Annotated in this window: 21 protein-coding genes (1 of these 21 cut by a window edge); 8 read left to right on the top strand and 13 right to left on the bottom strand. The window is 60.9% G+C overall.

The window, feature by feature from the left end:
• Positions 1-288 precede the first annotated feature (288 nt).
• A complete protein-coding gene (locus HY011_11700; GenBank protein MBI3423593.1) occupies positions 289-4,206 on the top strand; it encodes a carboxypeptidase regulatory-like domain-containing protein in 3,918 nt (1,305 codons plus the stop codon).
• A 563-nt stretch (positions 4,207-4,769) separates the two neighbouring features.
• Entirely contained in the window at positions 4,770-7,544 is a 2,775-nt protein-coding gene (locus tag HY011_11695; protein MBI3423592.1) for an SUMF1/EgtB/PvdO family nonheme iron enzyme, read from the top strand.
• A 641-nt stretch (positions 7,545-8,185) separates the two neighbouring features.
• Here HY011_11695 and avd read toward each other — a convergent pair.
• Positions 8,186-8,515, bottom strand: a complete 330-nt coding sequence (avd, locus tag HY011_11690) for a diversity-generating retroelement protein Avd (protein MBI3423591.1) — start codon at positions 8,513-8,515, stop codon at positions 8,186-8,188.
• Between the two features lie 16 nt (positions 8,516-8,531).
• Here avd and HY011_11685 point away from each other — a divergent pair, with 16 nt between their 5' ends.
• Positions 8,532-9,611, top strand: a complete 1,080-nt coding sequence (locus HY011_11685) for an RNA-dependent DNA polymerase (protein MBI3423590.1) — start codon at positions 8,532-8,534, stop codon at positions 9,609-9,611.
• A 78-nt stretch (positions 9,612-9,689) separates the two neighbouring features.
• Here the strand turns inward: HY011_11685 and HY011_11680 are convergent, their stop codons facing one another.
• From HY011_11680 to HY011_11665, 4 genes are all read right to left on the bottom strand, one after another.
• Positions 9,690-12,932, bottom strand: a complete 3,243-nt coding sequence (locus tag HY011_11680) for an SUMF1/EgtB/PvdO family nonheme iron enzyme (protein ID MBI3423589.1) — start codon at positions 12,930-12,932, stop codon at positions 9,690-9,692.
• Between the two features lie 191 nt (positions 12,933-13,123).
• Positions 13,124-13,597: a hypothetical protein gene (locus tag HY011_11675; GenBank protein ID MBI3423588.1), complete on the bottom strand. Its 474-nt coding sequence runs from the start codon at positions 13,595-13,597 to the stop codon at positions 13,124-13,126.
• A 37-nt stretch (positions 13,598-13,634) separates the two neighbouring features.
• Positions 13,635-15,839 (bottom strand): S9 family peptidase, encoded by a 2,205-nt coding sequence (locus HY011_11670; GenBank protein MBI3423587.1) that lies wholly within the window; start codon positions 15,837-15,839, stop codon positions 13,635-13,637.
• Between the two features lie 124 nt (positions 15,840-15,963).
• Entirely contained in the window at positions 15,964-18,342 is a 2,379-nt protein-coding gene (locus HY011_11665) for a tetratricopeptide repeat protein (GenBank protein ID MBI3423586.1), read from the bottom strand.
• Positions 18,343-18,535: 193 nt separating this feature from the next.
• Between HY011_11665 and HY011_11660 the strand changes: the two genes are divergently transcribed.
• Entirely contained in the window at positions 18,536-18,814 is a 279-nt protein-coding gene (locus HY011_11660; protein ID MBI3423585.1) for a hypothetical protein, read from the top strand.
• Positions 18,814-23,595 carry an IPT/TIG domain-containing protein gene (locus tag HY011_11655; protein ID MBI3423584.1) on the top strand — a complete coding sequence of 1,594 codons (4,782 nt, stop codon included), beginning with the start codon at positions 18,814-18,816 and terminating at the stop codon, positions 23,593-23,595. The genes HY011_11660 and HY011_11655 overlap by 1 nt, the downstream gene beginning before the upstream one ends.
• Positions 23,596-23,597: 2 nt before the next feature.
• Here HY011_11655 and HY011_11650 read toward each other — a convergent pair whose 3' ends face one another.
• On the bottom strand, positions 23,598-25,973 hold the full coding sequence (locus HY011_11650; GenBank protein MBI3423583.1) for a tetratricopeptide repeat protein: 2,376 nt from the start codon (positions 25,971-25,973) through the stop codon (positions 23,598-23,600).
• A 117-nt stretch (positions 25,974-26,090) separates the two neighbouring features.
• On the opposite strand from HY011_11650, the gene HY011_11645 reads away from it, so the two are divergent.
• The 3 genes from HY011_11645 to HY011_11635 all read left to right on the top strand — a co-directional run bounded on the left by HY011_11645 (position 26,091) and on the right by HY011_11635 (position 35,072).
• The gene (locus HY011_11645; GenBank protein ID MBI3423582.1) at positions 26,091-26,339 is read left to right on the top strand and encodes a hypothetical protein; all 249 of its coding nucleotides are present in this window, start codon (positions 26,091-26,093) and stop codon (positions 26,337-26,339) included.
• A 201-nt stretch (positions 26,340-26,540) separates the two neighbouring features.
• Positions 26,541-34,520 carry a VCBS repeat-containing protein gene (locus HY011_11640; protein ID MBI3423581.1) on the top strand — a complete coding sequence of 2,660 codons (7,980 nt, stop codon included), beginning with the start codon at positions 26,541-26,543 and terminating at the stop codon, positions 34,518-34,520.
• Positions 34,521-34,760: 240 nt separating this feature from the next.
• Positions 34,761-35,072, top strand: coding sequence for a hypothetical protein (locus HY011_11635; GenBank protein ID MBI3423580.1), 312 nt, complete (start codon positions 34,761-34,763; stop codon positions 35,070-35,072).
• Positions 35,073-35,129: 57 nt separating this feature from the next.
• Here the strand turns inward: HY011_11635 and HY011_11630 are convergent, their stop codons facing one another.
• From HY011_11630 to HY011_11600, 7 genes are all read right to left on the bottom strand, one after another.
• Entirely contained in the window at positions 35,130-36,404 is a 1,275-nt protein-coding gene (locus HY011_11630) for a tyrosine--tRNA ligase (GenBank protein ID MBI3423579.1), read from the bottom strand.
• Between the two features lie 16 nt (positions 36,405-36,420).
• Positions 36,421-37,335: a prephenate dehydrogenase/arogenate dehydrogenase family protein gene (locus HY011_11625; protein MBI3423578.1), complete on the bottom strand. Its 915-nt coding sequence runs from the start codon at positions 37,333-37,335 to the stop codon at positions 36,421-36,423.
• 17 nt (positions 37,336-37,352) lie between these two features.
• Positions 37,353-38,078 (bottom strand): Uma2 family endonuclease, encoded by a 726-nt coding sequence (locus HY011_11620; GenBank protein ID MBI3423577.1) that lies wholly within the window; start codon positions 38,076-38,078, stop codon positions 37,353-37,355.
• Positions 38,079-38,145: 67 nt separating this feature from the next.
• Positions 38,146-38,313 carry a hypothetical protein gene (locus tag HY011_11615; GenBank protein ID MBI3423576.1) on the bottom strand — a complete coding sequence of 56 codons (168 nt, stop codon included), beginning with the start codon at positions 38,311-38,313 and terminating at the stop codon, positions 38,146-38,148.
• A gap of 554 nt (positions 38,314-38,867) precedes the next feature.
• On the bottom strand, positions 38,868-39,878 hold the full coding sequence (aroF, locus tag HY011_11610; protein ID MBI3423575.1) for a 3-deoxy-7-phosphoheptulonate synthase: 1,011 nt from the start codon (positions 39,876-39,878) through the stop codon (positions 38,868-38,870).
• 4 nt (positions 39,879-39,882) lie between these two features.
• Entirely contained in the window at positions 39,883-40,245 is a 363-nt protein-coding gene (locus HY011_11605) for a chorismate mutase (protein MBI3423574.1), read from the bottom strand.
• Positions 40,238-40,683: the 3' portion of a Uma2 family endonuclease gene (locus tag HY011_11600; GenBank protein MBI3423573.1), read on the bottom strand. Its footprint extends 187 nt past the window's final position; the window shows 446 of its 633 coding nt (coding positions 188-633); its start codon lies beyond the right edge, outside the window; its stop codon occupies positions 40,238-40,240. Before HY011_11600 ends, HY011_11605 begins: the two co-directional genes overlap by 8 nt.

The raw sequence follows: 40,683 nt of genomic DNA, 5'->3' as shown, positions 1-40,683 counted from the left end.
CCGGCCCCTTCAGGGCCGTAGAACCTGCTGACGGCCTACCGTGGGCGTTGCCCACGGCTATTGAATGCTGCCCTTGCAGGGCAAAGACACAGAGCGTCAGACTTGTGTAGAAACGAATGCTGCCGAGGTTGCGCGGCTTCATTTAGTACAGCAATAGGCAACAGGTTGCGCCACACTTGAAGTGGATAAAGCGGCGCAACCTCGGCAGGTTGCGCTACTTTCTCCGCCAAGGCGGATGGTATGATGCGCCCGCCCCCATACCATAGGCTTTATCAACAAGGAGGCCCCATGAGACATCCCCACGCGCTCACCGATTCTGTTCGCTACGCCATCGTTCTGGTGCTTGTCGCACCTTTCCTGCTGCTAAACACAACCAACCATCCTTCCGTCGCCGCCAAATTTCACGCGCAGCAAAACGCGGTGGTCACGATCTCCGCCGCCAGTTTTGAAGCCACGGCGCTGGCGCCCGGTGCGATTGTCTCGGCCTTTGGCGCGGCCTTGTCCACCGGCACCGAGGCTTCGAGCAGCGTTCCGCTTCCAACCACGCTGGCGGGCACGAGTGTGCGCGTCAAAGACAGCGCGGGCGTTGAACGCGCGGCGGGCCTGTTTTTCGTCTCGCTCAATCAAATCAACTTCGTGATTCCTGAAGCGACGGCAGCGGGCGTGGCCACGCTCACGGTGCAATCCGGCGCGGGCACTTCGACGGGGACGCTGGACGTCAAAGCCGTCGCACCTGCCATCTTCACGGCCAATGCGAACGGCACGGGCGCACCGGCGGCGGTGGCGCTGCGCGTCAAGGCCAATGGCGAACAGAGTTTTGAAACGGTCGCGCAATTCGACGCGGCGTCGGGCTTGCTGCGTCCGCGTCCGCTCGATCTTTCGCCGGCGGGTGAGCGGGTCTTCTTGCTGTTGTTTTTCACGGGCACGTTGCGCGCGGCTGATCCGAACAACGACGGCAATCGTCAGGAATCGGTGCGCCTGCTGTTGGGCGGCGTGGCGGTCACACCGGATTTCGCCGGCGCGCAGGGTGGGCTGGCCGGGCTGGATCAAATGAATGTCGAATTGCCGCGCAGCTTGATCGGCCTGGGGCGTGTCAGCCTGTCCATTGGGTCAAACGGTGGATCGGGCGGCGGTCAGTCTTCAAATCTGGTCGAGATTGAAATCGCGTCGCCAGCGGGCAACGCGCCGCCGGTCATCAGCGGCTTCAGCGCGGCGACGGCCTTGGCGGGCCAGACGCTGACGATTCAGGGCAACGGCTTTGCGGGCACGGCGGCCAATAACACCGTGCGCATCGGCGGCGTCGAGGCCCAAGTCACCAACGCAGCGCCCACCCAACTGACCGTGACCTTGCCGACGGGCGTCGAAACCAGCGTCGTCACGGTGCGCACGCCGCAGGGCGAAGGCCGCAGCGCCGATCCCTTGCGCATTCGCACCTCGCTGAGCGGCTTGGTGGAAAATACCGAGCGCGCGCCGTTAAAAGACGTGACCGTGCGCGTGCGCCAGGCGCTGGTGAATACGGGCCTGTCCGGCTCGTTTGTGTTTCCCGAACCGCAAGGCTCGGCGTTGGGCGCGATTGTCGAAGTGGACGGCAGCAAATTGCCGGTCAGTCCGCCCTTCGGCAAGGTCAGTTTCCTACTGCCCTTCACCGCCAACCGCGACAATCAAATCGCGCGGCCCATCACCTTGCAACAAACCTATGGCGCTTCGGCGCAAGTCGGCGGCCAGAACGTGCAGGCGGACGAGTCGGAAGAAATCATGCTGAGCGTGCCGAGCTATGCGCCAGCCGCGTTTGCGCCTGACGACACACAGCAAACGCCGCCGCAAATTCAAACTGGCGACGTGACACTGGGCTTGCCTGTGGGTATGCGCTTTCAGTTCCCTGACGGCGCGACGAGCGGCGTGCTGACGCTGACGCAGGTGCAATTGAGCCGCACGCCCGTCAGTTTGCCCACCGGCGTTTTCAGTTCGACCATCATTCAAATCACGCCCTTTGGCACCAGGTTCACACCCGGCGCACGCCTCACCTTCCCCAACGCCGACGGCTTTCCGGCAGGCGCGACGCTACGGCTGTATCGCCTGGATCAAACTGCCGACAGCGCGACGCTGGGCCGCTTCATTGATGCGGGAGCGGCCACTGTTTCCAGCGATGGCAAACAGATTCTCGCGCCCAACGGCACGGTGCCCGAAGCCACGTATTATTTCGCCGCGCTCGCCCGGCCCACGACCACCGTCATCGGGCGCGTGCTCGATAGCGACCGCACACCGGCGCGGCGCGTGCTGGTGCGCGTGCGTGGGCAGGAAGATTTCACCGATGGCAACGGCGGCTTTGTGATTCGCAACGTGCCCGTCAACTCCGCCAGCGATGTGCTGATCGTCGAAGCCAGTTATGTGCGGCCCAACTTTCGCGTAGACCGCACCGAAAGCAATCGCACCACTGCCAATCCGGGCGGCTTCACCGATGTTGGCACGCTGACCTTGCCTGCCGCGACCAGCAATCAATCGCCTTATATTTTGATCCCACCCGATTTGACGGTGGTGGCCGGCACGAGCAGCGACATCGCCTTTGTCGCCGAAGACCCTGACAGCGGCCAAACCGTGCAGGTCACGTTGAACGGGCCGCCGTGGGCTACGCTGCCAGCCAATGGCCGCACCATTCGATTGTCACCGGGCGCGAATGATGTCGGCACGTTCGGCTTCACGCTCACCGCGATTGACAACCTGGGCGCAGGCTTTGCGCGCGCGTTTTTGGTGAACGTCATTCGCAGCGCCAATCGCGCGCCCGTGCTGACCGTGCCCGGCGCGCAAACCGTGCAGCCCAGTCAGCCGTTGAATTTCACCGTGTCGGCCACCGATGCGGACACCGGGCAAACGCTGGTCTATGCGGCCAGCAATCTGCCTGCGGGCGCATCGTTCAACGCGGCGACACGTCAATTCAGTTGGACGCCCAGCGCCGCACAAACCGGCACGTACACCGTCAGCTTCACCGTCACCGACAGCGGCACACCGCCGCTGAGCGATACCAAAACGGTGGCGATCACCGTTGGCTCAACGGCCACGACGGGCACAGTGACCGGCATCGTGCGCAATGCCGCGACGGGCCAGCCATTGGCAGGCGCGGCCATCAGCATTGCGAATACGACACTGACCGCGACCTCGGCGGCGAATGGCGCATACACGCTCAACAATGTGCCACCAGGCCCGCGCACGTTGACGGCGGCGGCGACTGGCTTTGCCGCCACGCAATTCGCCATCACCGTGGTGGCCGGGCAGACGTTGACGCAAAACATTTCGCTCTCGCCGACTTTGGCTACCGGCCAGTTGCGCATCACCGTCAACTGGACAAAAGACACGGCGGGTTTTCCCGATGATCTGGACGCGCACCTGTACGGCCCCGACGGTTCCAACAATTGTTTCCACGTGTATTGGAATGATTACGGCAGCCTGACCGCCGCGCCCTACGCCGCGTTGGAGGTGGACAACATCGAACTCTCAGGGCATCCACCCACCGAGACGGTGCAGATTGCCCGACAGACGGCGGGCACCTATCGCTTTTTCATTGACGATTACGAAAGCGAATACGCCGACGGCATCGCACGTTCGCGGGCGACGGTGCAGATTTTTGGCAGCAGCGGTTTGCTGCGCACGTATATTGCGCCGAGCGGCGCGGGTGAGTTTTGGCATGTGTTTGACTTGAACGGCCAGAACGGCGCGCTCACCGACATCAATTTGCTTGCGGCTGACCCGCCCGCCTCGCCTTGTGGCAGCAGCGGCGCGCTGAGCGTCCTTGAACATCAGACGACCGCCGGGCCGATTGCGCAGGGCTGTGTGACGCCGACGCCCAAATCGGTCTTCCTCACAACCGATCAGCGCGCCTACCAATGGACGCGCGTGGCCAACGCGACCGTCGGCGATGTCGTGCGCGTAGACTTTCTGCAACCCAACGGTTCCCTCTACTTCACGACCAACATTACGCTCAACTTCAACGGCTTTGGCTGTTTCTGGGCCTGGATTGACATTGCGGGCGCGAACGCTGCCGGACTGCCCGGCAATTGGCAGGCGCGGGCGTATTACAAAGACACGCTGATTGCGGCGGACAACTTCACCATCAACCGGGCGGCCATAGCGGCGGCAGCGCTGGCCTTGCCAGCGTTGCCCAGCGGCGGCGCGGCGCAAAGCCGCTGTGGCGCGCTGGCGAAACGACGCTGATTCCCGCTGCCTGGTTCCTGCTGCCTGATTTCATAACAACCAGCGGCAGACCGGTTTGCCATTGAGTTTACAAGGTGACCGGTCAGGCGAGCCTGGCTGGTGGGACGGTACCGCGCGCGTTAGCAAGCGGAGCCTGAATGGCTCGGGCCACGGCCTAAGCTTGACGCGCCGCTTGCTGACGCGCGCGGTACCGTCCCGACCCAAGCTGCTCCCGTAAACGCAATTGCAAACCGATCTATAGACTTCAAGAAAAAGAATTGCCGCAGCAAGCTCCAACGGAGCGTCAGCCAACAGCCTGGGGGGCAGCCCCAGAACGCAGATTGAGTCGTTGTGCGAAGCCCTGAAAGGGCGTCAGCCCCCCCAGGGCTGCACCCTGGGCTGTGGGCTGGTCGTCCCTTTGGGACTTTTCGGAAATTCTTTTTCTTAAAAACTATAGTTGCTTGCCTTGAGTGACGGGCCGGGGGTACATTCCGCGCACGCCGCCGCGCCACTGCCCAGCGGGCGGCGCTCTCGTCGCGTCGCAGCGCGCCTACGCCAGCACTTAGAACCGTTATTGATTGCCGATGATTTCCCCTTTGACCCAAGCCACGCCCGCGCGCGAACGCCGCCCGACGGTGTTCATCAGCTATCACCACACGAGCGCCGACCTGGCTGCGCGGCTGATTGACGACCTGGGGCAGGCCGGGCACGCCAGTTGGATTGACACCGAAGCGATCAAGGGCGGCGACGAATGGATCAAGGCCATCGTCACCGGCCTCAACAATTCTTACGCTCTGGTCGTCATCGTGACGACCGCCGCGTTGCAAAGCCATTGGGTGCGCAAAGAGATTCTTTTCGCGCTCCAGAAAAAGAAACTCATCATCCCGCTGCTGGCCGAAGACCTCGCCGCCGCGGACGATTACTTTCTGCTGCTCGATTGCCAGGGCGTAGCCTGTTTCAACTGCGCGTATGAAAACGCCGTGGCGCGGTTATTGAGCGCCTTGCCGCGCCCCCTAACCACCACAACCACGCCCACCGCGCGCACGCTCGAAACCGATTACCTTGACCGGCTCAACCTGCGGCAGATCATCCACAACGACAAATACACGCCGTTGGGCGGCGTTACGCAACAACAGCGGCGCGCCGCCGAAATGCCGGCGGTGTTTGAATTGTTCTCGTTTCGCGCCCAAGACGAACCCAAACGCTTTGAAGACGCCGTCGCCGAAATCAACCGCCTCAAACGCGCCGTATTGCTGGGCGAACCGGGCGCGGGCAAAACGACGACGCTGTTCAAACTGGCGGCGGATTTGGATCAGCGCGCCCGTCAGGACGCCGCCGCGCCGCTGCCGTTGTTGATTCAACTCAAAAAATGGATTGACCCCGCGCAAACGCTGCGTGATTTCATCGCCGCCGAATTGGGCGATCTTGGCGGGCGGCTCGACGAATTGCTGCAAACGCGCCGTGCCGCGCTCTTGCTCGACGGCCTCAACGAATTGCCCGCCGCCCAGCACGCCGCCAAATACGCCGAGGTCAAACGCTTTCTCGCCACGCATCAGCACCCCGCCTTGCTGGCGGTCGTATCGTGCCGCGTGCTCGATTACGACCAGGTTGAGCTGGGCTTTGACCGCCTCAACATCACGCCGCTCGACCCGCCGCGCATCCGCCAATTCGTCACGGGTTATTTGCCCAACGCGGGCGAAACGCTGTTTTGGCGGCTGGCGGGCGGCGCCGAAGTCCGGGCGACGTGGGATGCCTGGCAAAAGGCGGGCGCAAGCTTCGAGTTGTTTTGGACGGCGGCTGACATTCCCAAAGAAAACCCGAATGTGTATGGCGGCACGACGGGCGAACAAGATCGCGTCTGGCGTGAGAAGGTGCGCGGCCAGCACACGCTGCTGGAACTGGCGCGCAATCCTTACATGCTGTTGATGCTGACCAGCGTTTACGCCGAAGAGGGCGATTTGCCCGACAATCGCGGCGAACTCTTTGCGCTGTTTGTGCGCACCTTGCTGCAACGCGAGAAAGTGAGCGCTGAGGAACAAACCCTGCTCACCGGCGGGCTGGCGCGCGTCGCCTATGAAATGCAAATCCGCCGCGCGCAAAACGCCAGCGGCAACGCGCAAACCGTGTTGCCGCTAGCCGAAGCCAAAACCATTCTGGCTGACCGTTTGTTATATTTGGCGGGCAGCGCCAGTTTGCTCAATCTGGGCGAGCAGGTCGCCTTCAGCCACCAGTTATTGCAGGAGTATTTCGCCGCGCACTTTATGGACGCCGAACGCCGCGCCGGTCGTTTGCGCGCCGCCGACCTCTGGCCCCCCGCGCGTTGGTGGGAGCGCACCAACTGGGAAGAGGCCGCCATCCTGCTGGCCGGTTTGTATAGCGACGATTGCACGCCCATCGTCGAATGGCTGGCCGACGCCCAACCCGAAATCGCCGCGCAGTGCATCGTGCGCAGCGGCGCGGCCCTGGCTGAGGCGACACGCGCACGGTTGCGCGAACGCTGGCTGCCGCGTCTGACCGCTGTGCAACGCGAACCGCATGCGCACGCACGCGCCGCCATTGGCCGTGCCTTGGGGCAAACCGGTTTGGACAAGCGGCGCGGCGTGGGCGTGCGTGATGGTTTGCCCGACCTTGAATGGAAGGAAATCCCAGCGGGCGAGTTTCAGTACGGCTTGGCGAATGATGCATCGGCAGCCAAGCCGCAAAAGTTGACGCTGCCGCGCTATTTCATCAGCCGCTATCCGGTGACGTATGCGCAATATCAGTGCTTCGTGGATGACGGTGGCTACGGCGATGCGCGCTGGTGGCAGGGCTTGGCGGCGAATGACAGTCATCGCCAGCCCGCTGAGCAGTCTTTCAAATTCGGCAATCATCCGCGCGACACGGTGAATTGGTTCGAAGCCAGCGCCTTTTGCCGCTGGCTGACGTGGCGGCTGGCAGAGTTGGACAAGGCGTGGCGCGAAGAGGTGCGCCTGCCGACAGAATTTGAATGGGAAAAAGCGGCGCGCGGTGTGGATGGCCGGGTCTATCCTTATGGCAACGATTACGACGCGGCGAAAGGCAATGTGGCAAACAGCATTGGGCAAACGACTGCGGTGGGCGTCTATCCGCAAGGGGCGTCACCGTATGGCGTCGAAGAGATGAGCGGGAACGTGTGGGAGTGGTGTTTGAGTGCTTACGACAAACCGCAGCTTGAAGCGCGGAAGGAGAACCTGACGACAAATGACAGGCGTGTCCTGCGGGGCGGCTCGTGGATCGGCAGTGTTGACGTCGCGCGCTCTGTGTGCCGCGACTTCGGTCTTCCCGGCGACCGCGACGGCCTTACCGGTTTTCGGGTCGTGGTAGTGCGTCCCCCTTCTTAGACTGAAGCACTGAACACTGTTGCCCTGCGACGAAGGAGCAGGGCATGAAATTTTTTTGGTTTTGTAACTACTCAGTCGGTGCGGCGCGCGTCTCGCGGGCAAGCGTCAAATCAGACCAAACTGGCTGGCCGAGACGCCCTTCAATTTCAATCCGCCCCATTTGACTATGCCCGCGAGACGCGCGCCGCACCGGGGGCTGAGCAGTTACTTGGTTTTTTGACATGGGCCAAGCGCAGGCTAAGATGCGTGGCGCAAGGCAACTTGTGGGGCCGGTTGTAACGCACCTGCGGGGCGGCTCGTGGATCAACAATGATGACAACGCGCGCTCTGTGTACCGCAACATCAATCAACCCGGCGACCGCAACAACAATACCGGTTTTCGGGTCGTGGTAGTGCGTCCCACTCCTTTCGTCCCTCTTCAAAGGTCAGCGGCGGCGGCGCTGTTGACGAGCCAGCCGCTTTCTTTACGAAGGCGGCGGCTTCCGGCAATGTGCGTCGAGTACGCTCGGCGCACCGAGGCGAAGAGTCTGAAAGAAGGCGCAATCGCGTCCCGTCCGCACGGGCGAAAAACACCGTCGGGCGCATATTGACCTGGGTACGCACCGCTGCTGCCAGCGGTGCGTACCCAGGTTGTCACCAGCTTACGCCTCCGCCTTGAGCCAACCGCCCAACAAGCGGCCCAATTCCGCGACCATGAGACTGACGTGCTGATATTGCCCGTGATTGAGCCAGCCGAATTGATGCGCCAGGCGCAAATACAACCTGAGTTTGTTCAGGTGCGCATCGGCGGCGCGCAATTGTTTTTGCCGTGCCGCGCCGCTCTGGCTTTGCGCGTCGAACAGGTGCTCCTGAAAATCGAGCGCGGCGTCCAGCAAACGCTGCGTCAGGGTGTGGCGGTACGCTTTGGGAAAGCGTTCGACTTTGGGCAAGAGCCACGCCAATAAATCATAACAGCGCGTCAGAATCGTCATTTCACTGAGCTTTTCCTTGGACATCATCCGTGGTTCTCTCTATTCCCAAATCAGCGCCTGGCCGAATCTGCTGGCGGCCTATCAACAAGCGGCGCGCGGCAAACGCGGTAAAGGGGCCGCTGCCGCATTTGAACATCAACTCGCCGACCGGTTGTTGCACCTGCAAGCGGAACTGGCCGCGTTCACTTACCAGCCGGGCGCTTACGTCAATTTTACGATTTACGAACCCAAACAACGGCGGGTGAGCGCCGCGCCCTTCCGCGACCGCGTCGTGCATCACGCGCTCTGCAACCTGATCGAGCCGCTCTTTGAAGCGCACTTCCACGCCGACTCTTATGCCAACCGCGTGGGCCAGGGGACGCATCGCGCGGTTGATCGGTTGCAGTATTTTGCCCGGCGCTTTCGTTACGCGCTGCGGTTGGATGTGGTCAAACACTTCCCCTCACTCGATCACGCCATCCTGCTGGATTTGTTGCGCGCGACGCTGACCGATGACGCGACGCTGTGGCTGTGCGAACGCCTTATTCAGAGCGGCGCGGGCGTGCTCGCTGACGAATACGAGATGGTGTTTTTCCCTGGCGATGATTTGTTCGCGGTCAATCGTCCGCGCGGCTTGCCCATCGGCAATTTGACCAGCCAGTTTTGGAGCAATGTCTATCTCGACCCGTTAGACCGGTTTGTCACGCAAACGCTCGGCTGCCCGGCCTATTTGCGTTACGTGGATGATTTTTGTTTGTTCAGCGACAGCAAGCGCCAGTTGTATGCATGGAAACGCGCCGTCATTGAGTGCCTCGCCCAATTGCGCCTGACCGTTCATGCCGCGCCTGCCCAGGTCATTCCCTGCGCGCACGGCATCCCGTGGTTGGGCTTTGTGGTCTATCCGACCCAGCGCCGCGTCAAGGCGCGCAACGTCGTCAAATTCGCGCGCCGTTTGCGCGACCGTTGGAGCGAGTATTGCGCCGGCCAGATCAGCTTTGCCGAATTCGATGCTTCGGTGCAAGGCTGGATCAATCACGTGCGCTATGCCGACACCTGGGGCTTGCGCGAACACGTGCTGGGACAGGGGTTGGTGTTTGAACGCCCCGCCCCAGATTGAAAACCGCATATGCTGTTTTCAAAAAAAATTTCATGCCCTGCTCCTTCGTCGCAGGGCAACAGTGGTCAGTGCTTCAGTCTAAGAAGGGGGACGCACTACCACGACCCGAAAACCGGAATCGTTGAAGCGGACGCCGGGAAGATTGACGTTGCGGTACACAGAGCGCGCGACGCCACCATCGTCGATCCACGAGCCGCCCCGCAGGACACGCTTAACGTTCGTCGCGTGAATGTCGTCGCGCCCTGCCACATCGCCCTGCCGGTAGCCAAAACGTTGTTGATCATAAAGCGAAAGCGTCCAGGTATAAGCATTGCCCGTCAGGTCATAAGCCTTTTCAGGCGTCGCGTTGTCAAAGATGCCGACGGGCGTCGTGCGCCGCAGGTGGCTCTCAAACGTATTGCCGCGCTCCTTGTCGAATTTGTTGCCGTAAGGAAACAGCCTGCCCGCCTGGCCGCGCGCCGCCGCCTCGAACTCAAATTCGGTCGGCAAGCGAAAGTCGCGCCCATCGGCGACATTCGCTGTCAGCCACTTGCCATAGGCGCGCGCCTCGAACCACGAGACGCCGACCACAGGCTGCGCGAGCTGGTTGAACCGCGCGTCATTCCAGTATCGCGGTTCCCGATAGAAAGTACCCGGAGGAAATTCATCATCAAGCCATTGCTCGAACTCTTTGTCCGACCAGTTGCGCGTCTCCAACCAATCATCCACTTCGTCAGGCGTGGCACGGTTTGTCTGAACCATTCCGCGCAATTCGTCTTCTGAATAACTCTGAAGCTGTTTGCGAAAGTCGCGCCAACTGCCCTTTTCTCCTTGTGCCGTACTCTCGCCACTGCGCCAGGCGCGGGCTTCCGCCGTGTCCCACCATTGTTCGTCTTCGTAACCTCGTGCCGCGATGAAATGCGCATACTCGGCATTGGTCACGGGGAACTGCCCGATCTCAAAGGCCGCCAAGCGCACTTTGATTTGCGGCGTTTCGTCTTCGTAATCGCTCTGGTTCAAACCGATGGGATATTCACCAGCGGCGATGGTGACAAGCGGCGGCAACAGGTAAGCGCCGTGCGCGCCCTGGCGCAGGGTGAAGCGCGCATCGCCCAATTGCCCCAGCGCCTCGCCCGCCGCAATGCGCGCGCGCAAATCGGCGCGTTTGAAATCCTGTGCGCGTTGAATGAGCGCGTCCTGCAATTCACGCTTGAAGGCCGCGCCGACGGTCACATCGGGCGCGGCGGCGCAACGTCCGGCCAGCGGCAAATTGTGCGGCAGCAATTCCCGTATGAACCCGGCCACATCACTCAGCATCGGCGCGGCGGTCAGCAAGGTTTCTTCCCAACCGGTTTGCGCCAGCGGCGGCAGCGGATCGTTGGAGGCCAATCCGGCCAGCGTCTCTGTCAGCGACGGCGTGACGCGGGCCGCTTCCCACTCGACGTGCGCGAGCGCCGCGTCGGGTGCCTGGGCCAGTTGGCGCGCGGCAAAATACTCGCGCAACAATTGGTGAAAAAATCCGATCTCGGCGCGCGCCAGGTCTTTGTCGAGCAGGCCGAGCGCAAGCCCGGCTTTCAGCACATCGCGACTGCGCGGCTGGGCCAGCACGCGGCGGGCCTCGGCTTCGGCCAGCCGTTCCTGACCCTGCCGTTGCATTGCCAGCGCCAGCGCGCTCAGGCCGGGCAGCAACGCGCCGTCGTCCGGCAAGTCGAAATCGTCGCGCCAGGTTTGATGATTGAGCTTGAGGTGATCGTCTTCCGTCAGCAATTCGTCCGAGGATGAACCTGGGTACGCACCTGGGTACGCACCGCTTCCAGCGTGCAGGCTTGGCATTGGACGAACTGATGCCGAGGGAACCTCCTCCGGCATTGACGTGTCTGTTGCCACCTCCGCACGCTGGAAGCGGTGCGTACCCAGGGGTTGGAACAAAGGCGCATTGCTTTCGCGCGCCAACGCCTGCCGCACAAAACCTGTGAACAGAGCCGCGCGGCCCGCCGGCAGTTTGCCCGTCGCCGTGAGTTGATCGCTCAACAATTTGAGCAAATATGGCGTGCGATAGAGCGCGAATTGGGCGGAGCGCCGCAACGGTTCCCAATGCTGCGCGGCGTGCGCCGGACAATAGGCGAACAGGAATGCGCGCACCTGTTCGTCATCCATCGGCTGCACCTGCACCTGGGGCACACGCAATTCGGGCGCGCTCAAGCGTGCGCTGTAATCGAGGCTGCGGCAGGTGAACACCAGCCGGTTGCCTTGCGCGGCGGCTTCCTGCACAAAGGCGCGCCAACGCGCCACGGCGTCGAAGTATTCCGCCGCGTCGCGGTGCGGCATTTCGTTGAGCGCATCCAGCAACAACAACGCGCGCCCGTTTGCCAGCCAGCTTTCGAGCGGTGGCAGATGCGGATAGAACTGCGCCCAGCATGCGTTGAGCCACTGGCGCGGCGGCGGATAATCAGCGGGATAGCTGTTCAACGGCAGCAGAAAACTGATTTCGTCCCGTTCGTCGCGCAACCGATCGAGGCTGTGATCGAGTTGCAGCCGCCGCAAGACGGTGGATTTGCCGCCGCCCGGCGCGCCCAGCAACACCAGCGCGCGGTCTGTGTCAGCCGCCGCCAACACCTCGCGCAAATCGTTGAAACGCATCTGCCGCGCAGGCACAAAGCGTTCCTGCGCCTCTTCGCCCTGATCGAGCGTGAGCGTCAAACTGACGAAACGCCGGTCGAGTTGATAACGCGGCAACGACCAGGCCGCCACGCGCGACAGCCTGTATGCGCGCACATCGGCGGGCGGATGCGCGGCGATGGCCTCGGCTTCGGCTTCAGTGAGCACGACGGGCTGGGGCGCAGCGTCAGCGACGGCGGCGAGGGCGGCTTGCGCCTCGACAAGCGCCACCGGTTTTTCGGCATCCGGCACAATGGCGATGGTTTCGGCGGGCGGCAATGGCGGCGCGGATTCGACCGGTTCAGCCAGGCACGCCAGCAACTGCGGCAGAACGGCATCCAAACCGCCGCGCACGTCCATGTGTTGGGTGAAAGGCAGGCGATAAAACAACTGGCAATCGGCCAGCAGCAACGGAAAAATCGGTTTGCCCTGTTGCTCGAAAAAGAACCATTCGGCAAAGGTCTCTTTGTGATATGGCATCGAGTGCGGCGAGAGCAGCAAGACCATCCGCTCACATTCGCACAGCGCCTGATGAATCTTGAGCGGCCAGTGGTCGCTGGGGCGAATGTCGCTGCGGTCACGAAAGACTCGCAAGCCCGCTGCGCGCAACGCGGCTTCCAACGCGCTGGCGGCAGCGAGATCGCCTTTGGCATAAGAGAGAAAGACGTAAGTTGGCTGTGTCATCGAGGGGGCGTCTACCTTTGCAGCTTGCAGTTGAAAGTATGGGCGTCAGAGTTTGGGACAGTACCGCGCGCGTCAGCAAGCGGCGCGTCAACGTTGGCGCAACGCGGTGCGTCCTGAGTCTCCGCTTGCTGACGCGCGCGGTACTGTCCCGAAGCACGATCTTTCCCAGACCTCAATCTGAACGTGTCGCGCTAAGCCTGCTCCAGCGTCGTCAGGTCTTCGACGCCCGCCATATCGGCCAGCATCCGCGTGTATTTGCGCAACTCCGCCTGCAAAGCCGTCAACTCGGCGCGGAAGGTCTGGCAATCCGCCGGATTGTCGAACGCGCCCGCCAACGACCGTTTGTGCCATTTGGCGGTGAAGGGGCGAATGACCTGATTCAACACGACGATGGCGATTTTGGTGAATTCAAGGCAGTGGCGGCCATTCGCCTTGATGATCTCGCGCGTCAGCGGGAATAGCGCATAGACGCTGTTGAGCGCCGCCTTTTCGTCACCATCCGCGTCGGGCAGCGGTTGCGTCGTGATGCGCGTAAGCAATTCGATATACATCGCCCAGGCGGCGGCCTTGTCTTCGTCTTGCGGCTTCCATTCCATTTCGAGAAAGGCCGCATTGATCTTGAGCGCGGTCATATCCCAATTGTCGAGCCACTTACTCCATTTCATCTTCTCCTCCTTACCGGCATGAAGCCGTGCTGGCAGCCTATTCTACTTCGTAAAGCTTGAGCGGTTTATCCTGCAAATAAATGTCGAACCAATTCACGATGTGCTGCAAACGTTCGACGCGATGCCAGGGCGCGCCCGACCGCGACAGCTCGTGCGATTCGCCGGGGAAGCGCACCATCACCGTGGGCACTTTCTTGTACTTCAACGCGCGGAACATCATCTCGCCGCCATCCGCCGGGGGCGTGCGGTAATCGGCTTCGCCCTCGATGAACATCATCGGCGTGGTGACGTTTTTGATGTAAGTGAGCGGCGAACGTTTGGTGAAATCTTCGGGGTCTTCCCAGGGCGCGGCTTTGAACCAGGTCGGTTGGAAGAGCGTGAAATCCGCCGTGTACCAGAAACCCGCCCAATCAGCGATGGAACGTTGCGAGACTGCCGCCTTGAAGCGGTTGGTGTGGCCCACCGCCCAATTCGTCAGTACACCGCCGCCGCTGCCGCCCGTCACGCCCAGCTTGCTTTCGTCCACATAACCGCGCTTCAAGACTTCATCCACGCCCGCCATCAAATCTTTGTGATCGTCGCCGGGGTAGTTGTACTGGATGATGTTGCCGAAATCCTGCCCATAGCTCGTCGAGCCGCGCGGGTTGGTGTAGAGCACGACGTAGCCCTTCGCCGCCATCCACTGAAACTCGTGCGTGAAGGTGAAGCCATAGGCCGAGTGCGGGCCGCCGTGGATTTCGAGAATGAATGGATACTTTTTCGTCGCGTCGAAATTGGGCGGCTTCTGAATCCACCCTTGAATGCGTTTGCCGTCAAAACTGGTGTACCAGAACTCTTCGGGATGCGTGAGGTTGAGTTGTGAGAACAGGTCTTTGTTGATGTCGGTCAGTTGCGTCAGCTTGCCGCTGGCCGCATCCAGCAGAAACAAATCGCCGATGTTGACCGAAGTCGAAATCAGCAACGCCAGCTTTGAGGCATCGGGCGTGGCCGAATAGGCCTGCACGGAATGATCGCCGGTCGTGAGCGGCGTGACAGCGCCGGTGGCCGCGTCAATACGTTTCAGGTTGGCGTGCCCCTGTTCAGCGACATTGACGATTAACGTGCGGTCGTCTTTGCTCCACAGCGCGCTGCCGGGGCTGCCGCCGCGCGGCGCACTCTGATCGCCGCCGATGCCGCCGCCGATGTCGAAGTCGTATTTCTCGGTCAGGTTTTTGGCCGTCGCGCCGACCGTGTTATCAGCGACAAACAAGTCAGGTTGTTTATAAGACAGCACGGGCACTGTCGAGAGCGAACCGCCAAAAGAAATACGCTTGCCGTCGTTACTGAAATCGTAACCGCGCATGCCGCCGTCAAAGCTCAGCACCTTCTTTTCGTCGCCGCCGTTGAGATCAATCGAATAAAGATCGGTGTGCGGCTGTTCGTAATAGGCTTCGGCCACGCGGCGCGCGATGAAATAGAGCCGCGTGCCATCGGGCGACCATTTGACGCTACCTTCATCCCAATTGCCTTTGGTCAGTTGTTTAGCTTTGGCGACTTCACTAAGTGTCGCCGGTACACTAACCGTCCAAATATGCGCGTGCGTTTTCGGATTGAGATAGCCGGGGCCGTTCGAGCGATAGGTCGCCTTGTTGATGACGCGCACATCGCTGACACGTTCGGGCGCTTTGTCTTTCTCTTTCAGCTCGCCGCCGGCCTCGGTCATCGGCTTTTCGGGCTTGCCTTCGTCGGTGGATTGAAAGGCAATCGTCTTGCCGTCGGGCGACCATTCAAACGCGCCCGCACCGCGTGGCATTTCAGTCAATGGCTGCGCTTCGCCACCATCAAACGACATCAGATAAATTTGCGGCGGTTGCGGCTTGCCTTCCTTTTCAGCAGAGCGTGTGAACGCCAGCGTCTTGCCATCCGGTGACCAACGTGGCGTGGTGTCGCGCGGTCCGGCGGTCAATTGCCGCGGCTTCTCGGCGTTTGGGCCACCGCCTGCTTGGGCATTGGTCGGCACCACCCACAATGCTGAATCGTAAGTATTGGTTTTCTGATTCACCCAGACCTTGACGAACGCGACGCGCGCGCCATCGGGCGAGATTTGCGGATCGGCAAGCCAGTTGAACTTGAACAAGTCCAGCTCGGTGATGTTGCGCTTGGTCTGGCTATAGGCGGGCGCAGTTAAACTCGAACTCAGGCTCAGACTCAACGCGAGCAGCACAACCACACCGACGCGGTAACGGCGTAAATAGGCGTTCATAACAAGGCTCCTTGTCTTTGGAAGAGAGAAAGCTGACGGGTAGCGTGCCAGTCCGTCAGCATTTATTGATCACGGTGGATGCTTTCTACCGCAGATGAGCGGGCAAGGCAAAGGCGCGTCAGCCTTATTGGGAATTGGCCAACCAAGTCTTGGCCTTGAGCACTTCGGGAATGTCCGCATCAGCAGCTTGCCAAACCTGCAAAAAGCGTTCGTATGCAGCGCGCGCCTGTGCCCGCTCGCCTTTGCGCTCATAAGCCTGACCGAGGTGGTATTGCGCCAGCGGATAATGCGGATTGATTTTCAGGATGCGTTCATATTCGGCAATGGCTTCATCCGTGCGCCCTAATTCGAGATAAGCATTCGCCAAGCAATCTTCATACGAATCATAGTTCCATTCGAGGGGCCACTGCCGTACTGCCGCGCGGAAATGGTTGATGGCTTCGTCAGTGCGCCCTTGTTTCAACGCTACGTAGCCGCGCTGGTAATTCCAGTGCCGTAAAAAGCCGCGTTCGTTGTTGAGGTTGTAATTCGCTGGCGTAAAGATTGCCGCGTTGAGTTTTTGCGCAGCGGTTTGCTCGCCGTGCGCGAGCGCCAGCACGAGCGAGTTCCATAACGAATCCGGCCCGTACTTCACTTCCTCTTTGATCGCAGCGGCGGCGCGGGGCAGGTCGCTCTGCTTTAGATAGACTGCCGCCGTGTATTGGAAGCTGCGGGCGCGCTGATTGTCATCCCGCGCAATCTGAAAGTGGCGCTGAAATTGCTCGATGGCGGCGCGATAACGGCCCTGTCTTACATAAAGCGTACCCAGATGAATGATGGCGATGCGGGATTCGGGATTGAGCGCCAGCGCGCGGCTGTAAGCGGCGGCGGCTGGTTCATATTGGCCTAACAGTTGGTGGAACCCGCCCAGACTATCCCAGGCATTCGGGTCATTCGGCGTCAGTTGAATGTAACGTTGAAAGGCTGCCAACGCTTCGTCATTGCGCCCGAGTCGCGCGCAAACGCCGCCGAGTGCATTGTAGAGGTCTTTCTCATCGGGATCAGTGACCAGCCCTTGCCGGATCACTTGCAACGCTTCTTCGTTTCGATCCAGCCTTTGCAAGACCCAACCCAGCCGTTGATAGGCTTCGGTTTCCAACGGATAGCGGGCCAGCAATTCTCGGTAAGTGGCGATGGCGCGTTCCGGGTCGTAGCTGGCGTTGGCTGACCAAGCGGCAATGTAGAGTTTGTCCCGCTCACTCAAGCGGCCCGGCAACTGCTCGTTTAGTTGCAAGGCTTTCTCTAGGTATGGGCGCGCCTTTTCGCCCTGGCCCATCCGCACGGCGTAAATGTGGCCGATGCGCGCGTAAGCCAGCGCAAACTGCGGATCGAGCGCGAGCGCTTTTTCCAGCAACGCAATCGCCTCGTTGAACTGATACATTTGCGCCTGTTCCAGCGCCAGCGAGTAATAGCGGTAAGCGTCCAGATTGCTCGTCATCACCGTCGCCAGCCCGCCGCCGGACGCTTCTTCTTGTGCAGGCGTCGCGCCCAGATGCTGCGCCAGTTTGAGCGCGAGCAGATCTAGCTGGCCCAGGATCAACTCCGGGCGTTCGGCCACCAGCGCTTCGGCGGCCTGCAATTGCCCGGTGCGCGCCTCGTGCAGCGAGACATCAATCCGCACCTGTTCGCCCAGGCGAGCGAAGCGGCCCAGGATCAGCATCTCTGCCTGGGCACGCCGCCCGATTTCCAAGCCGTCTTCCAAGTTCAGTTTCACAGCATTTTGCTGGCCGATGTGGCCGAGCAGTGCGGCCAGTTGCTGGCGGCTCAGCAGTGTCAGGGTGCGTGAACGCGAGAGGTTGGTGATCAACATATCGGTCAAGCCTTCGCGCAGCCAATCCAACTCGCGGTCACCCGACTGATTCTCGAAATACAGCACGGCCACGGTCCGCTTGCCCGGCATATGTGGCAGGGCGATTTCAGTGCGCGCCGCTGGGCGTTGGCTAAACGACAAAAGCGTCAGCACGGCAATCACCAAACCGCTGCCCAACGACGCTAACAAAACAGGCTTGCGGTTGAACCAGCGCGGTGACGGCAAAGCTGGAGTTGGAGCAAGCGTTTCTTCAAACTCGACCTGCACGGAAGCGGTTTCTTCGATCTCAATGACTGTGGACTGGCCAAGCTGGATTGAAGATGCAGACAACTCTTCGACCGGGCCAATGAAGTGGTAACCGGCTTTGGGAATGGTACGAATGAAGCGCGGCTGGCGTGAATCGTCGCCGAGCACCTTACGCAACTCGACGATGATTTGGACTAGCGCATCATCGGTGACGGCGGTTCCCTCCCAAACGTTTTGGAGCAACTCTTCTTTGGTAACCAGCCGTTCGCGGTGTTCCACCAAGTAAAGCAGCACCCGAAAACTCTTTTGCCGCAAGACTTGTTCGGCACCAGCGCGCCGCAAACAGTTACGCGCCGGGTCAACCTCAAGACCAGCAAGAAGATAAACAGGTTTTTCGGAGAGCTTCATCAGCGCGCCCTCAAGACAATTACGGAGAAATATCGGAAGAATATCGTGCGAATGTCGTTACTTCAGCCCCAACTCAGTGCGAAAAGAGTACCGCATCACCATGACCAACACCTTTGAGATAGCGCGCGGAGTATACGGCTGTCAGCTAGAAGTGACCAAACGAGGCCGGGAGGGTTTACCAGAAAGGATTGCGATGCCAGAAAGGATTGTGATGAAGGAAGTCCGCCGTTTGACAATGACCGTCACCCGCCGCCACCTGATGCGCGTGCCATACCTGCGCGTGCGTGCGAACTGTCCGGTCTGCGGCCGCGAGGTGGATACGCTTGACGCGGCGCAAGCCACCGCCGTGCTCGAACTCACACCGCTGGAATTTCAACGCTTGCTGACTGACGCCACCATACACGCGCTGCCCACCGTGAGCGGCAGCTTGCGCATTTGCCAAGATTCGTTGTTTCAACCCAGGAGATCATAATGACAACCTTCAGACTTACCAGCGCCTGCATCCTGTTCGCCATCGCCCTAACTTGCGCGCCCGCCTGGTTCGTCAGCCGGGCCAGTCACGCCGCCGTAGCCGCGCAGGGACAGTCAACCCCGGCCACCGTGATCCGCACCATCGTCTACCGCCAGATCAGCGACTTTCAGAACGGCGCCTCTTTTATCGGCCAGTTAAAGCTCAGCGCCGACGGATCAAGGCTGGTCTTCTCCACCGGCGACCGGAACACCGGCAACAAGACGGTCTTCACCATCAACAGCGATGGGACGGGGCTGACGCAGGTCTTCGATTACGCCACCTTCCGCAGCGCAGCCGTCCCCTTCGTAGACATCAGCGCCAACGGCTCTCGGATCATTTGGACCGACGGCCAGGGCGAAATCTTCAGCGCCAACAGCGACGGCAACAACCGGCAGCGCATCGCCACCGAAATACCGGGCGGCTTTGGCCCCATCGGGTTGGGCCTCGAAAACTACGCGCCGCGGCTCACGGCGGACGGCAACCGCGTCTATTTTTATGCCCGGAGCAATACCTACGAGACCGAAGGCGTCTTCGTGATTGATTTCAACGGCGCGAATTTGCGGCGGCTTTTCAGCTTCCGGCAAATCGCCGACCTCGTCGGCCTGAGCACCAACACGATTGACAATTGCGGTGGCGGCAGATTCACGCACAACCTGGACATTTCCGATAACGGCGCGCGCTTGATCATTGGGGTTGGTTGTCTGAGCGCGGGAGGCGCTACGCTCACCTTTGACAGCACGACGCTGCGCAGCCTCGTCAGCGCAACCGGGCGGGTGCCGGGCGATGGTGACCAGCGCCTGGCCCTCAGTGGCGATGGCGGCAAGATCTTATCGGCCCGCGCGGTAGGCAACGAGGAACGCACTGTCTTTTCGCTGAACTTCGACGGCAGCACCCAAACCAAATTGCTGGCACCCTTCAGCATCAATGGTCTGAGCATCGGCGGGCTGACCACCAATGGCGCGCAGGCCCTGGTTTCGACCGGCAGTCATGCGTTGCCGCTGCTCAACACCAACGGCAGCGGGCGTGTAGACCTGTTGATTCCCACCGATTGCGACGTTGATCTGCTCTTTGGCGGGGATGACCGCAGCTACAGTTCGCTGGCCGCCAACGGGCGGCGCTTCGCGTTCCGCACGCGCGTGCCCGGCGCGCCCGAACAGCTTTGGGTAGCCGACATTGATCCCGCCACGACTGGCGACGCTCCCCGCATCACTGAGATAACTTTCAATCCGTCGTATGTTGTCGCCAACAACGGGTCCACGGCGACGTTCACCGCACGCGCCACTGACGCGCAGGGCGGGCAAGGCGGCTTGCGCCGCCGCACCTGCGGCAACACGCTCAGAAACGGCGCCTATGAGTTCCGTTACCTGAGCGGTGGGACACCCTTTGGCCTCGCGCTGTTCGACAACGGCACGCAGGGCGGCGACCAAACGGCCAACGACGGACTTTTCACGCAGAACCAAGTACGCAGCGATCTGGCCCCGCCCGATCCCAACACGGCGCTGCAGATTCGCACGCACGCCATCGCTACTTCCCTGCGCCAGATCACCGCCGTAGATGCCACGCCTTTCTTCGTGCTCGCGCAAGCGCCGGGCGGCGCGGGGCCGATGCTCGTTTCGATCACGCCGCCGAGCGGCCCGGCAGGCATTCAAGTCAAGCTCACCGGCAGCAATTTCGATCCGGTCGCCGCCAACAACGTCGTGCTCTTTGGCAACCGGCAGGCGCGCGTGCTCAGTGCTACCGCTGACGGCACGATGCTCGAAGTCATCGTCCCGCCCGACTTATCCGCAGGCACTGCGCCCGTGACCGTCACCGTCCGTGCGCAAACCAGCAACGCGGTTAATTTCACCGTCACCGGCGGCGGCACGCCCACGCCCACGCCCACGCCCGGCGGCGGCGTCACGGTCACCGACCACCGCATGAGCGGCGGCCCCATTCCCGCCGACTGCGTCCCCCCAACGCTGAAAACCAGCTTCGCGCCGACCGATCCGATGGCATATCAATGGACGTTCATTTCAGGCTTTCAAAACGGAGCGTTGATCCGTTGGGAATGGGTTCAACCGAACGGCTCGATCTACAAGCAGTTTCAAGCCCCGATCAACAACACCGCCCAAAATGTCTGTTTCTGGGATGCGATAAACATCGCCGGTCAGGCCGCCGCCGCCTTGCCCGGCAACTGGCAGGTGCGCGTGTTTTATAACGGCAACCTGCTCTTGACTGAAAACTTCACCATCAGCTCTGCGCCCGGCAATTGCGTCACCGAGCTAAAAGTAGACGATGGAACCGTTGAAAGCTCGATTGGCTTTCGCGCGGGCGCCAGCAACGCGAGCTTCGTCAACCGGCTGACGCCCACCAGCTATCCGGCGACGCTACAAAGCATCTCGATCTTTTTCACGAACAGTTTGGACGCCCTGCCCATCGGTTCGTCAATCACCGTGCTGGTTGCCGCGAATCCTTCGGGCAGCAGCACGCTCACCACGCCGACCTACCAAACAGCGGCGGCGCGGATCAATACGGCGAATGCTTTCAATCGTTACGACGTGCCGCCGTTGACGATCACTTCCGGCGACTTCGTGATCGGGTTCCGCGTGGACGTACCGCCAGAGATTTATCCCGCCATGCTCGATGACAATTCGCCCTCGCAGATGCGTTCCTATTACGCCACCGGCACCGGCAACCTGCGGCTGCTCGATTCGGTCACTGGCCTGGCCGGGAACTTCCTGATCCGCGCACAACTGCAAGGCACGAATTGCCCGACACCCACACCGACAGTTACGCCGACACCAACAGCCACGCCGACACCAACAGCCACACCCACGCCCACACCCACACCCTCGCCCAATCCAACCCCGACGCCGCCAACCAGCCGCACTGTGCGCTTGGTCTGTGGCAGCGCCACACCGGGCGGCACGCTGACGGTGCCGATTGAATTGATCGCGCAAGGAGATGAGAACGCGCTGGGCTTCGGCCTGGCCTTCGATCCGGCGATTCTGACGTATCAGAGCGCCGCGCGCGGTAGCTCCGTCAGCAATGGCGCGCTCAACATCAATACCAATCAACTCGCGCAAGGCCGCGTCGGCTTGGCGCTGGCGCTGGATTTCGGCGTGACCTTCCCGGCGGGCACGCGGCAAATCATCAACGTCACCTTTGCAGTTTCGGCGACGACGACCGCCAACGGCACGACGCTGGATTTCAGCGACCAGCCGATTCGCCGCCAGGTCTCCAACGCCAATGCCCAAGCCCTCCCGGCCAATTTTATCGGCTGCACGACGATCTCGATCACGCGCGGTTACGAAGCCGACGTGACGCCGCGCCCTGGCGGCAAGAACGACGGCACGATTGCGATCACCGATTGGGTACTGGTCGGGCGCTTTGCCGCCGGGCTGGACACGGCGGCAGTTGGCAGCGAATTCCAACGCGCGGATTGCGCCCCGCGTGACAGCAAAGGCGACGGCCAACTCGCCATCGTGGACTGGGTGCAAGCCGGACGCTACGCCGCCAACCTCGATGCGGCGCAAACCGTCGGTGGGCCAACTGCACCCAGTGGATTGCGGAATGCGGATTTCGGATTGCGGAATGCCTCGCGTTCGGCAACCCGCAATCAACAGCAGCGCGTCTTGCGCGTCGCCGATGCGCTGCTTGCGCGGGGCCAAACCAATACACTGAACATCGAACTCGATGCTGTGGGTGACGAGAACGCGTTGGGATTCAGCCTGAACTTCGATCCGAACGTCTTGACCTTTGTGTCAGCGGCGGCTGGCAGCGGCGCGAGCGATGCGCTGTTGATTACGAACAACACGCAAACGGCGGCGGGGCGCTTGGGCCTGGCGCTGGCGCTGCCCGCCGGACAGCGTTTACGCGCGGGCCGGCAAGCGATTGCGACCGTGCGCTTCAACGCGGCGGCCAACAGCGGCGCAACGACCACTATCGGCTTCGGCGATCAACCGATTCGCCGCCAGTTCTCCGACGCCAATGCGAACGCGCTGCAAGCCACGTACACGAACGGCACGCTGACGCTCGGCAATGCGCTCGCCAGCGTCTCTGCCGCCAGCTTTCTGGGCGAGCAACTCGCGGCCCAATCCATCGTCGCGGCATTCGGCGTGAACCTGGCCGCCAGTGTCGTCACGGCCAATCAAGTGCCACTGCCCACCACACTGGCGGGCACGACCGTCAGCGTGCGTGACAGCTTTGGCGTCGAACGCCTCGCGCCCTTGTTCTTTGTCGCGCCCGAACAAATCAACTACTTGCTGCCGCCGGGCACGGCCCCGGGCGAGGCCGCCATCACCGTCACCAACGGCGCGGGCGCGCGTTCATTGGGCAACATCACGATTGCCGCAGTCGCGCCGGGTTTGTTTGCGGCCAATGCCAACGGGCAAGGCGTCGCGGCGGCTGTCGCCTTGCGCATCAAGGCGAATGGCGCGCAGAGTTTTGAGACGATTGCGCGTTTCGACACGGCGACGCAGCGTTTTGTCAGTACGCCCATTGATCTGGGGCCGGCGGGCGAACAGGTCTTCCTGCTGCTCTTCGGCACGGGTTTGCGCGGACGCAGTGCGCTGACCGCGACGACCGCGTTGATCGGCGGTGTGAATGCGGAGGTTTCCTTCGCGGGCGCACAAGGCGATCTGGTCGGGCTGGATCAAGTGAACGTGGCTGTGCCGCGCACGCTGATTGGACGCGGCGAAGTGGATATTGTGTTGACGGTGGATGGCAAGGCGACGAATGTGGTGCGGGTCAATATCAAGTGAGGCTATCGGGACAGGCACGCCTTGGCGTCCAGCACTTCAGGCAAGTCAGCGTCGGCTTCGCGCCAGACTTGCAAAAAACGCTGGTACGCCGCGCGCGCCTGAGTGCTGTCCCCCTTGCGTTCGTAAGCCTGTCCGAGCCGGTAATGCGCGAGCGGATAGTTGGGATTGATCTTCAGGATGCGTTCGTATTCGGCAATCGCTTCGTCGGCGCGCCCTAGTTCGAGATAGGCATCGGCCAGACAACTTTCGAACGAATCAATGTGCCATTCGACGGCGCGCTGTTGTAACGCTGCGCGGAAATGTTGCAGCGCTTCAGCCGCGCGCCCTTGCCGCAAGGCTACGTAGCCGCGCTGATATTCCCCGATGCGCAGTTGGCCGTTTTCTTTATACAATTTGTATGACGCGGGCGTGAAGAAGGTCTCGCTCAGTTTCGTCACCGCCGCCTGATCGCGCCGCTGTAGCGCCAGCACGAGTGAGTTCCACAACGAAGCCGGTTTATAGCGGACTTCTTCTTTTGCCGCCGCCGCCGCGCTCGCCGCATTGCCTTGCTGCAACGCAACCCAAGCCAGAAATTCGCAGCCCCGCGCCCGCGCGTTGTCATCGCGGGCGATTTCAATAAAGCGCCGGTATTGTTCGCTGGCCGCGCGATAGCGTCCTTGCTGAAAGCGCAGATGCCCCAGATGAAGGATCGCCACGCCCGATTCGGGATTGAGCGCGAGCGCGCGGTTGTACGCCGCTTCGGCCTCGGCATACTGCCCAATCCATTGATGGAACAGCGCGAGCGAATCCCACGCATTCGGATCGGTCGGCGCAAGCTGGAGGTAACGTTGAAAGGCGGCCAGCGCCTCCTCATTCCGCCCCAGCCGCAGACAAACCGTGCCGAGCGCGTTATAGAGGTCTTTCCCTTCGGGGTCGGTCAGCAACCCTTGCCGCGTAACCGTCAACGCTTCTTCATAGCGGTTCTGCGACTGCAACAGCCAACTGAGCCGCTGGTACACCTCCGTTTCCAGCGGGTAGCGCGCAGCCAGTTCCTGATAAACTTCGCTGGCGCGCGCGCCATCGTGTGCCGCATTGGCCTGCCACGCCGCGATAAACAGCTTGTCCTTTTCGCTTAAGCGGTCACCGAACGCCAGCGCCTTTTCCAGATACGGCTTGGCCTTTTCGCCCTGCCCCATGCGCACGGCGTAAACGTAACCGATGCGCGCGTGGGCCAGTGCGAATTGCGGATCGAGCGCGAGGGCTTTTTCAAACAGCGCGATGGCTTCGTGAAACTGAAACATCTGCGCCTGTTCGAGCGCGAGCGAGTAATAACGATAGGCATCCAGATTGTTCGTCATCACCGCCGCCAGCCCGCGTTGCGCGTCTGATTCAGCCAACGACGCGCCCAGATGCGCCGCCAGCTTGAGCGAGAGCAAATCAATTTGCGTCAGGATTTGCGCGGGCGTATCGGCAATCAGCGATTCCGCCGCTTGCAATTGGCCGGTGCGTGCGTCGTGCAGCGTGACATCAATGCGCACCTTGTCGCCCAGCCGCGCAAAACCGCCGAGGATGAACAACTCAGCTTGCGCGCGCCGGGCGATTTCCAAACCGTCTGCGAGTTTGATGGGCGCTGCGTTGGCGTTGCCCGTATGGCTGAGCAGCGCCGCCAATTGCTGGCGGCTGAGCAGCGTCAACCGCTGCGAACGCGAGAGACTGGCGATGAGCATGTCGGCCAAGCCTTCGCGCAACCAATCCAGTTCGCGGTCGTTGGCGCGATTTTCAAAATACATCACGGCCACAGGCTTTTTGCCTGGCACACGCGGCAGGCTGATGGCCGGCAACGGCTCAGACTTGGCGCGCCAATAAACATAGCCGCCCAGCGGGAGCAGCAATGCGAGCGCCACCAGCGGCGCTAACAGGCGCGGGGACGAGCGGCGGAAGCGGCTGGGCGCAAGCGCAACCGCCTGTGGGAAAGTCTCAGTCAGCGCCGCCTCCGCCGGTCGCTCTACCGTCTCTTCATATTCGATCTCGACCGAAGTGATCTCTTCGACGACCAGCGTGGCGTTGAGCGTTTCGACCTCGCCGATGAAACGGTAGCCGGTTTTGGGAAAGGTTTTGATGAAGCGCGGCTGTTGCGAATTGTCGCCGAGCGCCTTGCGAATCTCGACGATGCTTTGGACAAGCGCGTCGTCAGTCACGGCGACGTCCTGCCAAACCTGGGTGAGCAGTTCTTCTTTGGTGACCAGGCGCGGGCGCTGTTCGAGCAGGTGCAACAACACCTGCAACGTTTTGGGGCGCAGGTACTTTTCCTGGCCGTCCCGTTTCACCAGCCCGCTGAGCGGTTCCAGTTCGGTCTCGGCCAACCGGTAAATCAGCTTGTCGTTGCCATTGGTCATCATAAACCGCCGGGCAAACCGTCTGTTTGCGGCAAATTTCGGAAAATTTCGTCAGGCTTTCGTTACTTTTCGCGCGAATGTGGCGGAGTATAGCACCGCTTTTGGAGAGGAATAAGCCGGATGAACCTAACTCGCCGTTTGAAAATCACCGTCACCCGCCGCCGCGTGCTGCGGCCCGCCGGGATTGTTGTGCGCGCCTTTTGCCCGGTATGCGCACATGAGGTTGAGACGCTCGCCCGCGTCCAGGCCGCCGAGGTTTTGGAAGTTGATGGCGAGATGCTTGCAAGTCTGATCGCCGCCGGGCGCGTGCATGCGCTTGCGTTGGTGAGCGGCAGCCAGCGGGTTTGCCGGGATTCGTTATGGGCCTAAAGCGAAGCAACTGCCATTGAGACACTCAGGTTCCACTGAACGCGGCAGGCGCGGGTGTTCAGAGTTCCGCCTTTAGGCGGTGGCGCGCCGCAGGCGCGTTTCGGCGCTACGCGCCGCCACCGCCTAAAGGCGGAACTCTGAACACCCGCGCGCCATGGGGCGCTTTTCAATCACTGCTCCAAACTACTCATCGAGGTAACTATGATGCGCAGAAAATCAATGATGGTCGTGTTGCTGTTGGCGCTCAGCCTGGGCGCGGGAATGCCGGTTTACTGGCGCGCGCAAAGCCGCAGCTTGCCAACGCCTCACGCGGCGCGCGTAGCCGTGCAGGCCGCCGGGCGCGGCTATCCGTGGATCAATCTGCGCGACGGTTATGACTTGCCGGTCGGCGCGGAGGCGAATGGACTGTTGCAGCGTGAGGCGGCGCAACCGCTGGCGCTCGCGGCGGGCGATTTTGATGAAGACGGCGTGCCCGATTTGCTCAGCGGCTACGCCAGCGCGGACGGCGGCGTGCTGGTGTGGCAGCGCGGCAACGTGGACGCGATTTATCCCGACACGCCCGCCGCCGAACAGCGGCGCGCGCGCGGCGAATTCACCGATGCGCCGTTCCTTTCACCCGCGCGCGTGTTGGCGCTGCCCGCCGCAGCCGACTTCGTGGGCGCGGGCGATTTCAACGCCGATGGGCACGTGGATGTCGTCGCGGCGACGCAGGGCAGCGCGACGCTCTATTGGCTCGCGGGTGATGGCCGCGGCGGCTTGGGGCCAGCGCAAGCCATCAAACTCCCAGGCAGCGTGACAGCGTTGACCGTCGGCGAGATCAATCGCGCGGACGGATTGGCAGATGTCGTCGTCGCCGTCAACACCGACGACGGCGCGCAGGCGCTGGTCTTTGAAGGGCCGGAGGGCGCCTTCAGCCGCGCGCCCGAAGTGATCGCGTTGCCGGCGGAAGCGGCTGCGCTGGCGCTGGGGCAATTGGACGATCAGTACGAAATGGATTTGGCTGTGGCGGCGGGGCACGATGTGTTGATCGTCCACGGACGGGATCGCTGTTTGTCTGTCGGCGAAGAGCGGCAGGCCGAGGTCAAAGCCGCCGTCATTGAAACGCACGCGCAGCCCTTCGACAGCGTGGCGTTGGCCGTCGGCGATTTCAGCGGCGATGCGCGCAACGAAATCGCCGTGCTCGCGGCGGATGGCGTGGTGCAAGTGTTAGGGCAAGACGCGCGCGGCAAAACGCTTAGCAAGCTGCTGGGCGCAGTGGCGACGCGCAGCCGCGCTGAAGCCGTCGTCGCCAACGACAAGACTGCTGCGCCGCTACTGGTGCGCGCGCGCGTCTCGGTCAGCGGCTACGACGATCTGGTGGTTATTGATCAAGACGCGCAACAGTTGCAAATCCTGACCGGCGGCATGCTGCGTGGCGAGGAGGCGCAAGCAGCGGCGGAACCACGCGCGCCAGTCACGCTAGCAGTCGCGGGTGAGCCAGTCGCGGTGCTGCCGATGCGGTTGAATATGGATGCGTTGAGCGATCTGGTCGTGCTCAAACGCGGCGGCGAGTCGTCCCTGGCGGCGGCATTGACTGCGCCGACGGCCACGTTCACAGTCAACAGTACCGGCTCACAGAGCGACTCCAATACCGGCGATGGCAAGTGCGAGACTGCGCCCGGCAATGGCATTTGCACGCTGACGGCGGCGATTCAACAAGCCAATACGAGCATGGGTGCTGACCTCATCAACTTCAGCCCCTCGATTTCGTCCATCTCGTTCACCTCATTACCCAACATCACCGATGTGGTCACGATAGATGGTGGCGCCAGCCGGGTCGAGATCAGCAATCTTGGCTTCGGTGTAAGTATTTTGGGAGGAAACAGTACGATTCGGGGGCTGGTGCTCAATCGCATTTCACCTGGTAGCCCTGGAACCATCACTCTGGTTACTAAGGGCGGCAACATCGTCGAAGGCTGTTATCTCGGCACGGACACCGCAGGCGCGAGCGCAGCCTTCGGCACGTGCACGAACTGTGATGGGATCGTAATCAGCACTTCGCCGAATAACCTGATTGGCGGGACGGCGGCGGCGGCGCGCAACCTCATCGCACCGCCCGCTTACGGCATTCGCCTAAACGCGAATTCGCCGGGCACTAAGGTGCAAGGCAATTACATCGGCATTGATGCCTCAGGCACGAAAGCATTGGGTAGCGATAATGGTGTGTCGCTATTCAGCAATGGAAGTTCGAACCTGCAACTTGGCGGCACGGAGGCAGGCGCGGGCAATGTGATTGCAGGCATCAAGTCGCAGGCTGTGCGTATTACCAGCGATTCTACCGCGCTGATTCAGGGCAACCTGATTGGGACGAATGCGAATGGGACGGCGGTGCTCAAGCCGAATGGGGGCTGCGTGTTCTTATCTGGCAGCGGCGCTAGTGCGGTAGGCTTCACGCTCGGCGGCACGACTCTAGCGGCGCGGAACATTATTTCCGGCTGCGACAGTGGTGGCGTGAATTTGGATTTCAGCGCCGCTTCTCTTGTGCAAGGCAATTACATCGGCACGGATAAAGATGGCACGAAGGCGCTGGGCAACACGTTTTACGGGGTTCTCCTCAGCAGCAATGCAAACGCGAGCACAGTGGGCGGAACGGTGACGGGCGCGCGCAACCTCATCTCAGCGAATGGCAGTAACGGCGGCGTCTTTATTCAAGGCTCCAACAATCGGGTGCAGGGTAATTACATCGGCACGGATATGAACGGCACGGCCAATTTGGGCAATGGTGGCAATGGGATAACTGTCAATGGCAACAACAACCTTATCGGCGGGACAGAGAGCGGCGCGGCCAATATCAGCGCTTTTAATAGCTCGCAGGGGATAGCCTTGAGCGGCAGTGCCGTCAATGCGGTGCGCCGCAATTCCATCTTCAGCAATGGGACGCCGGTTACCACCAATGCCGGTATCCAAAACAACAACCCTGCCAACAAAACCCCTGTGCTGACGACGACTGCCGGAACAACGCAAGGCACGCTCAGCGGCGCGCCGCCCAACACCGCGCACGTCATCGAATTCTTCGCCAACCCCACCTGCGGCACCGATACGCAAGGCAAGACCTTCATCAGCGATGTGACAGTGACGACCAACGCGAGCGGCGCGGCCAGCTTCAGCGTTCCCGCCGGGCAGAACGTGACGGCGACCGCCACGGCAACAGGCAGCAGCACCTCGCCATTCTCAGCTTGTGCGGCAGGCAGCGCGCCGGGCACGCTGACGCTCAGTACCCCGACGCTGAACTTCAACACCACGCTCGGCAGCAACCCAGCGACGCAAACCGTGACGCTCAGCAACACCGGTGGCGGCGCACTGACTTGGCAGGCGGCGGCCACCACGACCAGCGGCGGCAATTGGCTGATGGTCACACCTCCTACAGGCCCGCTCAACGCCGGGCAAGCCGTGCCGCTGACGGTGGCGGTCAATGCGAGCGCGCTGGCGGCGGGCACGTACAACGGCACGCTCACCATCACTTCCGCCAACGCCAGCAACAGCCCGCGCACCGTGGCGGTCACGTTGACGGTGACAGGCTGCGCGGCGACGCTGAACTTCGCCAACGCTGCGCCGGATCAGAGCCAGGATACGCTCGAACTCGTGAACCCAATGCCAAACAATGACACGCCGGTTTCGGGCGCGTTGCTCAAACTCGGCGGCTTGAAAGTCACGGTGCGTTACCTGTTGCAAAGCCGCGCGAACGCCACGCTGAGGGTGAGTTTGTTCGACGAAGACGGCAACGCACGCGCCTCTTTTGCGGGCGAAATTGACATCACGCGGCCGCAGTCTTGCCCCAACCCGCTGCCCACGAGGGAATTCAACCTATTACCGCTCAGCGTTGATTTCACAACCTTGATCGGCGGCAGCGTACCGACCGGCTTGAAGCTCGCGGCGCTGCTGATTGATCCCGCCACCAACAGTATTTTCAAACGCGCCGACCTGACGTACAAAGTCGTCCCCGATGTCAGCGCCTTTGAAAGCAATCCCACCATCAACGGGAAGTCCGCGCCCGACGGCAGTTCGTTCCCAGAGGATGGCAAGATCAAGTTCGATTGCGGGCTGCGCTATCAACTGACCAACGACGTGCGGGGCAAGTTACGGCTGGAAGCCTTCAACGGCTTCAGTGAGCAATCCATTGCGCTCAAAGACCTGGTCACGGTCGTTGCCACCCCGCAACCGGTGACTTTGGGCTTTGCGCTCGACTTTGAATTTGCCGTGCCGCCCGATGTACCGCTGGTCAGAATTTCGGCGGCGTTGCTCGCTGAAAATGGGACAGTGCTCAAACGCGCCGTGCCCTTGATCTATCGGCGTGGCGCGTTTCGCATCGAATTGAATTATGCACTGCTGCAAAACCCCATGCCTGTGGCAATCAATCCCCTGCCGGTGCTGGTCGCGGGCGACAAGGTAAGACGTGATTTCGAGTTGATCAGCGCAGGCACTGAAGAGCTGATGCTCACGGTCAAGGACGAGTTGAATCTGCCGCTGAATACGCCGGTAGGTATCGTGCTTTCCGAAAAACTGAAAGACGGCACAGTCCGCCGCCAAGACCCGCAACTCTCTTATCTCGGCCCTTACCCCAATCTTCCGCGCCCGGCTTTCTTTATCTTTCTGCCTGACAACGTGCCCTACGACGTGGATGTATGGGAACTGAAACTGGTGTACTCACCGCCTGGCAAAGACCAACTCGTCTCGACGCCGCTGCTCTTGCCGATTGAGCGCTTACGCATTGTGGCCGGGCAGTGCCGCCCACCCAAGGGGATTGAATTGCAGCGTGGCATCACGGAAAAGATTGGCTGCGCGCTTGAATACAATGTCGCCCGTGCGGGCGCGAGCCAGTTGTTCGCCCAAGCCGAGTACAACTCGATCAGCGGCGAGCCAACGCCGCCGCCCATCAAACTGCTCGACCTGAAGGCGGGAGACCACAGCGAGGCCAATCCGCCGGTCAGGGATTTCGACGTGCGCGTTCCAGACAATGCCAAAGTTACCGTGGTGAAAGTGTACTTTTATCTGAGCAACGCTGCGGATGAGCGCCGCGCCAGCACTCCGGCAATCGAATTCAGCAACTTTACCAAGGAAGTGCAATTCCCCGGCGGCATCACCTCCGTCAACACCGGGTTGGGGGTTGCCGCGAACCTCTTACAAAATGGCGTAAACCGCACGACCAAGGTGGCGCGCAAAGGCGTCCAGTTCAAAGGCTTTCTCGACTCACTCAAATTGGGGGCGGAGCTCGAAGGAGGCGCAAATGCCGCAGCGCCGTTCGCGTTGCGTTACGCCGAAGCCGCCTCGCTCCTGCGCGATTTTATCGGCGTCAACGCCTACTGGGAATTCACCCCGCCCATCCCCGCCGATGGCGGCTTCGTGGCTGATCTAACGTTCAACTACGACGCCGAAATGCTGCCCGACGATCCGAACTTCAGCGAAGCTGCGCTCAAGGTCGCTTCCTTCGATCCCGACAGCGGACAACTGATCAGCTATCCGACCACGGTCAACACCAGCGCGAAGACCGCTACGGCGCGCGTCAACGGGCTGGCGCGCTTTTACACGCTTGGCGTCTTCGGCCCCTTTGCGCAACGCAGCTTGAATTTCCCCGTGCTGCACAGCGGCAATGCTTTCAGCACGCGCTTCAACCTGGTGAATGCGGGCACGACGGACGCGGCGTTGACGCTGCGCGCCTACGATGACGCAGGCACCGACTTGCAAGCACCCAATCTGGTCAATCCGCTAACCGCCACACTGGCCGCCGCACGGATGCTGACCGGTTCAATCGGCGATCTATTCAAAGCCATCACGCCGCTCGACGGCTGGGTGCAAACGCGCGCCAATCGCAACACGGTCGCCGGCTATGAATTGCTGACGAGCGGCAACGGCTTCGACGGCCTCAACGCGCTGAGCGGTTACGACAGCGCGCTCATCCTGCCCGAAGCCGTTTACGACACGACGCAAACCACCGAAGTGCATCTCGCCAACGCCACCAACTTCTCTGGCCTGGTGCAACTTGAATTGCACGACGCCACGGGGCGGCTGGCGGGCAGTGAAGAAGTCCGGCTCGAAGCCAAAGCCCGTTTCGCCGAGCAACTGCCAGACATCTTTCCGAATCTCGCGCAGCCTTTCACCGGCTACCTGTTGATCTTGAGCGAACGCGATCTGGGGGCGGCGGCAGTGCAAGTTTTGGATAAAGAAATCAGCGCGCTCAACGCACAACCGCTCGGCGGCGGCGCGACCAAACTTTACGCGCCCCATTTGCCGCTGGGCAGCTCGGCGGCGGTGCGGCTCACACTGGTCAATCCCAGCGCGCAAACCGCCAACCTGACGCTGCGGCTGGTGAACGAACCGGGTGTGCCCGTGACTGCGCCGGTCAACCTGACGCTGGACGCGGGGCAACAACTCCAGCGCGACCTCAACCAGCTTTTCAACCTCAACCGCGCGGCGGCGGCCAGTTCCGCGCTCGTGCTTGAAAGCAATCTGGCGGGACTGGCGGGCGCGGTGACGCTGCTGCACGCGACCGGCGCGCAAGCCTTCCGCGCCACGCTGCCGCTGGAAAGCGCGCCCGCCAACCGGCTGCTCTTCGCGCACCTCAACACCGTGACCGGCTCCTTCACCGAACTGGGCCTCTTCAATCCGTCCGCGCAAGCGGCGCGTGTCACACTCGCCTGCTTCAACCCGGACGGCGCGTCGTTAGGGCAAACCAGCGTCAACGTGCCCGCTGGCACGGTCTTTGGCGATCTGTTGAGCAATCTCGTGAGTGGCGCGCGCGGGCAAGCCGCTGGCTATTTCACGCTCAGCGCGGATCAACCCATCCTGGCAGGCGCGGCCTTTGGCACGGACACGGGCAGCGCGCTCGCCGGCCTCCCGCCGCAAATTCTGCCGTCCACCACGACGAATGCGTTAGCGACCGTCTCCGCCGCCAGCTTCACCGGCCAAACGCTCGCCGCCAATTCCATTGTCGCCGCCTTCGGGGTGAATCTGGCAAACAGCGTGGTCACGGCCAATCAAGTGCCCTTGCCCGCTTCGCTGGCTGACACGATTGTCGAAGTGCGCGACAGCCTGGGCGTTGCACGCCTGGCCCCGCTCTTTTTCGTCGCGCCGGGGCAAATCAATTACTTGATCCCGCCCGGCACGGCCAACGGCACAGCCACCATCACGGTCACCAACGGCGCAGGCGCACTCTCGCTCGGCAACGTAACAATTGCCAACGTGGCACCGGGCCTGTTCACCGCCAACGCCAACGGGCAAGGCGTCGCGGCTGCCGTCGCACTGCGCATCAAAGCGAACGGCGCGCAGAGTTATGAACTGATCGCGCGCTTCGACACCGCCACGCAACGCTTCGTCAGCACGCCGCTGGATCTGGGGCCGGCGGGCGAACAGGTCTTCCTGCTGCTCTTCGGCACGGGTTTGCGTGGGGGCAGTTCGCTGACTGCGACGACTGCCCTGATCGGCGGCGTGAGTGCGCAGGTTTCTTATGCCGGCGCACAAGGCGATCTGGTCGGCTTGGATCAGGTGAACCTAGCCGTACCCCGCGCATTGATTGGACGCGGCGAGGTGGATTTGGTGTTGACGGTGGACGGCAGCACGGCGAATACGGTGCGTGTTGCTTTCGCGGGAAGCCAAACTTGCAGTTACGCCCTTTCCTCGGCGAGTCAGAACGTTCCGTCCGGCGGCGGCGCGGGCAGCGTGAATGTGACGACGCAGAACGGTTGCGCCTGGACAGCGACGAGCAACGCCGATTTCATCACGATCACCGGCGGCGCGAGCGGCGCGGGCAACGGCGCGGTCAATTTCACCGTCGCCGCCAACCCCGGCAGCCAGCGCACGGGCACGCTGACCATCGCCGGACAAACCTTCACCGTCACGCAAACAGGGCGGCCTTGCTCTTATTCAATTCCCATCACCAGCCAGAGCTTCAACGCCAATGCCAACACGGGCAGCCTCAACGTCACCGCCACCAGCGGCTGCGCCTGGACGGCGACAAGCAACGCTGGCTTCCTCACCATCACCAGCGGTGCCAACGGCAACGGCAACGGCACGGTCAATTTCGCCGTCGCCGCCAACACCGCCGCCAGCCAGCGTAGCGGAACGATGACCATCGCCGGGATAACTTTCACTGTCACACAAACCGCCGCTGCCGCATTTAATGTGAGGCGGGCTTTGCTTTCAAACTAAATAGGACTTACGCAAAACGCGAGCGAGATTGCCACAGAGGCACAGAGACACAGAGCTTTTTTACAGTGTTGGTGGAGTTCTCTGTTTTCCTCTGTGCCTCTGTGCCTCTGTGGCAAATCTTTGCGTAAGTCCTGCTAAAGATGGAAGTACGCGAAATGAGGTGCGCAATTTCCGCGCTTTTGCCCGCTTGATCGCGCCGGGCAACATCACCGTGGCCGTGGCGACGCGCAGAGCTATGAATTGATCGCGCGCTTTGACACCACGACCCAGCAGTTCGTCGGCACGCCGCTGGATTCGGGGCCGACAGGCGAACAAGTGTCCCTGTTGCTCTTCGGCACGGGCTTGCGTGGGGGCAGTTCGCTGACCGCGACGACTGTGCTGATCGGTGGCTTGAGTGCGCAAGTTTCTTATGCTGGAGCGCAGGGCGATCTGGTCGGCTTGGATCAAGTGAACATAGCCGTGCCACGCGCGCTGCTCGGACGCGGCGAAGCGGGCATCGTGTTGTCGCTGGATGGTAGGGCGGCGAATATGGTGCAGACGAATATCAAGTGAAGGGCGTTTTCATTCTCAGCTTTATTCCCAAATCAAAAGGGGCCGTGGCATGCACGCTCAGCCGGCCAGCTTGACCAGGTGATACTGCTTTTGCCCCTTGCGCAATACAAAAAAGCGCCCCTCGACCGACTGCTCCAAAGTTACGCTGGTTTTGTCGTCAGTAACACGAATGTTATTTAGATAAACACCGCCGCCGCCCACCAACCGCCGCGCTTCTGCCTTTGACGGCGCCAAACCGGAAGTAACTAAAATTTCGGTCAACGGCAACCCGCTGCCTGCGAGTTTCTCGAGCTGTAACTCGCTCGAAGGTACGTCGTTAAAAATATCCAGCACCTCATCCGCACTTAATCCAGCAAGCTCGCCACCAAATAACACATGTGAGGCGCGTTGGGCTTTTTCCACTTCTGTTGCGCCGTGCACGATGTTAGTAACTTCGAGCGCCAACGCCCGTTGGGCCTCACGCTTTTCCGGCTGTGTTTTCAGCTTTTCGGCCAACTCGCCAACTTCCAGCTTGCCGAGCCAGGTGAAGTATTTCAAGTAATGCAGCACATCCTGGTCAGTCGTATTCAACCAGAATTGATAGAAGCGGTACGGCGATGTCAGTTTCGCATCCAGCCAGACCGCGCCCGCTTCGGTCTTGCCGAACTTCACGCCTGATGAGGTTGTTACTAACGGCGAAACCAGCCCATAGGCTTTGCCGCCGCGCAACCGGCGCACCAGTTCGATGCCGCTCAGGATGTTACCCCACTGATCGCTGCCGCCCATTTGCAGCGTGCAGTTATGGCGGTCGTACAACACCAGATAGTCGTAGGCCTGGAGTAACATATAACTAAACTCGGTATACGAAATGCCCTCTTCCTGTTCCAAGCGGCGTTTGACCGATTCGCGCGCGAGCATCGAATTCACCGTGAAATGCTTGCCGATGTCGCGCAGGAATTCGACGAAAGGGATCACCGTCAACCAGTCGGCATTGTTCACAATCAGCGCCGGATTGGTTTTGGCGTCGAAGTCGAGCACGCGGCTCAACTGCTCCTTGATGCCAATGAGGTTCGCTTCGACGTCTTCAGTGGTCAGCAACTTGCGCTCGGCGGTTTTGCCGCTGGGATCGCCAATCAGACCGGTGCCGCCGCCCGCGATGGCGATGGGTTGATGGCCGCAGCGTTGCAAGCGCGCCAGCGCCATCATTGGCAACAACGACCCGACGTGCAAACTGGCCGCCGTCGGATCAAAGCCAATGTAGCCGGTCACTTTCTCTTTGGCGAGCACTTCTTTTGTGCCCTCGGTGTGGTCGTAAACCAGACCGCGCCATTCCAATTCCTCAAACAGATTCATCGAATACTCTCCAGATTCACAACTTTTCAAACCGTCCGTAATGCAAGGCGCGCTGCTCTTCGACCGAGCGATTGGCCGCCGCAAACAATTCACGCGCCGCATTGAAATCGCGCCCATCCAGTGTCTCTTTCAGCGCCTGCAACTCGCTAATCATCGTGCCCAAGGCAACCGACAGGTTCGGCTGATTCGTCAGACAGATGTCGCGCCACATGCTCCACGAACTGCCGGCCAGCCGCGTCATATCACGCCAACCAGTTGCGGCCAGACGTTGCGCTAGTTCGCGCTCGGCGGCATTTCGCCCAGTTGGGCCATCGTGCTCAGCATCGAGCAACGTCGCCAGCGTACTCGCCAGCAATTGCGGCAGATGGCTAATCAATGCGACAGCGGCATCGTGCGCTTCGGCTTCGACCGGTAGGGCGCGCGCGCCGACAGCTTCGACGATAGCTTTGAACTGCTCGAACGCAGCCTCGTCAGTTCCCTGTTCAGTCACGAGCGCGTAAGTTGCGCGATCAAACAAATCAGCCCGCGCATACTCAACGCCCGTCTGTTCGCTGCCCGCCATTGGGTGACCGCCGATGAAATGCACGCCGGGGGGCAACGCGGCGCGTGCCGTCCGACAGATTTCAACCTTAGTACTGCCGGCGTCGGTGACCAGTGCGCCAGGCTTGATTTGTGCGCCACGCGTTTTCAAAAAATCAATGATGCCGCCGATGGGTGCGGCCAGATAAATCAAATCAGCCTCGCACACCTCGCCACGCTCGAAGCTTTCTTCCAGCGCATCGGCCACACCGCGTTCAATCGCCAATTGCGGCGAACGCTTGCCGCCGCAGGCTGTGATGCGCCCGTTGAATCCGGCGCGACGCAAGGCGAGCGCAAACGATCCGCCCAGCAAGCCGCAACCAACGATGGCAATGTGATGGAGATTGAGCATTCGACAAATTGTGGAGGCTACAGCGGCGTGTGGCGGCGGGCTAAAGCAGTGATAAATTCTGCGTGTTCGGGCGCGGCCAAGCCTTGCTGCAAAACCTGCAACACCTGCGCCATCTCACCACGTAACAAAGCCTGCACATCCAGCCAAAGGCCGGGAAACACACGGCTGCACAAGTAACCATTGGGATCGGGATTCAAAGGTGTGAATGTTCCGGCTTCCAAACTGAACCAATGGATTTGGCCGTCGGCAACCGCCCAGACGATGTATTCGCGCACGCCGTTGCGTTGATAGACCGTAAACTTTTCGCGTAAATCACGCGGCGCACTGCTGGCGGCAATTTCGATGACGAGTTCGGGCGCGCCTTCCAGATAATCGTCGCTGCTGACGAGGGCCTGGCCGCCGCGCGTTTCATCAATGCGCAAATCCGAGTCGGGCTGCACTTCATTCCACTCATCCAACCGCACCGTGCCATTGTTACCGGCAAGCACACCCGGCGTAACGGCGGCATAAACACCAAGCCAGGTGCTGAGATGATTGTCAGGGATGCTGTGATTTTTCCGGCGCACGGGTGACGACATACACACTCTCCCTTCGATCAATTCGGCTTTGAGGTGGCTGGGCATGGCTTCATAACGCCGTTCAAATTCAGCGCGCGTCAAGTATGCGCCGTCTTCCAGCAGCGGCACGGGTGACATGCTTGCCGGAAAAGGTTCAGAGGTTTGTGTTACGACTTTGGGAAACATGGTCACCGCCTTTCTGTGGTTATGTTGCCGGGCCAACGCAATATAACACGACGCGCCGCACAACGGCTCAAAGCTCAATCGCGAGCGGCGCGTGAGCCAAACTCGCCAGCAGCCGCAACCCGAATGCGCCGCTCGTCGGTTGCAGCGTTGGGTTAGGCAGCGGCAGGCTGAAGCGAGTTCCAGTCAGCAGCGTCAAGGAATCTTTCTTGCACGAAGCTGCTGTGATCACACTCATAAACATTAATGATCCGAAATGACATGGTAAAGCATATATAGGGCCCCACCTGTGAAGAACGCTCCAAAGATGCGAAACCCGAGCCGATTCCACGCTGTCAGCAATTCGCCACCCTTTCGTACCCCAGATCGCGCGATAAACCGGTCGGGGTTCAGAACATGGGCGACGCCAATTCCGGCGAATACCAGCAACAGCATCGCAGCAAGCACGCGTCCAAGATTTCCAGTTAACTCATCCACGCGAGTAACCTCCGGAGATTCAGGTCGTAAGACTGCCTAATTATTTCTATAGTTTTTAAGAAAAAGAATTTCCGAAAAGTCCCAAAGGGACGACCAGCCAACAGCCCAGGGTGAAGCCCTGGGGGAACGTGCAAATGGTTGTGCGAAACCCTGAAAGGGCGACAGCCAAGCCGATGGCTGCCGCCCTTTCAGGGCTTCGCACAACGACTCAATGTGTTTCCTGGGGCTGTGCACCCCAGGCTGTTGGCTGATGCTCCGTTGGAGCTTGCTACGGCAATTCTTTTTCTTGAAGTCTATACAACCCGCCACTGTTCTTTACATTTTCCGCTCAACCGCCGGCGCAATCATCCGTAACTGCACCATCAGCTTTTCAAACTGTTCCGGCAACAACGACTGCGCGCCATCGCACAGCGCGCGCTCTGGTTCGTTATGCACTTCGATCAACAAGCCGTCCGCGCCTGCCGCCACCGCCGCGCGCGCCATCGGCGGCACCTTGTCACGGCGGCCCGTGCCGTGCGAAGGATCAACCACGACGGGCAAATGCGAGAGTTTCTTGATGACCGGGATCGCCGAGATGTCGAGCGTGTTGCGCGTGTACGTCTCAAAGGTCTTGATGCCGCGTTCGCAGATGATGACTTCGTGGTTGCCGCCGGACATGAGGTATTCGGCAGAAAGCAGCGTCTCTTCAATCGTCGCCGCCGGGCCACGTTTGAGCAGAATCGGCTTGTTCAGCTTGGACAGGTCTTTCAGCAGATTGAAATTTTGCATGTTGCGCGCGCCGATTTGCAGGATGTCTACGTATTTGATGAACATCGGAATCTGTGGTGATTCCATAATCTCCGACACGGTCAGCAGCCCGTGTTTATCGGCCACTTCGCGCATCATCTTCAACCCAGGTTCGCCCAGACCCTGAAAGCTATACGGCGAGGTGCGCGGCTTGAAAGCGCCGCCGCGCATCACTTGAACCCCTTGCGAAGCCACGGAGGCCGCGACAGCTTCGATTTGTTCGCGATTTTCCAGCGTGCACGGCCCGGCCATCATGATGACTTGTTCGCCGCCAATGACGACGTCTTTGATCTTGATCTTGGTGCCTTCGGGCCTGAAAGCGCGCGAGGCCAGTTTGTAAGGCGCACTGATGCGCACGACTTCGCGCACGCCGTCCAGCAATTCCAGATCGCGCTGATCGGCGATTTGCGCCCCCACCGCACCCAGCAACGTGTAGCGTTCGCCGGTCGAACGGTGAATGTCGAAACCCAGACTCACCAGCCGATCCACGACATTCGTGATCTGGTCTTCGGTGGCGTTTTCCTGCATGACAACAATCATAATTTCACTCTTTCTCGCTCAGTTCCTCGATCAGTGCCAACGGATCAGTTTCTTTCGGTTTGCCGCCATCGGTCCCATTGTCTGCATGGACGCGTTCAATGCGGCGCGCTTCGTCAATCACGCGTTCAAACAAGCGGCGAATCGCTTCGCCATCCAGTGGGCCGTGGTTGGCGTTGGTCACGTTGGCGATGACCTGCGCCTCGCGCGTCGGCGAATAGATTTCCAGGCCGAGCCGCTTTTTGATGTGGCCGATTTCGATGGCGCATTGCGTGCGCTCGTTGAAGAGCTTGACCAAGTGCAGATCAATTTCGTCAATCCGGCAACGCCAATCATCCATTGTCTTTTCGCTGGTTTTCGCTTCATTCATTGGTTTTCACATCCGGCTGCAACGCTGCGGCGCGCGCGTCCGGCGCTTGGGTCGTCTCAAATTCTACGCGCGCGTATATCTCAGCGAGCGGTAACTTAACCTGGACGCTCTGCAATTCAAGCACGTCACCGACTTCCAGAATCGTCCAAAGGCCGGCGCGTTTTACATAGTGATCAATCTCCTGCTTGTCTTGCGCAATCAGCACGTATTCGGCAAAGGAGTCGAGCGTGCGGTAATCACGGAATTTTGCCGCCCGGTCGCGCCTTTCGGTTGAAGGCGACAACACTTCGATAACCAGCACGGGATTGAGCAGGGTATCGAATTCCTCATCCAGAAATTTTGCTTCGCCACAGACTACCGCGATGTCAGGATAGTTATAGGTGCGCCGACGCGGCACCCACACACGCATGTCATTGGCGTATGGCTCACAAGTCTTAC

The organism is Acidobacteriota bacterium, from assembly GCA_016196035.1.
GTDB lineage: Bacteria > Acidobacteriota > Blastocatellia > RBC074 > RBC074 > JACPYM01.
Note: the sequence above shows the minus strand (reverse complement) of the source record. Positions and strands in the feature narration are given on the sequence as shown.

Bases quoted from the DNA above. Each gene is read 5' to 3' on its own strand.
- HY011_11700 (MBI3423593.1), top strand. From the start codon at position 289: ATGAGACATCCCCACGCGCTCACCGATTCTGTTCGCTACGCCATCGTT.
- HY011_11695 (MBI3423592.1), top strand. From the start codon at position 4,770: ATGATTTCCCCTTTGACCCAAGCCACGCCCGCGCGCGAACGCCGCCCG.
- avd (MBI3423591.1), bottom strand. From the start codon at position 8,515: ATGACGATTCTGACGCGCTGTTATGATTTATTGGCGTGGCTCTTGCCC.
- HY011_11680 (MBI3423589.1), bottom strand. From the start codon at position 12,932: ATGACACAGCCAACTTACGTCTTTCTCTCTTATGCCAAAGGCGATCTC.
- HY011_11675 (MBI3423588.1), bottom strand. From the start codon at position 13,597: ATGAAATGGAGTAAGTGGCTCGACAATTGGGATATGACCGCGCTCAAG.
- HY011_11670 (MBI3423587.1), bottom strand. From the start codon at position 15,839: ATGAACGCCTATTTACGCCGTTACCGCGTCGGTGTGGTTGTGCTGCTC.
- HY011_11665 (MBI3423586.1), bottom strand. From the start codon at position 18,342: ATGAAGCTCTCCGAAAAACCTGTTTATCTTCTTGCTGGTCTTGAGGTT.
- HY011_11660 (MBI3423585.1), top strand. From the start codon at position 18,536: ATGCCAGAAAGGATTGTGATGAAGGAAGTCCGCCGTTTGACAATGACC.
- HY011_11655 (MBI3423584.1), top strand. From the start codon at position 18,814: ATGACAACCTTCAGACTTACCAGCGCCTGCATCCTGTTCGCCATCGCC.
- HY011_11650 (MBI3423583.1), bottom strand. From the start codon at position 25,973: ATGATGACCAATGGCAACGACAAGCTGATTTACCGGTTGGCCGAGACC.
- HY011_11645 (MBI3423582.1), top strand. From the start codon at position 26,091: ATGAACCTAACTCGCCGTTTGAAAATCACCGTCACCCGCCGCCGCGTG.
- HY011_11640 (MBI3423581.1), top strand. From the start codon at position 26,541: ATGATGCGCAGAAAATCAATGATGGTCGTGTTGCTGTTGGCGCTCAGC.
- HY011_11630 (MBI3423579.1), bottom strand. From the start codon at position 36,404: ATGAATCTGTTTGAGGAATTGGAATGGCGCGGTCTGGTTTACGACCAC.
- HY011_11625 (MBI3423578.1), bottom strand. From the start codon at position 37,335: ATGCTCAATCTCCATCACATTGCCATCGTTGGTTGCGGCTTGCTGGGC.
- HY011_11620 (MBI3423577.1), bottom strand. From the start codon at position 38,078: ATGTTTCCCAAAGTCGTAACACAAACCTCTGAACCTTTTCCGGCAAGC.
- HY011_11615 (MBI3423576.1), bottom strand. From the start codon at position 38,313: ATGAGTGTGATCACAGCAGCTTCGTGCAAGAAAGATTCCTTGACGCTG.
- aroF (MBI3423575.1), bottom strand. From the start codon at position 39,878: ATGATTGTTGTCATGCAGGAAAACGCCACCGAAGACCAGATCACGAAT.
- HY011_11605 (MBI3423574.1), bottom strand. From the start codon at position 40,245: ATGAATGAAGCGAAAACCAGCGAAAAGACAATGGATGATTGGCGTTGC.